This window comes from Pseudomonas sp. GW821-FHT09D08 (assembly GCF_059416305.1).
Genome location: NZ_JBWKOX010000026.1, coordinates 1 through 57,671 on the forward strand (window position 1 = coordinate 1; position 57,671 = coordinate 57,671).

The following is a 57,671-nucleotide window of genomic DNA, read 5'->3' on the forward strand; positions in this document are numbered from 1 at the left end:
GGCTCCGGAAAGGAATCGGGAGCACAGCATCGGGGATCAGATGGTGACTTTGAATGTGGGGTTCATGGAGCGCTTACGTCTTTGCTGGCCAGGGCGTTGTCCATCAGGTAACGGAATTGGTCGGCGTCGCTGTAAAGGCCGCCGGCGAGGAAGCGTTGGCCTTTTGATGCCTTGCGCGTTTTTACGCCAAGGACTTATAGTCCGCCGGTCGTCCCCATGGCGATTCAGGTTTGGCGACCTGACGGTAGAGAATGCGCAAGCTGGTGGCTTTTTTGCAGCCACTTGCGCGCCTGCAAAGTCGTTTTATGACGGCTGTGCGCGGGAGACCTTCGGGTCTGCCGGTTTTCTCTACTGCCGGTTCGCCAACCTGCGTACAGCTGTCACCCATGCGTTTGGCGACGTTTGAGTGATGGCATTTATCACTTAAGTAGAGAGCTTAAACATGAACCGATACATGCCATTAACAGGTCACGACTCAACCATTCCCGCGCTGCTGATCGACACGCAAGCGCCTCTCGATGTTCTCTATGACGCCGCCGCGTATCGTATTCGCGCGGTGACGCAGTTTTTGGAGAACTTGGCGTTTCGGGAGGAAATTAGCAGTGATGCCGTAGTGCTTTCAGACTTCGCCCACTTGCTGGCCATTCCGCTGCGCGATGGGTGTGATTTGCTGGATGTTATCAGTCGCAAGCTTAATGCCGATCCGTCCTGAGTGAAAATAGGGCGGCCTTAGTGTCGCCCGCTTTGTGCGTGAGCAATCCAACCAAATAAACCGGTCCACTTTTTTCGTCATTTCACGCAGCAAACTTGATCATCAGAAAGATAATAAAGTCCCTCCAGTTTTCCGCAAATGGAAGGAAGACCAAAAATCGGTTCTGAGGTATAAGAAATAGGCAACTCGGATCTAATCAAACCGGCGAACTCCGAGCTTTCCCACGCGGGAGTTACTATACCGTTCCAAAAACTTACGGCCTCTCCCGTTCCAGACAATACAACAGGCCTCAAGTATTCAACTGCGACATTGGAGTCCCAATACAAATAACCGCAATACACAGAGCCATTTTCACCAAAAAAATCAGCTCGAACGATAATCTGAAAGTCTGAGCACGTTTCCTGTTCGGCGAGGGGGCGTACAGTTAATTCGTCCTCCACGGTGTCGTCCATCGGAAAAAACCAAACGCTATAACTACCAAGATCATCAATCGTGAGCTCACATACTTGTTTGTCCGACATAACTCGCCGCTCCCTATGCAATTAAGCACAACAAAATAGGACAAATTTATTTAATACACTTTCCCAGCTCAAATTTAAATAAATCCGTGCCCTTTTCTCTCTACCCCTTATAGCGCTTATTGTTTCAAGTCAGCTACTAGTTTAGCTATCACTAACTCGAAAGCATTCTGCAAAGCGCTACGGAGAGCTTCAGGGTTTGTTGAGTACTCTTGAGGTGTATACGCCTGGACATTTCCCTCACTGAGCGCTGTTACAGTTTCGAAATTCCTCCAAACTACAGCGTCGCCGAGCTTCATAGTCGCTACAATGCCCACTGTGGGATAAAGCTCTGCACTGTAGTTTTTTAAGGCAAAGCCCCATTCTGACACGACGAATTCTATATGCGCATCAGCCCGGCTGCCCTCCGAAACAACTTTGAATAAATGCTCAGCACTCATCCGCGCTTCCAGCTGCTGCTTAAACAACTTCCCTGGGTCTATTTTGTTGCGCTGCAAACTCAACAAAATTGCCTGCCGTGGACTTAAAACTCCACCATCAGCTACTTTCGCGCCCGCTACCACACCCACGCCAGCCATAGCACTGGTAGCGACTTTGGAAGAATCCGATGCCATTCCCACAGCCGCTCCGGCACCGGCACCTAAGCCGGCACCCCAGGCTTGATCCATACTCGTGTATCTGAACTGCTGCTCCGAAAACGAGGCAGGCAAAATAGTGACAGTCGTGATTTTATGGCGGTTTTCAATGCTCAGGTCTTGTGTTACGCAGCCACCCAGCAGAAATAAAGTGCAAAAAACCACGAAAATCTTTCTCATATATAACACTCTTGAAAGTTAGGCAAATTTGAAACTAAACCCAAAAGACTTACCCCCTAAGCAAACGCAACTTCGCCCATCAAATCTTAACGCCCACCTTAGTTATAGCACGACGAAAGGCCATTTTTGCGTCAGACTCACGAATAATTCGTCTCAACACCACGACTAAATATAGCGGAACTTCCAGAGATCACCGATCTTCATCCAATATCTCTCAGCATCTGGTATTAAAAAACTAAAATCTGAACACTTGGATGTCCAATCAGAATATGAGAGTTCCTCGTGGAATCGGTCTTGATCCATATGCATATATATTCTTCTATCAAAATTAATATAGAATACGGGCAACCTAGACGCTACACGCCCAACAAGACCGAATATATCCGCATTCAAACTCGCGCCTGACAAGAAGTAGCCCTCAACCTCTTTCAACAACCAAGGCAAACTACAGTCGTCATCCAGCTCAAAAATTTTTGAAAGATCTTCACCCGTCAACACGTTTTCACTAACACCATTTAAATACTGTGGAAAATTATCGGCTGTTAACTTTAAAACTCCACCACGGAACACCCTACACGCTTCTTCATACTGCGCCTGGGTTATATGCCCTTTATCCAAATATGCGCGATAGTCTTTTTCCGCATCCAATGAAAAGTTATACTTATAATCCAAAACCCAATAGCACTTAGCACCACTTACAAAAAAACAGATACTTTTCTCACCAGACCATAAATCATCAAGCACTTCTTTATTTAAATTCATTTACCGAACTCCTTTAAAAACTCTTCATGAGAGTAAACGCGGGCGTTGCTTGAGTGCTTTTCAAGCAGTGATTCCCACACCTTAGGAAGCTCCAGCGCTGTCCCAGGCTTGGTCGGATCTACAATCTTAGGCGCTGACGGGTCTCGGTTGACTCCTGGAATCGGACGTTGAGGAACTGCGTTAGCCATAATTTCACTATGGAGTTTAGCATCGACATCAAATACAACCACAGTGCCATCCGGGCGTTTGTTTGTTAAGTAGTAGTTAGCGTGAGCGGCGTTCCCCACGCTGACGCAGAGCTGACCAGTGCAACCGGGATTGATACTAATACTCCCATCAGCATTTGCCGTGAGGCGATTCTGGCTAGTTGCGGCTCCGGCGCCCCCTCCTTCGACTCTGAAATACTGCTCTGTTTTAGGCGTTTCCACCGTTGGCGGAGCTTTAGGATAAACACCGAATCCATCCGCGTCTGCTGAGATGCCAGACCCTTTATCGCCGACACCCGCCGTCGCTTTACCCACCGGAACCTTATTCAACCAGCTCTCGGTAACCAACGCATTACCCAGGTTGACGAGCATCGCAGCCCTTTCCGACGCATCCAGCGCTTTACCTGCTGCTCTTTCAAGCCAGGTAGTTTTTTTCATCCACTCGTCTAGGTGCGTTTCCTCAGCAGGGGTAAGCCATTTTTCTTGTACATACTTGGCGAAGATAATTTCATCGTCAGTCGCATAGGTCGCGCCCCATGGGTCAACACCTTGAGCGGGAGAAGCAATTTTTTTAGGATTCCCAACAAGCATCCCGTACATATCGTAAGACACTGTGTGCTTGAACGTATCCAGGAGTTTTTGCGCAACGGGATCATCCATCTTGATCGTTGCAGACCTGATGCTTTCTGCACATTCGCGGGACTCACAGGCACTGATTGCTGCGGAGCGCGATGCTGAAAGTTCCTCATACTTTTTAATAATGCCGCGGACTTTTCCGTCAGAGCACTCTGTGCTGGCTCGACAACCTTCCAACTCATTCAGCAGTTTTTCGGCTGTTGGGTGATCAAGGCTGTTGAAAGACGTCGCTTGCTGAGCAATCCATCCAGCGACGGCTTGATCCTTGTCAGAACCGCCCGTCGCGGCACTAACCGTCACACCTATCAGTTGTGAGGTCATTGCTAACAGCTGATCGTGCATCGGCCCATCAAAAATCGAGTCGCCCAGGGCCGTGACGAATGCTTCGTTGGCTCCGGCGGCTAGAGCGCCAGACTTGAAGCTGCCGCCCGCTGCCTCTGCGAGTAGACCGCCAACAATGGCATGAGCACCCACCTTCGCAGGAATTCCCGTGAACTCTAACTGGGTACCCAATTTGTTATAGACAGACGCACTCAGCACGTTGGCTATCGAGCTGATACCCGCTTGAGTAAGGGTCTCACTCAAGCTACCGCCATTGAGTGCGGTGTTAGTGACCGCACCGAAGCCTTGTTGCGCCAAGGTGTAGCCCGCAAATTTTGTGAAGCCCTCCATCTCTCCCAAATTGAAGCCATGGGTAGCAGAACCGGCTTCCTCGGGCGATACCGAATAGGCTTTGTCGAGCACACCTGCAGCAAAACCAGCAGCGATTCCTGATGCAAGATAACCCTTGAGGCTATCGCTTGAGGTAACGTCCTTGAATGTATCGCTCAAGTTACCTTTGTTATTGATCCCGCTGACGACACTCTGAGTAATCATCGCCGTGTAGCTGGCAGATGCAGCGGCACCAGCAGCAGTACCTATGGTCGCGGCGGTAGTAGCACTCAACCCCGCCGCCGTTGCTGCGCTTGTTGCGCCTGCGCTGGCAGATGCACCAGCCGCCGCAGCCGCTCCGCTACCGGCCGTCAAGACCGTCACAACAATGATCACGACAAGCATCGCACCGGTGCCCATGCCGGAGTGGCTGTACTTGAAGGAGTCATGCGTTTCCTTCACAAGCCGCCAATCGACATCGCCCCGCTTTTCAGCGTCTTTAAGCCACGCAAGCTGTGGGTCTGCCTTCACCATAGTGTCGATGGTTTGGCTGATGGTGTTCTGATTAATTTGCTTTACATCAATGTGCAGGCCATTGACCGCTTTAACGACCAAATCACCTTGGGAAATTAATGCCGTCTGACGCAGGGTCTCATCGGTGTTGCCCTTCCCCTTGGAGCTGTTCCACGCTAAGTCACTTTTGCTTTTCTCATGACTTTCCTGATGCAGGTCCTTGACCGCCTCAAACGTTACTGCCCCTCCGCTGATCAACGAGAGGTCCTTGCCACTCTCAAGCTTGGCCCGCTGATACAACTGATCACCGCCACTGACCAGCGACAGATCACCACCAGTCTTGATCTCAGTCCCCACATTCGTAACGCGTGTCACCTCATCACGCTTGGTCTTCTTCGCGCCCCAGCCCCCCTTCTCTTTCATGTCGTAAAGGCTGTAGGTGCTGTTCTGCGCCGCCAACAAACTCAACTTATCCCCGCTATACAGATAAGCCTCATTCCCCGCACTGATCCTGCTCGCCACCAGCGTCGTGTCACGCCCGGCCTGGCTGGTGAAATCCCCACCCGCCGTCAGCACGCTCGCCACTTGGGTGGTCTGCTCGTCCGCTGTCTTGATGCGTTTCTTGCCGTGCTTTTCCTTGCCCTCGACGTTGTGCACATCGCTGACCGACGACACGTTGAAATCGCGCCCGGCGTCGATGTTGAAGTCTTTGCCGGCGGAGGCATTACTGCCGATGATGTTGACGTCCTGCCCGGCTTTCATGTTGAGGTTGCCGCCCGCCGTGACGCTGGCGGCGAGGTTTTTGACGTCGGTGGTGATGCTGGATTTTTGCCCGCCGTCGCTGAAGGTGTGTTTCACGCTGGTGTCGCTGACAGGCAGAATGCTGATGTCGCGGCCGGCGATTAAGGTGACGTCGGTGCCGCCTGTCAGGGCGCCTCGGGTGATGAGGTCGCGGCCAGCATCCATGGCCAGGTTTTCACGAGCGACGATGAGGCTGGAGCTATTGTCCGTGAGGGTGCGCATGCCTACGCCGTCGCGGACCTGGATAGCGGTGCTGTCGTTGGTGATGTCACCCCTGACTGCTTTCATGCTCACTTGCTTGCCGCGAATTTCACCGGCCATGGCGTTGCGGATGCTGTCCTGGGCCAGCAACGTCAGGTTGTTGCCGGCTTCGATCAGGCCGCCGTTGTAGAGACTGCCGCCGGCGGCGGCGGAGAGGTTGTTGCTGGCGCGCAGGGTGCCGACGTTGATCAGGTCGCCGCCAGTGAACAGGTTGAGGTCACGGCCCTGAATCAGGCTGTTGCCGCGTACATTGCGGGACTCGGCCTGGGCCAGGTAGAGCACGGGCACGAGGACGGTCTGGCCGTCGACCACGCGGTTTTCCATCCACACGATGTCGTGGGTCAGGGCGCCGACTTGCTGGCGGGTGAGGGTCACACCCAGGCTCAGGCGCAGGGCGTCTTTGCTGGCCAGGGCGTTGTCCATCAGGTAGCGGAATTGGTCGGCGTCGCTGGTCAGGCCACCGGCGAGGAAGCGTTGGCCGGTTTGCGCGAGCACAGCGTCGCGGATCAGGCGGCTTTCGTATTGGCCGTCACCGAGGCGGCGCCAGGCGTTGTCGCTGGTGAAGCCGAGTTTGCCGAGCATGTAGTCGGAGCTGAAGAAGCCGGTGAGGCTGGCAAATTCCGGGTTGGTTTCGATCAGATAATGGCTGGTGGGGTCGGCGTTTTTGACGAACAGGCCGTACTCGCCCTTGGGCAACTGGAAGTTGGGCGCGGTGGTGGGGTCGACCGGGGCGAAGGCCACGCCGGTGTAGTCAACGGGTACGAAACCGCCACCCGCTGCAGGGGTAACCACCGGCAGTACGCTGCCAGGCGCCTGGGCGCCGGGGTCGTTGGCGTGTTGGCTCAGGTTGATGTTGATGCCACCGACCGGGATGCCGGTCTGGTCATCGCCGAGGGTGCCGGTCAGTTGCGCCAGGGTGTTTACGTGCAGCGTGCCGTTTTGCGTTTTGCGGGTGACTTGGGAAAGGTCGACCGTACCACCGGCCTGAAGCGTGGCATCGTACTCATGGCCGGCGTTGGGGGTCCAGGTGGTGACGTCGCTTGCGTAAGCGAAAGGCAAGCTATTAGGTGAGCGGTTTTTCAGTTCTTCGAAGCGTGCCTTATCGAAATGCCCAGCCGCCGTGGCCGCATTGAAAGCGGGAACGTCGACCCATTGCATGCGTTCAAACAAATCGTCGGAAACGCGTTCTGGCGTGATGACGACAATCTTGCGCTGCCCTGTGCGCGTGGCGGCGCCCTGGTTGAGCAGGTCACCGGCGGCAATACTCAGGTCGCCATTGGCAGCCATCAGGCTGTAGCGATTCTGCACATTGTCGCCTTGCAGCAGCATGTTTTTGCCAGCTACCAGGCGCGCCGCTGCCGAATCCTTGGTCGCCGCCTCAAGGTACGTCTCGTAGATGGTGATTATGCCTTTTTCCCACCAATCTTTTTCGCCGCAGTGCTGGCCACAGATCCAACTCAAGCTGCCGGTGGTCAGCGTCTGCCCGAGTTCGAATTCATCTTTGGCGTTTTCGATAAAGCCCGCATTGATGCCGATCGAGCCTTCGCTTTCCACGGTGCCGGAACGGTTGCTGAACAGCGCGGCACGCCCGCCATCGCGCGCGGCGAAGCTCAAGTCGCCTTTGCTGTAGACGTCGCCATGGAGGTTGCTGAAACCATTGGCGCGCAGAGTCAGGTCGCCACCGCTGAACAGCAGCGAATCGGCCGCGTTGGTGATGCCGTTGACCGCAGTGAGATTTACCGCACCCTGGGCTCCGAGGGTGCCGCGGTTATTGATCTGCGCCGCCGCGATATCCAGCTGCTGACGTGCAGTGAGGAAACCGAGGCTGTCGAGGGTGCCGGTCAGGCTCAGACGGGTGTTGGTGCCGGCCAGACGGCCGCCGTTCTGGCTCAGATTATTGGCTGTAACGGTGAGCGTTTGCAGGGCCGATACGCGGCCGGTGTTGGTCATGTCGCCGGTGGTGATGCTCAGGTCACCGTCGCTCAGCAGTTCGCCGCCGTTATCCAAGCTGGCCACGTCGATGACCAGGCCCTTGCCGCTGGCCATGCGGTCACCGGCTTTTAGCGCCAACCTCTGATCGCTTTTGTAGGTGATGGCTTCATTGAGTTGCACACGGCCCAGGCCGTCGACCTTGCCGAAGGCCCAGTCGGCGGTGCCCATGCCGTTGATGTTGCCCTGGCTGCCGGTGAGGCTGGCGGTGTGGACGCGCATCAGGCCGCTGCCGGCGTGCTGCAATTGGCCGGACTGGTTGTTCAGGCTGGCGGCGTCGAGGCTGAAGCCCTGGCTGCCAAACTCCAGAATGCCATTCTGGTTATTGACTGCGCCGCTGACGTTGATGCTGCTGGTGATCCCTTTCAAGGCGCGCAGTTGACCACCCGCGCTGTTGTCGAGGTTGCCGCCACCGACGGTCAGGCCCTGGTTGGCCTCGATCAGGCCGCCGCGGTTGGTCAGGGTGTCGCGTGACGTGAGGTTGAGTTGATTGCCGCTGAGCTGGCCGCCCGCACTGTTGTCGAGGGCGCCGCCGCTGATGGTCACCTGCTCTTTGCCGAACAGCTTGCCGCCGCGGTTGGCCAGGGCTTCAACGGTCAGTTGCAGATTGCCGATCAGGCTCGCCATCAGGCCGTCGCTGCCGTTGTCGACCGAGTCGGCGGTGACGGTCAGGGTATCGCCCTGCACGGTGCCGCCCTGGTTGTCCAGGCTGCCGGTGGTCAATTCGGTGAGGGCGCCGCCGCTGAGGATCAGGCCTTTGCGGTTGCTCAGCTCTTGGCCGCTGTAGTTCAGGCCAAGGTTGCCGGCCAGCAGTTGGCCGTTATCGTTGTTCAGATGCTGCGCGGTGATGTCCAGGCGCTTGCCACGCAGCAGGCCGCCGCTGTTGTTGAGGGTGGTGAGCTGTTTGACCAGCACGCTGCGTTCGCCAGCGTCAATCGCGCCACCGGTATTGGTCAGCAGGTCGCTGATGTTGAGCGTCACGTCACCGGCATCGCTGATCAACGAGCCTTTACCGCCGTTGTTGAGGGTCTTGGCGGTCACATCGACGGCGTTGCCCAGCACGGTGCCGGCGCGGTTGTCGATGTCACCGGCGGCGAGCAACAGTTGCTTGCCGACGATCACGCCGCTCTGGTTATCCAGGCTCGCGGCATGCAGTTCAATATCGCCCTTGCCTGCCTGCAAACGGCCCTGTGCGTTATTGAGCTGTTGCGCAGTCACGAGGGTGAGCTTGCCGGTGTCGGCGCTCAGCACGCCATTGGCGTTACTGCTGAGGCTGCCGGCGTTGAGGTTCAGATCGGTGCTGGCTTGGGCAAACCCCTGGCTGTTGTTGAAGGCGTTGGTGACGTTGAGGGTGAGCGCGCCGGCGTCGGCCTGGATCAGGCCCTTGAGGCTGTTATCCAGGTCAGTGGCGTTCACGGTGGTGGCGCCAGCGACCACTACGCCGTTCTGGTTGTTGAGGCTGCCCGCATTCACGGTCAGGTTGTTGGCGATGATTTGTCCGCCGTTGTTGTTGAGGTCGGCACTGGTGAGCACCAGGCTGCCGCCGGCCATTTCGATGCGGCCCTGGCGGTTATCCAGCGAGGCGCTGTTGAGACTTGCGGCCTGGCCGTCACCAAAACGAATCAGGCCGCCGAGGTTGACGATGGCCGGCGAGTTGAGCGCCAGGCTTTGTTCGCCAAACAGGCGTGCGGTAGCGCCCTGGTTGGTCAGTTTGGCGCTGCTGACGTCGACGGTTTTGGCCTGGATGATCGCACCCTGATTGGTCAACGCTTGCGCGGCGGTGATCGCCAGTGCGCGGCTGGCCAGCAGGTTGCCGTTGGTGTTGACGGTTTGCGCGTTAATCACCAGGTCGCCGGTGATATTGCGGGTGTTGTCGGGGGCGACGCCGGCTTCGATGATGCCGGGGTTGTTGACCGTTGCCGCATTGATGTCGATGCGTTGGCCGGCGGCCACGCTCTTGCGGTTGACCAACGTCTGGGCGCTGGTCAGTTGCACATTACCGGTGGCGTAGACCTTATCGGTGAGGTCGATATTCTGCGCATTGACCGTGATGTTACCGGTGGCCGCTGCCTGCGCCATGGTCAAGCGACCATTGGCGTCCAACTGAATATCACCGCCACTGGCCGCCAGTGTGCCGTCGAGCTTCACGCCCACGCCGGCTTCGGTGCCCACCAGCTTGATCGCGCCGGCGTACATGCCGCCCAGCGCACTGGAGTCAATCGCCAGCTCAGGCTTAGCACTGCCGTCGTCGGCGCGCGCGTTGGCGTTCAACGTTTGTGCATCCACGTCATTGCGACCGGCAATCACGGTGAGCTGGCGCGCGTTGATCTGCGCATTGATCCTGGCCGAGCGGGTGATGATTTCGAAGCGGTCGACGTCGCTGGCGTTCAGGCCCTGGCCGTCGATGGTCACAGCACCACCGTCGACCTGGTAGCTTTTCAGTTTGCCGGCCGCGTCGAGCACCGGCTTGCCGGTGGTCAGGGTGACGTTGGGGGTGTTGAGAAAGCCGCAGCCGCTGCAGGTGATGCCGTACGGGTTGGCGACGATGACCTTGGCCGACTGCCCCGCCACTTCGGTGTAACCGCGCAACTGGCTGGGGTTGGCGCCGGTGACTTCGTTGAGGATGACGTTCGCGGCGCCGCCCTTGAGGTTGGGGTTGCCAACGATATAGCCGCCAAGCTGGGTGTTGGCCATGGGGCTATTGGCGTTGTTGAGGATCACGCCGTTGGGGCCGACGTTGTAGTCCGTGTACTGGTTATGGGACACGCCTGCGCCGTTGGGCGTGGCGATGTTCACCACCGGCACGCCATTGCCCGCCGCGCCCACGGTGGTGCCTGGGGTGGCGACCACGATACCTTCGGCCTGGGCCAGCAGAGGCTGCCAGAACAGCGCGTTGGCGAGGATCAGCACCAGCCCGCGCTTGGGCAGACCGAAGAACGCGTCTCGCGGCCTCAGGGCAGCAGAAGGTTGGCGGGCCAGGAAGGCGAATTGGCGAACATCCATTTTCAGACTCTCGTTGCGGCGCAGCGTTGAATTACAGGAAGAAATCCATACGGAAGTAGATCGGTGCTTCGCGCTCGGTCAGCACACCGGGTCTTTCCAGCGAATGGGCAAAGGTCACGCTGGTGCTGACATGTTTGCCCCGGGCGAACAATTCAAGAGAGTTGCTGGAGACCCGGCCATGAACGTTGTCGTTGTAACGATCATGAGTGATCACACCCTGGTCATAGCCGATGCTGGCGCCGTATTCGGCGAACGCCGGGCGCATCCAGTCGAGGGTCACCGGGCGGGCCCAGCGCACTTCGTTGCGCCAGTAACCGCCGCTGTCGCCCATCAGTTGCTGGTCCTTGAAACCTCGCACCGAGGCCGAGCCCCCCAGGCTCATGCGCTGGGGGCTGAACAGGACGTCTTCACTGCGTTGGCCGGTAGCCAGGCTGCTGAAGCTGAACGACTCGCCCCACAGGCTGAATGGCTGCAGGTAGCTGACGGTAGCGGTGTACTTGCGGTAGCGCGAATTGGGTTGGCGACGGCCGAGCGAGTCGCGCTCTTCCTGAGACTGGGCGTCGAACAAACCGATGCCGTTCTGCATGCCAAGGTCGAGGTTGACGAAAGCACTGCCGATGCGTCGTCCGTGGTTGACGCCCAGTTGCAATTCGCTGAGGCGGTTGCTGCTGGGCGCGGTGCGCACGTCGAGGATGTAGTTGTTGGTACGCAGGTGTGCCAGGCCAACGTTCACCGACGTCTTGCTGACGTCGTCGCGGTGGATGACTCGCTCGGCACGCAGTTGGTGGTTCTGGTTGTCGCCGTTCTGCTTGAACTTGAAGTCGTTGGTCACGCCGTAGGTGCGGTAATCGCTCTCGCTGTAGGTGTAACTGAAGTTCCACCAGCCCCACGGCACGTTGTAATACAGCATGCTGTTTTTCGAGGTTTTCTGGTGGTCGCTGATAGCGTCGTGGCCGCCGCGCAGGATCAGTTGATCGGCCAGGCCCAGCGGGCTGTCCCATTCCAGGCCCGCGCCCCACTGCTGTTCGCCGGTACTTTTCTGGCCGTCGTTGTTGCGCGACAGACTGGCGCGCCAGGGTTTTTGCGGCTGGTTTTTGACCAGCACTTCGCTGCCGCCGATCTGGGTGCCGGGGGTCAGTTCCATTTGCGCCTGTTTGGACGGCAGGCGGCTCAGTTGATCCACCAATTGTTCGACTTCGCGCAGGTTGAGCGCTTCACCGACCTTGCCGGGAAACGCCATCGCCAACTCGCGGTCGGTGACCGTGCTGCCCTGGGCGCCCTTCAGGCCTTCGAGTTTGCCTTCGACCACCAGCACTTGCAGGTGGCCGCTGGAAAGGTCCTGTTGCGGCAGGTAGGCGCGGCTGGTGACGTGGCCCTTGGCGATGTAGTAGTCGGTGATGACCTTGAGCAGTTCGTTGAGCTGCGCCACGCCCAGGCATTGGCCGATATAGGGTTTGAGCAAGCGGGTGCGGTCGGCGGCGGACAGGCTGTCGGCGCCCTTGAGTTCGATGTCCTGGATGGGGAAGCAGCGTGAGTCCGCAGGCTGTGCCGGGGCCTGTGGCTGATTGCTCTTGCCGGGCAGGTCCTGGAGCTCTTCCAGGCGCCGACGCTGCTCTTCGAGAAGCCGGTTCTGGCGGTCGCGGATAAGGTCCTGATCCCCCGGCGTAGGGGCGGCCAAGGCACTGTTGCCGCTCAAATAAGCAAGCAGCAAAGTGCATAGCAAATACCGAGTCCGTGGCAATAAAAAAGACATGTTCGGTCCGTCGAAAATCAGGGGCCGCGGAACTAACATCGAACTAGCAGTAACCCAAGAAACAGAGTCAGTTGCATGTCCGCGCCAGGTATTCACGCAACACGCTGATTAATAACAATAAAAAATCATCAAAAAGATACAAAGCCTGAAACTGGAAATATTATTCCGACAGGCGGCAGCTGTTTTGATAGCGATTCGTCGGAGAACTTATAAGTTGCCATTACTTGGCCATCAAGTTCTTTCCGAGATAAGTTAGTACCGAAAAAAGCAGATAAGTTCGCGGGAGTTTTGTGAATTGGATCCCAATAATCGGGATCGGCAGGGTAAGAGTCCCGATAGGGGGGTGTCAGCCAAGTATTCATTAGCTGATCGACCGCAATCGGGGGCAAGCCCCCTCCCACATTGGATTGTGGTTTACACCACTAGCTGGCGTCTTTGTTCTGAGACGCGCCAGGCACGAGGGTCAAGCCTGGTTTTTCCACATCGCGGGAGACGTGGGCTTTGACTTCCGCCACGCCGCCGTCTTCGTCGTTGTGGATCACCAGTACGCCCGGGCGGCGCAGTTGCTCCAGGTCGCCCTCGGCCAGGCTGAAACTCTCGTTCAGGTTCTGATCGCTGAGCGCCTTGGCTTCGGCACGGCGCTGGGCGAACTTGCGCCCCTTGCGTTGCTGGTAGCGTGCCCAGGTGACCAGGATCACCGCGTTGAACAGTGCGATCCACAGGTAGATCTGCAAGGTATTGAGCGCCGCGAAAATCGGCGCCTCGATACGCGGGCCGCCGTGGGTTTCAAGCATCGAAGTGATCCCGCGCGCCAGCAGCCAGACCAGTCCGGCCCAGGCCATCAAGGTCAGGATCACGTCGATGATCCACATCACGGTACTTTGGCGAGTTCTGACCAGTTTCATGCTCAGGCCTCCTCTTCAACAGGTTTGATACCGCGATCCGGGCTGACCCAGCGCGCGCGCTTCTGGTGCTGGTTGAACAGCACCTTGGGGAAACTGACCAGGGTGGTGAACAGGCTGACCAGCCAGAACACCATCGGGTACCACACGGTCCAGAACAGGGTTTTCCACAGGTCTTTCTCGTAGCGGCGGTCGATCAGGATGCTCACCGCGAACTGCACCAGGCACACCATCGCCAGCACCAGGCCGGTAAAGGCCGGCGGGACCAGGGAGTCCACGGCAATCGCCTGCGGCAGCACCATGAATTTGCCCACGCCCCAGAAGATCACCGACAGCAGGAAGGTAAAGGCCCAACCGGTGGACAGGCAGTATTCGAACAGCAGCGGCCACAGGTAGCGATGGCGCCATTGCCAGATGCCACGGATATTCTTGAACAGCACTTCGGCACCGCCCTGGGCCCAGCGCAGGCGCTGTTTCCACAGACCGCCGACGGTCTCGGGCATCAGGATCCAGCACAGCGCGCGCGGCTCGTAGAAGATGCTCCAGTGATCGAGCTGCAGCTTCCAACTGACATCGATGTCCTCGGTGATCATGTCGGTGCTCCAGTAGTCGATGCGGTCCAGCGCCTTTTTACGGAACGCCACCACCACACCCGACACCGTGAAGATCCGCCCGAACACGCGCTGGGTGCGCTTGATCAAGCCGATGATCGAGGAGAACTCGCCCACCTGCACGCGGCCGATCAAGGTCGAGCGTGTGCGGATGCGTGGGTTGCCGGTCACGGCGCCCAGGCGCGGGTTGTCGAGCATCGGCGCGACCATATAGGCCGCCGCGTTTTTATCCAGCAGCGCATCGCCGTCGATGCACACCAGGTATTCGCTGCGCGAGGCCACGGCGCCCATGCGCAAGGCCACGGCCTTGCCCTGGTTCTGCGCCAGGTGCAGCACCCGCAGGCGCGGATGCTCCAGTGCCAGGGCATCGAGGACGGCGGCGGTGTTGTCCTTGGAGCCGTCGTTGACCGCGATCACTTCGATGTTCGGGTACAGCTGGCCCAGCGCCGCATGAATGGTGTCGGCGGCGTTATCGCCCTCGTTGTAGCAAGGGATGATGATCGAGATCAGCGGGTTGCCGGCCAGGGTCGGTGCCGGAGTGTCTTCCTCCCAGGGCCAGTGGCGCTCCCAATGCAGCCAGAAGTACAAGCCACCGGCGATCCACAGCGCCGACATGAACAGCGGGTAGAAAAACACGAAGTCCATCAGGAACTGCCCGGTGACCAGGAAGATCAGGCCCAGGGGCACGCCTAATACCAGTGCCAGCACGAATAACGCCAGGATTCTGTCGAACATGGTCAAGGATTCCATTGGTTGGAAAGGGCCGGACGCACAGTCTTCAGGTCCGGGGAATTTTCCAGGAAGTTGTCCGGGTAGTAGCCAAAACTCGTGACCCCCTGGCGCTTGAGCACACCCATCCATTCAGCCATCTGCACAGCGTCGATATCCGGCGCGGCCTTGGTGCGCCAGTCTTTGGCCTGCAGTTCGAATACGGTGCGTTCCATCGCGCCGGGACGCGCCTTGACCGTCGCCACCAGCTTCTCCAGCCAGGCATTGGAGGTCTTGTACTCCTGGCCTTCCATCAGCGGCATGGCCATCGGCGCGGTCCAGTCATAGGTCTGGAGGAAATCATCGAGGTTCTGGGCGAACCAGGCCTCGCTCGCCGGGTTGAGCATCGGCTCGGCGAAGATATTGCGCGCGGTCTGCACCTGCGGCCCGCCGATGGCGTGGACCTTGGCGGTCAGCTCTTTGGTGAAGTCGATCAGGTAGCGGCTCTTGAAGCGCGTCCAGCGCTGCATCACCGCCGGGTCGGCGCGCAGGGCCTGGATGCTGCCCGGCAGGCCGTTGGCGGCATAGGCCTTGAGCGCGGCGGGGCTGGCGTCTTCGAAGTCCGAGAGCACTGCGTCGTCGTGGTACAGCACGCCGTCGATGGCATTGTTGCGCGCCAGGTCTTCATAGATCTCGCCAATGATCCTGCGCACCTGCGGGTCGAACGGCGACAGGCGTTTGTATTGGTCCGGGTCGGTGCCGACCTGGCCGGTTTCCGGGTCCCAACGCGTTACGCGGGGCAGCTTGGGATCGAGGGCAAAACTCAACACCGGCATCCACGCGTACACGGCGGCATGGGCACGGGTGTGCAACTGCCAGGAGACGCGGTTGAACAGGTCGGCGCGCACCGGCAAGTGACGGTTGGGGAAGTACAGTTCATGCACCAGGCCATCACCCTTGGGGTCGGCGAAGGCTTGCAGGAACACCGTACCGGCGCCCATGTCCACCACGCGCTGCACCAGTTGGTCGAGGTTGCGCGCCTGCTGGGCCGGGTCCGGGTCGTAGACGTTGTCCAGGTCCACATGCAGCACCCGCAGCGGTGCCGGGGTTTGCACGGCGACGATGCTGTTGGCGAAATGCTCGCCGTCCGGGTCGGAGGCCACCAGGAAGCGGGGGCTGTTCATCAGGTCACTGGAGCTGTCGAGGCCGTCTTCCAGGGTCAGGGCCATCTGGTAGCCCTGCTCGCTGACGATCGCCAGCGAGGTGCCCTTGGCGGCGCCGTACGGCCACACCCATACCCGTGGTTTCTTGCCGGTCACGGTTTGGATCTTGTTGGAGATCGCCGAGACATCCGCCCGCATCCGCGCCTGGAACTGGGCCTGGCTTTCATAGCGGCCCGTGGCCGGGTCATAGCGCAGCGAGGTCGCCGCCGGCTCGAGGTTGCCCTGGGGGTTGGCGAGGATCCCGGTGTGGCTGGCATCGGTGTGCGCGGCGATTTCCACCAGGCCGGACTGGGACACTTCGCGGATCTGCTGCCAGGTGAGGAACTCGCCGCGCGGCCGTGGCGAGCCGGCGAAGTCCACCGGTTTGTTCATCGGCGTGTCGATCCAGTAGCCCACCGGCGCCAGCAAGGCCGGCCAGCGATAGGCGCGCAGGATCGGCATCACGCGGGTATAGAAGCTCGAATAGCCGTCATCGAAGCTGAGCATGATGGCTTTGGGCGGCAACGCGGGGCCGCCATTGCGGGCGGCCAGGATCTGGTCGACGCTGACCGCCTGGTAGCCGTTCTCCCGCAGCCAGGCCAGCTGTTCGATCAATCGCTCGGTGCGTACCGCCACCACGGCCTGGTCAGGATCACGGTCCGACACGTCATGGTAGGCAATGCCCAGGAAATGGTTTTTCGGCCACGCCATTTCGTTGGCCGGTGTCGGCCGCTCGGCGGGTGGAGTGAAAGGCGCAGGTTGCTGGGCGCAGGCACTGGCCAGCAATACGCCCAGAACCAACAAGCAACGGCTGAGGAAGGTCATGGTCAGGCTCTTTTAGAAACGGTAAGTGAGGTCGACGAGCAGACGTAGATCGCGTTCGCGATCCCCGTCATAAGGTCGGCTGATCAGGCTCAGGTTGGCGCCGGCGTCCAGCACGTCATTCCAGCGAAAGCGTTGGCCGTAGCCCACCAGACCGATGCCACCGGTGGAATAATCCCGCTGGCTATAGGTACCCGCACCGACCTGGAACTGCTGACTCCACTGGGTCTCGTAGCGGTGATAGAGCACATGGTTGATGTTGAGGACGGGCAGCACGGTGAAATCCGACTTCGGGTTGAAGTACACCGTGTCTTCCTTGCTGTTGCGGCTGGCACCGACTTCCAGACCCAGGTCCACTTGCACCTTCGGCGAGCTGTAGAGGCCTTCGCGGCCGCTGAGCAAGGCTTCGAAGCGGTCGTTGCCATCGCTGAAATGGGAGGGGCTGAGGGTCAGTTTCCATTCGCGGCTTTCGTTGGCGCGCCAGCGGATAAAGCCGCTGCCACCGTTGGCCGTGACGCCGTCATTCAACGCCCGCAGCGGCGTGGTGCTCAGGAGGTAGCCCAGGCTGCCGCCGTATTGCCAGTTGTCGTTGATGTCACGGGCAATCGACACCGCGGCGCCTTGTTTGGAGCCATCGCCGTAGGAGTGGTTGGACACCTCGGCTTCAATGGTCATGTCGCGGGTACGCCGCTCCACGCCCACGACCTGCCAGCGATGCTGGCCCGTGCCTTCGCTGAAATCGGCCTTGGCGTACCCGGCGCCGGCGAATACACGCCAGTCTTCGTCGATGGGCGGCGTGTAGATCCGACTCTCAATGCCCCAATCGCGGCTACCCGCGACGGCACCCGCGTCACTGTCATTGCCGCCGCCAAAGCTTTTGCCGGTGTACGCCTCGACGCGCAGTTCGGCCATGTCATGCACGTCGCGCAGGCGGCTCAGGCGCTGCACCTGGCGATTGTCCGGGTTGCGGGCGAGCACATCATCGGTGAGCACGTCGAGCTGGCGCCACTCCTGCAGGTCCATGGCGGTGTAGGCCTGGCTCACTTCCAGGCCGATATCCCGTGGGGCCTGGGCTTCGGTTTCCTTCAGGATGCCTTCGGCACGCCGTGGCAGTTCGCGGGCGCGGTACATGTCAGCCTGGGCCAGGCGCAGGCCAACGTTGCCAGGGGCTTTCGCCACCAGCGCTTCGAGGCCGGCTTCGCTGCCCGGCAGGTCGCCGCCGTAGACGCCGGCCTGGGCCGACAGTTGCTGGGCGTCCATCCACGCGTCGTTGGGGTTGCCGATGGGCAAGCCCTTGAGCTCGACCCGCGGGTTCTGGCTGTTGGCGAGGCTCTTGGCGACCTCGTTGGCGTCCTCGGCTTTATCGCTTTCCTGCAAGGCGTAGAACAGCGCAGTGGTGTCTTCGACCCGATCATCGGGCTCGGCGTCGGGGGCGCTCAGGGCCTGGCGATACAGCGGCTCGGCTTTTTCCGGCTGGCGCTGGTCCAGGTAGGCCGCAGCCACCCAACGCACGGCGTAGGTCGGCAGTTGCACGCCTTCGGCCTTAAGCGTCTCGTATTCGCGGATCACCTCGGCGGTATGCGCCCGCGCCTTGAGTGCACCGAGACGGTCGATGCGCCAGCGCACCACGTCGTCATGGGCGCTGGCGTCCGGGGTCCAACGGGCGAGCAATTTGTCGTAATCCGCCAGGGCGCGGTCGGCAATCACGTAGCGTTCTTTTTCGCTGCGTGTGGCGAACTCGGCCATGCGCACACGCTCCGCAGCGAGGTCGCCTTCCAGGCGGCGCTGGGTCACCGGGTCCAGCAGGCCAGGACGCTGGGCCGACAGGCGCAACGCGGCTTCCGGCAGGCGGGCCTTTTGCAGGGCGACGATGTATTCGCGGGCGACGTCGGGCTTGTCGCCGGCGCGGATAAACGCCTGGTCGAACTCGAACAGCGCGTCGTAGTTCAAGCCGGCGCGGGTCAGTGCATAGCCCAGGGCCATGCGGCGGTTGGGGTCATCGGGCTTGGCGGCGACCAATGCGCGGGTACGTTGTACCGCTTCGTCCGCCTTGCCGCCATCGGCCTGGGTCAGGGCCAGGCCCAGTTGCAGGTCGACGTTATTCGGTTCACGCAGCAACGCCTGGCGATAGACCGCCTCGGCCTGGGCCCATTGCTGCTGGTTGCGATAGGTCCGCGCGACAGTGGCGAGCGCCTGGGTGCTGAGGTTGCGATGTTTACCCTGGGCCTCATACACCTTCAGTACTTCGGCGTCCTGGCCGGCCCAGCCGGCGATCACCACATGATCGCTGACCTGGCCTGGCGTCTGGCGCTCGGCGGACAGTTGGCGCAATTGAGTCAGGGCCGGGGTGAAGTTGCCGTTGCGCGCCTGAATGATCAGCGCGTCATAGGCCGGATCGGCCATGGCGAAGGCGGGGATCAGTAATTGGCTGCATAAGGCGGCCCCGACGAGCAGTCGCAACCGGCCTGATGCACTGAGTGGTAGGTTTCGCAACATATCGTGAGCTTCCTTACACACGGAAAGCTGTAACGATAGGTGGTCCTGAGCGAATTGCCGCAGGGTGCCGGCGTCCAATGACCCGGCCTAGCTTTCCTGTGTGAACTATCTCTCAGGAAAGTAGGAAAAAGACCAATCCGGAACAATTGTTCAGAATTGCGCGGCCCGCCTGAAATGTGAATGTGGGAGCGGACTTGCCTGCGATAACGGGGTGCCGGCCGACAGGTGCGTCGACTGTTTGACCCTTATCGCGGGCACTCCCGCTCCCACATTATTTATTTCCGGGCGATGGCGAACGCTTTACTGGGCGCCGCTGACCGCGCCGAACTTGGCCATCACAAACCCAATGAACTGCTCGACAGTCATCTTCTGGCCGTTGAAGGTCACTTCATTGTTGGCGTAGTGCAACTTGGACACCACATCGCTGCCGACCAGGGTCGCCAACTGAGTACCGACCGCCATGCCGCTGACCATCTCGGCGGCCATCTGAGACTGCTGCTCGATGGCTTTCGGGTCGGTCACGCCACCGAGTTGCGCCTGCAGGGCAGCCACGTCACCGATCATCGGCTTGGACAGGGTCAGGTTGGCATCCAGCAATGCAATCATCTGCTTGCCCAGCTCAACCGGCGGCAACTCCATGGAGGCCGGCTTGGCCAGGTCCACCAGCAGGTTGAACTTGCTTTCGCCATGGGTGGTTTTCAGCGACAGGTTTTCCACGGCGATCTGCGGCTTGGCGGCCAATACCTGGTTGACGTTCGCTTCGGCCAGGGCCTGCTCGGCTTCGGTCAGTTGCAGCTCAGGCGTGGGCTGGCCCGCTGCGGCAGCGGCTTGCACCGGCTGCATCTTGTCCTGGTACAGCTTGGTCAACACCAGCATGGCCGGGATGTCGACGTTCTTCATGCTCAGGGCCATGGCCGCCGAACCCACGGGTTTGCCCTGGTAACCGATCTCGTCGATCTTGTAGTCGACACGGCCGGCCAGGTTGTTGTCCTTGGTTTCGCTGGAGTCTTTCTGCTCGAAGCCTTTGACCGTCAGCACGGCTTTCTGCGGGCCGAAGGTGAACGTGCTGTCGGTCAGCTCAACGGTGTTTTGCCCGGTGTAGAAGCCAAAGGTGGATTTTTCCAGGTTGCTGGCGATGGTCAGGCCAGCCAGTTCGGCCTCGAAGGCGTCGCCCTTGGCATCTACCGCTGCGATCTTGAGGCTGTTCATGAAGCCGTCGGCCTTGACCTTCTGGCCTTCGGCGGTGCTGTCGAAATTCAGGTTGGCGCCGGAGAAGTTCACCGAAGACGTGTCGTCCTTGAACGTCAGGGGCAGCAATTCGATGTTGCCGTTGACCGAGCGGCTGTAGCCGATATTGGCCACGCCCTTGAGCGGCGACACGTCTTTGGCGGCGGCGAACCACTTCTCGGTGGTGGGGTTCTTTTCCAGTTCGTAGTGACTGGTGGCCATGACCGGCAGCCATTTGAGCGTCACCAGGCGCGAGAACGGCAGCGGGCCGTGTTCGATATGGTCGACGAAGAGCAATTCGGGATTGGGGTTTTCTTCGCCGAACACCGAGCCTTGGCCTTTCAGGCGGTAGTGCGCGGTGCTGCTGAACACGCCACGCTCCAGGGACACCAGCTCCAGGGCCACGGTGCCATCGACGCCGGCCATGGAGGTCTGCAGTTCCTTGTTGGCGTTCTGGATCGCGGTTTGCAGCACCGGTTCCAGTTGTTTACCGGTGTACCAGGCGCCGCCTGCACTGACGACGCCTACGGCGACAACTAAACCCAAAAGAACGACTGCTGGCTTATTCATGAAGTGACCTGATCAAATCCTGTGAGAAGTGGGCTGTCTTCCTTGAACCCCGTAAGGGTTGGCTCAAGCCCGCCGAAAACGGGGGAAGATTAGCACTGGCGGCCGCAAACGGCCCAGCTTTCTCAGAGGGGTCAGGCGTGCAGTTGGTTCACGAATACTCCAACTCGATCTCGTCGAGCTGGTGGTCAAAACTCTTCAGGCGCGCCGTCCAGGTGTACACCAGCACCTCAAACTCGCGGTGTATCACCGCATTGCCGGGCGTGTCGGACTTGGGGTCGCAGAAGTCCAGCTGGTAGCGCTCCCGGGCCATCTGCGTGGCGACGTCGGACAATTCCCGCGCATTATTCAGCCAATGCCGGCCATCGGCGACCTGCCGATCGAGGGCCACACACTGTTTTTTCAGGACTTCGAGGCTTTTTTCCAGGGGCGTGCCGGTAAGGTCGCCCATGACTTCCTGGAAGGTGCGCCCCGGCTGCCAATAGCTGCCCCAGAAATAGCGGTCGAACACGGTTTCGACCCGACGCAGGGCGACCTTGGTGTCCCAGATCGCGACGCGGGTCTTGCCTTGTTCGAGGAGTTTTTTCTTCACGCGCTGGTTCTGGTAGGACGCCCAGGCCACCACGCCGATGGACAGGGAGCCGATCACCAGGCAGGCGCTGTCGAGAAACACCATGGCCTTGTCGAGTTGATGGGCGAGCATGACGCCGTAGAAATACGCGGCCGATAACAACACCAGTGCGAAGAGCACGCACCAGAAAGCGGGAGCATAAGGGTTTTTCATTATTGGAATCCCCATGAGCAAACGCGAGCAGTGTCAGGCGAGTCGTCACGGCGACCCGCCTGTCCAAGCATAGCTATTCGCTCAGGGTTTGCCGGGCTGTGACGCTTGCGTTCGTCCGCTTTCCCAGCCGCCGCCCAGGGCCAGGAACAGATCGATCTGGCTCATGGCAACCTGGGTATTCGCCGCCGCCAGTTGCGCGCGCATCGCGGTGTAGGTGCGGGTGGCTTGCAGGTCGGCGAGGAACGATTCGCGGCCGGCCTGGAAGAAGCGGTGGGTCTGGTCCGCCGCCTCTTGGGCCGAGCGCTCGGCGTCCGCCAGCGCCTCGCGCCGTTGCAGCACGGCGGTGTATTGCGCCAGGCCGGTCTGGGTTTCGCGGATGGCGTTGAGGACCACCCCGTCGAAATGCGCCAGGGCGCCCTGAGTCGCGGCTTCGGCCTCGTGGATGCGCGCACGGGCGCCGTTGGTCGGCACCGTCCAACTGATCATCGGGCCGAAGCCCCAGCGGTTGGTCGCCGGCTGGCCGAGGTTGTCGAGCAGGCCCACGGTGCCCACCGTGGCGCCGATGGCGATGTCCGGGTACAAGGCGCCGGTGGCCACGCCGATACGCGCGGTGGCGGCGGCCAGTTGGCGCTCGGCCTGGCGCACGTCGGGGCGACGTTTCAGCAGCGCCGCACCATCGCCCACCGGCAACAGCTGGGCGATGTGCGGCAGCTCGGCGCAGGTGCCGGTGCCCGCCGGCAGTTGGTCCACGGGCTTGGCCAGCAGCATCGACAGGCGGAACAGCCCGGCCTGGCGCGCCGCTTCGTAGCGCGGCATGTCCGCGCGCAAGGATTTGTACTGGGTTTGCGAGCGGGTGACCTGGGTTTCATCGCCACGGCCCGCGTCACGCAGGCGTTGGGTCAGTTTGGTGCTCTGGGCTTGCAGGTCGAGGGACTCGTTGGCAATCGCCAGTTCTTCGTTGGCCGCGCAGACCTGGGTGTAGGAGCGCACCACATCGGCCACCAGGGTGATGCGTGCGGTATCAGCGGCAGCCTGGGCCGCATCGGCGCTGGCCTGGGCGCTTTCGATGCCACGTTGCAAGGTGCCGAACAGGTCGAATTGATACGAGGTGGTAATGCCGACGCTGCCGATGTTATCCACCGGCACTTTGTCCGCCTGCAAAAACGCTTCGCCGGATTCCTGCAGGCGCTGCACCTCGGCCTTGGCGCCGGCACTCCAGCCGCCGGCGGATTCAGCCTGTTGGGTCTGATAACGGGCGCGCTGCAGGTTGGCCGCAGCCACCCGCAGGTCGGTGTTGGAGGCCATGGCCTGGCGTACCAGCTCGTCCAGGCGCGGGTCTTTGTACAGCTTCCACCAGTCGGCCGGCACCGGCGCCGACACCACGTCGTTGCCCTTGCCCGCCAGTTGCCCTTGCAGGTCAGCGCGGTTGACGGCAGACGTTTGCGGCAGCTTGTAATCCGGCCCCACCACTTGGCAGGCCGACAGCAACAACCCCAGCGCAGCGGTTGCCCACAACTGCTTCATGGCTTGGCTCCCTCATTGGGTTTGTCGCCAATGATCGATACGGTGGCCGTACGCCCGGCGATCATGCGGAAATCCGCCGGGACATCGTCAAAGGCAATACGCACCGGAATCCGCTGGGCCAGGCGCACCCAGCTGAACGCCGGGTTGACGTTGGGCAGCAGGTTCGAGCCGCTGCTGCGGTCGCGGTCTTCGATACCCGCGACGATGCTCTGCACATGGCCGTGCAGGCGAGCGTTGTCGCCGATCACACGGATGTCCACGCCCATGCCGACGTGGATGCCGTCGAGCTTGGTCTCTTCGAAGTAGCCGTCGATATGGAAGGAGTTACTGTCCACCACCGACAGCACCGGGCGCCCGGCGGTGACGAACTCCTGGGTACGCGGTGCGCGGTCGTTGACGTAGCCGTCCACCGGGCTGCGGATTACCGAGCGGTCGAGGTTGAGTTGGGCCGAGTCCACCGTCACTTGCGCTTCGGCCAGGGCCGATTGGGCGCGGGCAACGCGGGACTGGCTTTCTTCCAGTTGCTCGCTGGGCACCAGGTTGCCGAGGCCACGGTTACGCTTGTACTCGCGGCTTGCCTGGGCCAGGGTTTCCTGGCGGTCGGCCACGGCGGCCTGGGCTTGGCGCAGGGCCAGCTTGAAGCGGTCCTGGTCGACGGCAAACAGTACCTGGCCCTTGGTCACCAGCTGGTTGTCGTGCACATCGACGCGCTGGATCAGCCCGGACACGTCCGGCGCGATCTGCACGATGTCGGCACGGATGTGACCGTCACGGGTCCAGGGCGCAAACATGTAGTACATGACCATGCGCCACACAACAACGACCGCGAAGCTCACGATCAACAACGTCAGGACTACACGGCCGATGGTCAAAAAAGGTTTTTTCATGTCATCAGGTATCGACTGAGTGAGTCCACCGCGCCCAGCAACAACGCGTAGAGCCCCACATTGAACAATGCCCGGTGCCAGACCAGGCGATAGAAGTGGACGCGGGTCAACAGCCCGTGCACCACCAGGAATAACACGTACGTAATGCCCATCAGCACCAGCAGCGTGGGCAGGAACACCCCGCTGATATCCAGATCACCGATCATAAAGGCGCTCCATCGGGTAGCGGCGCTTCCATCTCCGTGCCGCCAATGAATTCCACACCCGGCAGCAGTGCCAGGCGCAGGCCGGCCAGCGCGTGCAGCAGGTGCAGGCGGGTATCGTCTTCGTCTTGCAGGCCCTGGCCGTTGAGGGCGCGGCGTGTGCGGTCGAGGGTCATCAGCAGACCGCTGGGCGCGGGCAAGCGTTCACCCGCCTTGAGGCAGGCCTTGAAGTAACCGCCCACGCCTTCCACCACCTGGTTGAGCAGCACCCGCGGCACGCCGAGGATGCGCGGCGAATAGGCCAGCAGGTCGAGCAGGTTGAGCGCTACGCGCAGGTCGCGCAGGGCGATGCCGGTGTCCTGGCCGATCATCGCCAGGCGTGGCAGGTGCTGCATCAGGCGGTCAAGCATCTGTGCGGCGAGGTGCCGGTGTTCGTTCAGGGTGGCGGGCTCGGTCAGGCCGACGATGTCGCGCCAGCTGAAACGGGTCAGGCGCTTGGCCGCCAGTTCGGCGCCGAAGGGCCGGGCGATCAACGTCCACACAAAGGCGAACAGCAGGCCCACCGGCCCGGCCAGGTTGACGTTGGCGAAGTTGAGGAAGTCCGCGTCGTAGGCACCCTGGATGCTGATGAACGACGAGGTGTTCACCAGCGTCAGCAGCATGCCCAGGTAAAAACGCGGCTGCACGGTCAGCGTGCCGATGCAGATGAACGGCACCGCGAACGCCAGTACCAGCATCGGGAAATCGTGCAGGTTGGGCAGTACCAGGAACAGGTAGAGGCTGGCGAACAGCACCGACATGGCGGTCCAGAAAAAGAACCGATAGATCTGCGGTGCCGGGTCGTCCATCGAGGCGAAAAAACTGCAGGCCACGGCTGCCAGGATCACCGCGCTGCCGCCATCGGTCCAGCCCAGCAGGATCCACAGCACTGACGCGACGATGATCGCGGTGACGGTGGAAAACGCCGAATAAAGCATCAGGCCATGGTCGAGGAACGGCGTGAGCCGGCCCAGGCGCCAGTGACGGTACACGGCACGCCAGGTGTCCTGGCTTTCGCACTGGATGGCGGCTTGCAGGCTGCGGCAGTCCTGCCACAGGTCGATCCACTCGCCCAGGCGGTAGAGGGCGTTGGAGAACAACAGCGTGTGGCGCTCGTCCAGGGCTTCGCCTTGGGGTTGCAGGGCGTCGACCTGGTCACGCAGGGCGCGCCAGCGTTCCAGCGGTGCGCTTTCGGTGGTGTTTTCCAGCCACTGCCGGGTAGCTTCCAGCAGCGGCGTCAGTTGCTCGAGAAACTGCGGCGCACGCTGTTCGACGGCATACAGCGCATCGTCGAGTTCCTCCACCAACGGCAACAGGTGGATCATGCGCCCGCGCAATTCCTTGGTATTGCGCACCGTCTGCGGCCGCGCGCCTTCGTGGGGCAACTGGCCGATCATCAATTCAAGGGTATTGAAGGTGGCGACCATGCCGCCGCGCAGGGCGCTGACTTCTTCCGGTTGCACATTGCGAGAAAGAAAACGCTGGCTGTAGACCTGGGCGTCGCCAAACCACTTGGCCACCGCGCCATCGAACACCGGCATCAGCCGCCGCGGCCAGAACATCGCGCCCACCACCGCCGCGACCGCAATGCCGAGGAAGATTTCCTCGGTCCGCGCCTCGGCCACATCCCACACCGCCAGCGGGTTATCCACCACTGGCAGGGCGATCAGCGGCAAGGTGTAGCCGGCCAGCATCAAGGCATAGTTGTTGGCGGTGCGCAGGTGCATGGAAAGGAACAGCAAGGTGCCCGTCCACAATGCGATCACCACCACCAGGATGTACGGCGACTGCACGAACATCGGCACAAAAAACACCGCCGCCGCCGCCCCCATCAAGGTGCCGATGGCGCGGTACAACGCCTTGGAACTGGTAGGCCCGACAAACGGGCTGGAGACGATATACACCGTGGCCATCGCCCAGTACGGACGCGGCATTTGCATCAGCATGGCGATATACAACGCGATCATCGACGCGGCGAAGGTACGAACCCCATAGAACCAGTCACGGGCGGGCGGAAAGCCGGTAAAAAATCCGTTCAAAGCGTCGCCGCCTCAAAGGCCCGCAGTACGCGCAGCGCGGCTTCCATGTCGGCGGTCGGAAGGTCCGCCAGCACTTCGCGGCGCAGGCGCACCAGTTGCACCTCCACCGCCTGCACCAACTCGCGACCACGCTCGGTGAGGCTCAGGGCCTTGGCGCGGCGGTCGTGGATGTCTTCGGTACGGCACACATAGCCGTCATGGCACAGCCGGTCGAGCAGACGCACCAGGGACGGGCTTTCCATCCCCGACGCTTGGGCCACTTTGACCTGATGCACCCCGTCGCCCAGGCGGCCGATCATCAACAGCGGCACGGCGCAGGCTTCGGAGATGCCATAGCTGACCAGCGTGCTCTGGCAGATTTTGCGCCAGTTACGGGCGCCCACCACCATGCTGCTGCTGAGGTTCATCTGGAGTTGTTCGAGGGATTGAGGCACTGGATAGTTCGCATACAGTTAGTTTGCTAACTATCAATATGGCCGAGGGATCGCATTGCGTCAAGTTTTGAAACAATTTAGCGGATGGGTGGAGCGATTCAGCGGCCACACCGCATGACGAATGTGGGAGGGGGCTTGCTCCCGATAGCGGAGGGCAGTGAACAGATTCATTAGCTGATCCACCGCCATCGGGGGCAAGCCCCCTCCCACATTTGGATCGGTGTCGGCTTAAGGTTGCTGTGCGGCCTGGCCATCGCGCGACCTCAGAAAAAATCACTCAGGCGATCAAAACCCAGATTTTTTACTGCTCACCATTTTTTTTTACAAAAACACAATTTTCAAAAGATTTTTTTACACCCCTCGCCCACCCCGCAACATCAGATTCAACTCATCCACCACCTCCGCCCAATCCGCATCGTCCAAGATTTCCTCGCGCAAAAATGCTTTCTGGCTGTCTGTCCAGAAAAACGCCTCAGCCAACTTCAAATCCGGCTTGAGTGGCGAGTGGGCGGTCACAAACTGATCAATACCGACCGGGTCATCCGGCAGCCCAAGCTGTTTGAACAGTGACGGCAAGCTGTGCACAGGCGATTCCATGGCGGGCTCCTGAGAAGATGAATGCCCAGAGTCTAGTTCAGGCGCCAACCAGGCCAACAACCGCTCGACGCCCTGCTGTGCCGACAGCACCACACTTCCCGATAATCGGCACCCAGGCGCTCGGCGAAGACCTCGCGCAATCGCACCAGGGGCTCAATCAGCGCCAGGATCACGATCTGCTCGATGGCCATTGCGCGCCTCGCGTTGACGGCGAGTGATGCTCGCCGTCGGCGCCACCAGGTTATTGGGCTACGGCACGCGGCACCGGTGCGGTGATGTTGCCGGCGGCCCAGGCCGATTCACGGCTGGCCAGGGCGGTGGCGATGCTTTGCACGCGGTCGGAGTCCAGTTGCTCCGGCAGCGGGTCGAGCCCGGCGCTGGCGAAGATCTGGCCGTAGGCGTTGCGCAGGTCCGCATAGGCCAGGTCGCGGCGCAGGTCCGCTTGCAGGGTGTTGAGCTCGCCCTGGATCAGGTCGAGTTCGCCCAGGCCCGCCGCCTGATGGCGATTGCGCAGCTGGGTGAGGATCTGCCCGTCGATATTGGCCAGTTGTTCGTTGGTCTTGAACTGACGCACGGCATCCTGGAAGTTGGCGTTGGCCACGTAGATCTGCGCCAGCACCGCGATGGACATCGCCTGGCGGCGGGCGGTGGCGACCTCTTCCCCGGCCTTGGCGACGTCGATGGCGGCCGGGGCCGAGATCACGTTGAACAGGTTCCAGGTGACCTTGGCGCCGTAGTCGGCCCAGCGGTTGTCCACCAGGAACGAGTTGCTGTCGTAGTGCCCGCCGGCGCTGAATTCCAGGCCCGGAAGCAGGCGCAGCATGGCTTTGCGGGTTTCGGCGGCGCTGATGCGGGTCTGGTAGTCCTGCTCGCGCAGTTCAGGCCGGTTGGCCAGGGCTTCCTGTTCCAGGCTGGCGAGGTTGACCTTCAATTGCGGCACGCTGTAGTCGTCCGGCGTGGCCAGCTTGAGGTCGGTGCCCATCGGCAGGTTGATCAGGGTCGCCAGTTCGGTCTTGGCCAGGGACAAGGCCCGGCGCTGCTCCTGCAACTGGCGCGTGGCTTCGATCAGCGAGCGCTGGTAGCCAAGGGCCTGGACCGGGTCGCCGATGCGTTGTTCGCTCATGCTCTGGCTGTCGGTCTGGGCCTGGTCGACCCGCGCCATCAGGCTGTCGATCTGGCCGAGCAAGCGTTCGGCCGCCACGGCGCGCCAGTAGGCCGAGCGCACGTCCTGAACGATGGTGTTGATCACCTTGCGGCGGCGTTCCTGGATGATCAGGCGCTGATCGCCTTGCTGCTTGGCGCTGATGTAGCTGACGCCAAAGTCGAGCACGTTCCACACCATGGTCAGGTCCGCCACGCGGCGGTCGCGATCCTGGGAGGTGGACGGTTCCAGGGACTGGGTGCCGGTGCGCACGCTCTGGCTGCTGGAGGCGTTGGTGTTGTTGCGACCGGCGTAACCGGCCGACAGCGCCATGCGCGGCAGCATGTCAAAGCTGGAGAGGTCGGATTGACGCTTGGCCAGCGCCTCTTCCATCACCTTCAAACGACCTTCGAGGTTGTACTTCACCGCACGGGCCATGGCCTCGTGCAGGGTCAGCGGGCCGCTCAGCGGTTCCTGATCCTTGTACATACCCTGCAGGTCACTACGAGCGCGCTGCTCGCTGACGCTGCGCTCAATCGGCTTGCTGGTGACCGCACAACCGCTGATCGCCAGCACCAGCAGGCTGGCGCCGAACAACTTGTGACGTGTATTCATCCTTGTACTGCCCCTGTTCCTGCGCCGAAATTAAGTATATTCAAGCCTGCATTTCGCTGATGCCGACTTGTTGCAGTGCCTGTGCCAGGTCGATCACCTGGCGATGCTCCCTCTCGTTGATCTGTTGCAATTGTTGCCCAAGGGTCGGTGCGCCAAAGACGCCACGCAGGCCCTGGGCCGCATCGCCGCCGCCCTTGATGGACTTGCTGTCGAACGCCTTGAAGCCACTATCGTTGCCACCGGTGTCGCGATTGAACAGGCCCGACAACGTGCTTGAGCCAAACACCCCGCCGTCTCCACCACCGAAGCCGAGGAAGCCATTGCCACTGCCGTCACCACTGCCATCGGTGCTGAACACCTGGGCGATAAAGCTGGGAGACGAGGCACCGTTGCTGATGAAAATGCGGCCGATCGGCGGCAGGCCTGCGCCCATTTCACGTTGCTCAAACAGCGGCGGGAAGCCGATGGATGAACCCAGGTCGCCAGTCGGGCGGCCGAAGATAATGGGCTGCAACGGCGCGTTCGGCGCGCCCTGAGGCGCAACCGGGTCGGTGACGCGAAACAGCGGGTCCCCGGTCAGTGCAAGGGTGTTGACCCCAAAGTTATTGGAGTTGGCAAAACCGCTGCCGGCGTTGCCTGCCAGGTCTGCCACCAGGCTGGTGTCGAGGGTGATGAAATTACTCGGGTCGTTGATATTCGCCGTCGGCGTCAGGGTCGCGGTCCAGGTCTTGCCGCCATCGCTGGTGGCCAGGTTGGACAAGGTGCCGTTGGCGACGCTGAGGTCATCCAGGTCGAAGCCGGTGACTTTCTCGCTGAAGGTGAAGGTTACGGTCGTGGTCTGACCGACGACCAGGTTCGGGTTGGCGACCGAAATAGTCGCCGTCGGCAGGTCGCCGTCGATTGCGTAGTTATTGGAGATGGCAATGCCCGAGCCGGCATTGCCTGCGCCATCGCTGACCAGGCTGCCGTCGAGTACCACCAGGTTGGTGGCGTCGGTGATGCCGGCGGTGGGGGTGAGGGTCGCGGTCCAGTGGATATTGTCGCTGGTGGTCAGGTTGGACAACACACCGTTGGCCACGCTCAGGTCCGACAGGTCAAAGCCGCTGACCGCCTCGGTGAAGGTGATGCTCACGGTGGTGGTCTGGCCGATCCCCAACAGGCCGTTGGCCACCGTAATAGTCGCGCCTGGACGCTGGGTGTCGATGCTGTAGTTACTGGAGGTTGTGGTGCCGCTGCCAGCGTTGCCGGAGGCGTTGACGACACCGCTGTTGTCCAGGGTGATGACGTTAGTGGTGTCGGTGATATTGCTGGTCGGCGTGAGTGTCGCGGTCCAGGTGATGCCACCGTCGCTGGAGGTAACGTTCGTCAGTGTGCCGTTGCTGAGGCTCAGGTCGGCATTGCTGAAACCGCTCACGGCTTCGCTGAAGGTGATGGTCACCGTCGAGGTTTCGCCAGCCTTGAGAGCCGTATCCGCCACTACGATAGTTGCGGTTGGCCGCACCGTGTCTATGGTGAAGTTGGCCGAGTGGGTCACACCGGTGCCGGTATTGCCTGCCAGGTCGGCGTAGCCGGTGTTGTTCAGGGTGATCAGGTTGGTGGTGTCGTGAACATTGCTGTCCGGGGTAAAGGTCCCGGTCCAGGTGATACCGCCGTCGCTGCTGACCAGGGTGCCCAAGGTGCCGTTGGGCACGCTCAAGTCGCTGCTGTCGAGGCCGGCCACCGCTTCGCTGAAGGTGATGGTCACCGTCGTGGTTTGCCCGACGAGCAGGCTCGCGCTGCCGAGCACAATGCTGGCCGTCGGCGCCACGGTATCGACGCTGTACGCATTGGAGACGCTATTCCCCGCACCGGCATTACCGGCACTGTCGCTTACCAGGCTGTTGTCCAGGCTGATGACGTCGCCGGCATGGGTGGTCGCGGCGTTCGGCGTCAGGGTTGCGGTCCAGGTGATGTTGTCCAGGGTGCTCAGGTTGCCCAGGGTGCCGTTGGGCGCGGTCAGGTCACCCAGGGTGAGGCCGGTCACGGCTTCACTGAAGGTGATGGTCACCACCGATGAACCCGCTGCATTCAGGGCGTCGTTACTGACCACGATGGTCGCCGTCGGCCGCTGGGTGTCGATGCTGAAGTTGTTGGAATCGGTACTGCCGATGCCGGTGTTGCCCGAGGCATTCGCCACGCCGGTATTGTCCAACACGATCAGGTTGCTGATGTCGGTGATGTTGCTGGTCGGCGTTAAGGTCGCCGTCCAGGTGATGCCGCCGTCGCCGCTGGCAAGGTTCGTCAACGTGCCGTTGCTGATCGTCAGGTCGGCGGTGCTGAAGCCGCTCACCGCTTCGCTGAAGGTGATGGTCACCGTCGAGGTTTCACCAAGCGCGAGGGCGCTGTCCGCCACCACGATCGTCGCGGTCGGCCGTACCGTATCGATAGTGAAATTACCCGAGGTGGTGGAGCCGGTGCCGGCGTTGCCCGACAGGTCCGTATAGCCTGCGTTGTTCAGGCTGATGATATTGGTGGTGTCCTTGATGCCACTGGTCGGCGTGAACGTTGCGGTCCAGGTGATGCCGCCATCGCTGCTGCTCACCGCGCTCAACGTGCCATTGGGCACGGTCAGGTCGCTGTTGTCGAAACCGTTCACCGCCTCGCTGAAGGTGATGGTCACCAGCGAGGTTTCACCCGCCGCGAGCACCGGATCGGCTATCACAATGGTCGCGGTCGGCCGTTGGCTGTCGATGGCATAGTTGTTGGAGTCAGTGGTGCCGGAGCCGCTGTTGCCAGCAATGTCGACCACGCCGGTGTTGTCCAGGGTGATCAGGTTGCTGGCCTGGTTGATGCCCGCCACCGCCGTCAGGGTTGCGGTATAGGTGATGTTGTCGCTGGTGCTCAGGTTGCTGAGGGTACCGTTGCTGACGGTCAGGTCGGACAGGTTAAAGCCGGTCACCGCTTCGTTGAAGGTAATGGTCACCGTTGACGTGCCACCGACGCCCAGGTGCTCGTTGGCCACCACCACGGTGGCGGTCGGGCGTTGGGTGTCGATAGCGAAGTTGTTGGAGTCGGTGGTGCCGCTACCCACATTGCCCGACACCATCGCCTGTACGCCGCTGTTGTCCAGGGTGATCAGGTTGGTGGCGTCGGTGAGATTGTTGCTCGGGGTGAAGGTGGCGGTCCAGGTGATGCCACCGTCGCCCGTGTGCACCGCGCTCAGGGTGCCGTTGGTAATGGTCAGGTCGGCATTGCTGAAACCGGTGACCGCCTCGCTGAACGTGATGGTCACCAGCGACGTGCCACCGATATTCAACGCGGGGCTGGCTACCACGATGCTGGCGGTGGGTAACACGGTGTCGATGGTGAAGTTGGCCGAGGTGGTACTGCCGGCACCCGCGTTGCCGGCAAGGTCAGCGATACCGGCATTGGCCAGGGTGATGGCATTGGTTGCGCTGCTGGTGTTCGTGCCTGGCGTGAAGGTCGCGGTCCAGGTGATGCCGTCAGCGCTGCTCAAGCCGCTCAGGCTACCGTGGCTGGTACTCAGGTCGCTCAGGCTGAAACCGCTTACCGCTTCGCTGAACGTGATGGTCACCAGCGAGGTTTCACCGGCCGTCAGTGTCGGATCGGCGACGACGATGGTCGCCGTCGGACGCTGGGTGTCGATGCTGTAGTTATTCGAGCTTGTGGTGCCGGTGCCGGCATTGCCAACAGTGTCACTGTAGGCAGTGTTATCCAGAGTGATCAGGTTGGCGGTGTCGGAGACGCTCGCGCTCGGGGTGAAGGTGGCGGTCCAGGTGATGCCGCCGTCGCTGGTACTCACCGCCGTCAGCGTGCCGTTGGCAACGGTCAGGTCGGCGTTGCTGAATCCGACCACGGCTTCGGAGAAGGTAATAGTAACCAGCGAGGTGTCGCCGATTTTCAGCGAGTCGTTGGCGACCACCACGCTGGCGGTCGGGCGCACGCCATCGATGGCGATGTTGTTGGAGGTGCTGCTGCCGCTGCCGGCGTTGCCCGCCCCATCCTGGACACCGGTATTGTCCAGGGTGATGTGGTTGCTCGCGCTGACGACAGCCGCGGTCGGGGTGAAGGTCGCGGTCCAGGTAATGTTGTCGCTGGTACTCAGGTTGCTCAGGACGCCGTTGCTCACCGTCAGGTCGGCCAGGGTGAAACCGCTCACGGCTTCGCTGAAGGTGATGGTCACCGGGGAGGTCTGGCCGATCCCCAGGTTGGTGTTGCCGAATACGATGGTCGCGGTAGGGCGCTCGGTATCGACGGCATAGGTGTTGGAGTTGGTGCTGCCGCTGCCGGCGTTGCCCGCACCGTCGGTAATCAACGTGTTGTTCAGGGTGACCAGATCACCACTGTGGGTAACCCCACTGTTGGGGGTGAGGACGGCCGTCCAGTGGGTGCCATCGACCTGGACCAGGTTGCTCAGTACACCATTGGATGCGCTCAGGTCGCTCAGGTCCAGATCGTTGACCGTTTCGCTGAAGGTGATGGTCACCTGGGACGAACCGCCAATGTTGAGCGCGGTGTTGGACACCACAATGCCCGCGGTCGGCCGCACGGTATCGATCACGTAGGCGTTGGACGTGCTGGTGCCGGTGCCCGCGTTGCTTGCGGTATCGGTATACAGCGTGTTGTCCAGGGAGATGCTGTTGCCGCTGCTGTTGTTGCCGGCCGCCGGGGTCAGGGTGGCGGTCCAGTGGATGTTGTCGCTGGTGGCCAGGTTGCTCAGGGTGCCGTTGGTTGCCGTCATGTCCGACAGACTGAAACCACTCACTGCCTCGTTGAACGTGATGTGCACTTGGGACGAGCCACCGACTTTCAACGTGGGACTGTCGACCACGATGGTCGCGCTCGGGCGCTCGGTGTCGACGGTGTAGCTGTTGGACGTGGTGGTGCCGATGCCTGCCAAACCCAGCGACTGGCTGGTGACACCGGTGTTGTCCAAGGTGATCTGGCCGGCACTGCTGGCGACGTTCGCGTTCGGGGTGAAGGTCGCGGTCCAGGTCTTGTTATCGCTGGTGGTCAGGTTAGTGAGAACCCCGTTGGCAGCTGTCAGGTCAGCCAGGGTGAAACCGTTGACGGCTTCGCTGAAGGTAATGGTCACCTGCGACGTGCTGCCGATATGCTGGGCTGGGGTTGCAACCACGATGGTTGCGGTCGGGTTCGGCACATAGGCATTGTTCGACGTACCGCCGATATCGTTGAACAGGCCATTGACCGCCGTCGGTTTGTTGCCGGCCGTGCCGGCACTGGCCAGGCCGCCATTGCCGCTGGCGCCGGAGTTGGCGCTACCGCCAAGGCTGGCGAAGTTGGCCGCCGTGATCAGCACCGAACCCTTGTTCCAGATTGCGCCGACGCCCAGGCCACCGTCTCCGCCATTGGTGGTGCTGCCGCTGTTCAGGGAGCCACCACCGCCGCCACCGCCGCCGGCACCGATGTTACCGGTAATCGCCGAGGTGCCGATGATGGTCAATTTGGCGCCAGCGGCGTTGTAGATACCGCCCGCAGCACCACCCCCCTTGCCGCCGAGGGCGTTCCAGCCGGCACCGCCGCCACCGCCGCCGATCGATATTCCGCCGACGGACGCAGCGCCGCCGGCGCTGCCGTTGGAGTAGCCATAGGGGTTGGTCGAGCCGGCCCCGGCGCTGCCCGAGCCGCCCTTGCCGCCCATCACCGTCAGGTTATACCCGCCTCCCGTACCGCCCTGGTTGGCCGAGCCAGCGGCGCCAGCGTAGTTGCCAGTACCACTGCCGGTGCTGCCGCCATGCCCGCCGATGCCGTTGCCCAATGCCCCGCCACCACCCCCGGCGCCGCCGACCGCGCCACCGGTGACACCGCCACCGCCACCGCCACCGGAAGCCGCGTTTGCCGTGACGCTGACGTTTCTCAGCGTCAGGTCGCCGAAGTTGCTGAGCCCCGCGCCCAGCGAGTTGCCCGCACTGGTACCGCTGCCGCCATTGCCACCGTTACCGGCAATCAGGCCACGGGTAATCACAAGGCCGTCGAAGGTCACGGTGGTACCGCTGTTGACCTGGATCACGCTGGTCTTGTACTGCCCGTCCAGGGTTACCTCGGCAACGCCGTCATTGTTCAGGTCGCCGTCGAGGGTGATGTTCTTGGTGACCACCAACTGGCTGTTCAACAGTACGGTCATGCCGGTGTTGAAGGTCACGATGTCGCCGTTCTGCGAGGACGCCAGCGCCGCGCGCAGGGAGCCGACCCCCGAATCATTGCCGTTGGTCGCGGTCCAGGTCGCCAGGCCCCACTGGTAATCGTTCATCACCTGTTGCGACAGCAGGGGCGTGCTTTCGATGGCGCCGGTTGCGATTTCCAACGTCCAGTCGCCGCCCAGGCCGGTGCGGTTGGTGGAGGCAGCAATGTCACGCCCGGTGTACTGCGCCAGGGAATCGACGAAGCTCACGCCGCGCTCGCCTTCGGCAGTGTTGCAGGCGTAGATCAGGATATCGCCGCCCACGTTCATGTCTTTGCCGATCTGACCCAGCACATCGGCGCGCGCCGCGACGTTGTCCGCCGACAGGTAGGTGCTGCCCAGCCACAAATCACCGGTATTGCCGTGAGCAATGATCTCCACGGTGCTCACGCCCTGGTGGCTGCCCAGGTAATCGGCGATCTGTTGCAGGCCGTCCTTGCTGCCGTCCAGCACCACAACCTGAGTGCCGGGAGCGACGCCCTTGAGCAGGCTGTCGAAGTCCTTGACCCGCGAGTCGACAAACACCACGGCCTGGCCGGGCACGGCAACAGGTGCGGTCGCCGGGGCGGCATCCGCCTGGCCATGGGTGTCCTTGGCAGCAGTGGGCTGGTCTGCGGTGGGTGGCTTGGCCGCGTCCACGGTCGAGTGGTTATCGGCCGCCGTCGCCACAGTCGCCGCCACGGCGCCGTCGAACAACATGCGCGGTTCCAGGGACATGATCATGGGCGAACCCAGGGACCGGGCTACGGCTGTTGCCCGCGCTACTCCACGCGACTTCTGTTTATTCCACCACATGAGACTCACCCGGGATCGAACGTCTGAAACTCAGGAAAAAACCGCGGTCAATGACTCGCAGGGTTGTTTTTGATACGAATCACATTGGCGGCGCTGGAGGCGCCATCCAGCCAGAACGACAGCTTGGAATACTGTTCGAACAAGTCCGGCGGCAAAATCGTGGTGCGTGTCTCGAAGGCCACCTTGCGCTTGACCTTATGCAGCCCGGCCACGCCCAGGGCCTCATCGAAGGCCGGGGCGTCATAGGCGAGGTTGTCGAAGTCGTGCTCGAACCAGGGCTCGCCGATGAACTCGTAGACCAGGCGCAGCACACGCTCAGGCGCCTGGCTCAGCAGGTCGTAGTCGATAATCAGCAAAGAGTCGGCCTGTTCGCCGTAATAGGCTTCCTTGAGCGCCGCCCAGGCAAACCCCACCAGGCGATTACGCTGGGCCAGGGTTTCGACCCGGCTGTAGACGGTGTTGCGCTCACCGTCATCATTGAACAGCTTGGTGTTCTCGAAGGGATTGGCGCGGTACAGACGCTCGATGCTGTCCATGACCCAGGCGACATTGCGCACACAAGCGATGACCTTGGCCTGGGGAAACAAGTCGCGAATAGCCGGGAGACGAGCGGACCATTGCCGATTGGTGTCGAACACCACGGACTTGTCGACCTGGTCGGCGTAATAGGCGTCGAACAAACCGCCCAGCAGGCGGCGACGTACATCCGTGTTGATGACCGCGCCAAACTCACTGCCGGCGCTGCACTGGCCAAGTACACCGGCAAACAGCGCACCGACAGGGCTGGTCATGCCCGCATGAAAACGCGGATTCTGTAAAAGAATGGCGGACAACAGGGTCGAACCGGAACGCGGCAACCCGGAAATGAAGTGAAAACGGCTCAATCCTTTCACCCTTACTGGCAGTCCTTTGTAGGACAAAGCGTAGCGTAAGAAATCATTTCAGACCAATATTACTTTGCCATCAACTGGTTTAATTCGGCATGAATGCCCTTTGTTTTCGGGGCTATGCGATATATCCGACGAATGACACCTATTGCGCCTCAGGGCCCCACACAGGTCAGATGACAAACCTCATATAAAACTGCCTGTGTATCACCCCCTGCATGCTGGTCAATGGCTCGCCAGTTCTTCGGAATCAAGGGGAACTCGTCAGGGGCTACCCGGCTCATCACTAGCCATACCCGGCTGTTGCCAATGGGAAGATCGTTCAAGTCGTCCAGATAAACCCCGGCGTCGGGCTCGATCAAGGTACCGAAGCCGTAGGCATTGGGCCGGGTTGACGCACCACTGGCCGCCGGCGGGGTGTAGAGACGGGGTGCGGTTGCGCTTTTATCGTAATAACCCCAGGTGAGGTACCAGAACATATCCCCCAGGACTACCTGGTCACCGGCCACGGTGTGCTGGTTCATATAGTCGACCATGTTGCTGAATTGATCATCGGGGTCGACCGTGTAGTTGTTCTTCAGCCCCACGACCGAAGCGCCCAGTACCACGGCCAGCAGCACCGCCGCCAAGGTTCTGTGGCGCAGGGCCAGGCGGTCGATGGCCAACGCCAGGACAATCGGCAAGCCCAGGGCCGGCGCCGTCAAATAGCGGTCGATAAACACCGGCGAAATAAACGATATCGCAAACACCAGCAGCACCGGCAAGGTGCAATAGATCACTACCAGCGTGGCGAAGCGGTAGCGGCTGCGGTCGTTCCACAGCACATAACCGAGTACCGCCGTAACCACAGTCGGCAACGTGAGTAACAGCCACGCCGGCATGGTTTCTCCATCATCCAGCGCCAACAGCTGCCAGACCATCGACGGCAGTGAACGCCAGGTGACCGGCAACTCCCACCCCACATCGTTGCCGGCCTTCAGCTCGTCCATGTGCAGTACCAGGTCGATCAGCCCGGGCAGCCAGGGCGCAAACAGCAGCACAATCGCGACGTTGGCCAGCCACCAGTCGTGACGGCCGATAAAACGCTGGCGTGCACCAGGCACGGGCCCGAGCAGCGCCACATACAGCCAGTGGGCAAGCACACACAAGGCGGCGAAATAATGGGTGTAGAACGCCGCCGTCATCAGCAACGCGTAGAGCACCAGGTAACGCGAACGCTGCGGCGCCTTCACCCAATACACCAGCGCGAGGGTCGCCCCCAACAGCCAGACACCCAGCAACGAGTACATGCGGATTTCCTGGCTGTAGCGCACCGCCGTGGGCAGCAGGGCCAGCAGCAGGCAGGCCAGCAACGTGGCCCGGCGCGTGGCGATCAGGTGCACCAGCCAGGTGCCGAGAAACACCGCGACCACCCCCGGCAATGCGCTGAGCAGGCGGATCGACAGGATGGAATCGCCAAACACCGCGATCCAGCCGTGCAGCAGCATGAAATACAGCGGCGGGTGCACATCGTGGGCCGCATGGAACCAGATGCCGGGCAACGCGTAATGGGCCAGCAAAAGGCTGGAGCCTTCATCGCCCCAGATCGCCGCCGCCGTCAACTCATAGCAGCGCACCCCCAGGGCCAGCGCCAGGAGCGGCAGTAACCAGGGTTCGCGAAGCAATTGGAAAAGAGAGCGTGCAGGTGGAACAGGCTGACAAGTGCTCATTGTTTCATCACGACTCGGAACGCCCATTACCACCCTCTGGAATCGACAGCAGCACCCGGCTGGGTGCTCGAACGCGCTGATTGTAGGCCGAAAGCAGGCCCAGCGGCCGGTGTAATCCCACCCCTACACCACAGCGAGGCCAAAAAGCGGACGAAGTGCGAACCCGCGTCTAGGCTGTGGGGCGGTGCGCCAGGTTTGCATCGCGCGGCGTATCTCATCCGACACTTGGCAGGAGAGGTTTTCATGGAAGTTTTTCTCGGTACGGTTCAGATGTTCGCTTTCAACTACGCCCCCCAGGGATGGGCCTATTGCAACGGCCAGTTGGTATCGATCGCGCAAAACAGCGCACTGTTTGCCTTGTTGGGCACGGTCTATGGCGGTGACGGCCAGAACACTTTTGCCCTACCCAACCTGCAAGGCCGTGCACCGATCCACATGGGCAATGGCGGCGGCCTGACACCACGGGTCATCGGTGAAGTCGGCGGCAACGAAAAGTCGAGCATCCTGAGCGGCAACCTTCCGACCCAACTGATCCCCACCACCGGCCTGACGGTCACCACCACCATCAACCTGGCCAACGAACCCAGTGCCGCCACCACCACACCAACCAGCACCAATGCCTACATCGGCGCCTCCAGCACGGGGGGCCCAGGCTCGGCGGCGATCTACTCCGACAAACCCGGCAGCGCACCCGTCGCCCTCAAAGGCGCCAGCAGCACCTTGGGCGGCAACTTGACGGTTCCAGGCGGCAACCAGCCGTTGCCAACAATGGCACCGTACCTCGCGCTGAATTTCAGCATCGCCCTGACAGGGATTTTCCCGCCCCGCCCGTAAGCCGCTCCAACACCGGGGCAAACACCCCGGTGCCCGCCGCAACTATCGGAGACGCCCCATGCTGCAACAGGTCTGCAACGAACACTTCCAGCCCCTGATCAACCAGTCCTGCCCGCTGCAACTGCCCGATGGCCGAGTGCTGCACGTGCACATCGAGGCCGTCGACCTGCGCCCGCAATCGCGCCTGCCGGACAACTCCCGCACGCCCTTCAACGTTACGCTGCGCAGCCTTGCACCCACGGATTTCGTCGATGGGCTGTGCGCCCTTGCGTTACCGCAACTGGGCACCGTTGAAGCCATTTTTGTCTCACGGGAGCCGGCCCTGGGCCGTGACCCGAACCTTGGCTATTTCAACATTGTGTTCAACTGAGCCCCGGGTACCACACCAGCCGCTCGGCCCCCGGCACGGTTTCCTCGACGCGAAACCCCAGCGCCAGGTAATGCTGGCGCGCACCGGGGTTGCTGGCCCACACAACCGTCGCCACCGGACAGCGCACTTGGGCGGCGGCTTTTTGCACGCCTTGCAGCACTGCGCGGCCAAAACCCTGGCCGCGCGCAGCGGGGACAAATGCCAGGTAGAGCACGCGCACTTCATTCGCACCGAAGTCCGCCGTCAACACGCCGATCGGGGTGTCGAGTTTCTCCACCACGTAGTGCATCGCTCCCGGAAAATGCTCGGCGATCCCCTGTTCCTGAACCTGATACTGCTGGGCGACAATCTGCTCGATCACTTCGGGATCGGCATCGACCCACTGCAACTCCGGCCGTGCGCTGCGGTACAGGTTGTGCAAAAACGGCGCATCGGTGGGCCGTGAAGGGCGCATGGATAAACCTGCGCACGACGAACTGTCCAGCATTGATCATCTCCTTGGATCAAAAACCACTTTCGCGTACACCCAACGCCGCCATGCGCCGCCAGGCCGCCCCCAGCAATGATTCACTGCGCCCCTGCAAAACCACCACACCGCGCAGTGGATGGGGGGGCGCCGGCGCGTCGTCGAGCAGTTTCAGGCGCGCGCCATACTGCGCCTGCACCGGCTCCGGTCGACGGCTCTCGTCACGGCGTACGGCAATCGGCCCGTGCTGGTCCGACGCCAAGGCTTCCTGGTCGAGGACGGCAACGCCGTTGGCATCCACGTCCAACAGTTCCACCGGCCACGCCGGGCGCATCGGGTCGTCGGCGATAAACCGCCCGCCGGCACCCGGCGCCACGCGCCACAGGTCCGCCTCAGCCAGGTAACCGCGCAGGCGTGTTCCGCCTTCGACAATGCGCGCCAGCGGGTCACGGGTCGACACCCAGCGGCCCGCCACCAACTGCGGCATCAGGTCACGCACCTGCCCAGCCTCGGGCGCGCGCAGCAGCAGGCGCTCACGCCGGGCCTGCAAGCCACGGTATTCGGCCACGGCTTCGGCCAGGCGCTGTTCAAGAATGCCGACATCCGCCGCCGTTTCACTGCGCCCGGCCTGACGGCGCATCTGCAATTGCAGGATGTCGATTTCGCGGCGCACGATCACCGACCGCGAATCAATGTCCGGCGACTCCAGTTCCACCAGCACCGCGCCCCGCTCCACGGTTTGGCCATCGACCACATTCACCTGCTTGACCCGCGCCGCCACCGGTGCATGCAACGCCGTGACCCGCGCCGCCTCAAGCATCGCCGGCACCTCCACGCTGCTGCGCCACGGCACCGCCACCAGCAACAACAGCGCCAGCAGCCCCAGGCCCGTCACCAGCACACGCGGGGTATGCGCCTGCTCGCGCCGGCTCCACCATTCACGACCTTCCTTGAGAATCGGCAGGACAATAAACCAACCCAACTCCACCACCATCAGAAAGATCCCCAGCAGCTTGAAGAACAAGTGGTAGACCGCCAGCGCGATCCCGAAAAACAATGCGGCGCGCCACAGCCACGACAAATAGCCCCACCACAACAGGCGCCGGCGCATGGCGGGCGACCACGCCTCCGGCGCGGGTTCGCCGTAGCCGAACAAGGCCTCGCGCAGACGCCAGCGACACAGGGCGAAGGCGCGTCCTTGCAGGTTGTCGACCTCCCATAGATCGCTGATCAGAAAATAACCATCAAAACGCATGAAGGGGTTGAGGTTGACCACCAGCGTGGTGATCCACGTCGCGCTGGCGAGCATGAATGCGGCGGTGCGCGCCGGCCCGTCCGGCAGCAACGACCAGGCCAGCAAGGCGATGCAGGCCAGCAGCAATTCGGCCATGACCCCACCGGCACCGATCAGCAGCCTCGCCTTGCGATCGTTGACCCGCCAGGCATCACTCACATCGGTGTAGAACAACGGCAACAGCACCATGAACGCCACGCCCATGCTCTGCACCCGACACCCCGCGCGCTTGGCCATGAACGCATGGCCGAATTCATGGCACAGCTTGGCGAAGAACAACGCCACACCAAACGCGAGGGCACCGCCGAGGCTGAACAGATGGGGAAAGGTCGCCAGGAACCGCTCCCAGTCACGGGACACCAGAAACACACCGAGCCCGAGCGTCGCCGGCAACCCGTAGCGCAACAGGCGCGGGCCAAATCGCCGCAGCCACGGCCAGGCACGATTGAGGAAGGCGTCGGGGCGCCACAGGGGAATGCGGAAAAACAGGTATTGGTGCAACGCTTTTTGCCACAGACTCTGGCGTGATGCGGCGGACTTCAAGACGTAGCTGGCGCGCTGTTGCGGGTCCAGCGCGGCGATCAGGTCATGGGCGCGCAGAAACGCCAGCAACTCTTCGAGCTCTGTCTCACCCAACTTCAAGCCCGGCTCGCGGTTAGCCGCGTGCAGCACTTGGGCCGCATCCCCCAGCGCCCAATGACGCAGCAGGCGCATGGCCTGGGCGCCCAACTTGAAGTAGCGGCCGCGCAGCGGGTCGGCCAGGGTCCAGCGTGGCGAGCCGTCCAGGGCCGGGGCAGCAACGGTCAGCTGCAGGTCTTCGCGCAGGCCGGGCAACCCCATTAAAGGCCCACGCTTTGGCGCAGCCCGGCCAAGGGGCGACGCAGCAGGTACAGGGCCAACGGCGCGCGCTGGCCAAACAGCTTGGCGGTACCGCGCAGGCCGATGCGCGGTGGGGGCGATTCGTTGAAGGCTGCGTCGACCCGATAGGCCAACTGCCCGGACGGCGTCGGCTGCGCTTCATAGGCGACGCGCTCGACCCGAGCGGCATAGCGTTGCAGCGGGTCACTGTCGAGAAATAGCGCCACCTCGGCGTCCGTCGCCAGGGCGATGGCGTCACCCACAGCCAACTCGATGCGCAGTTCGGCCTGAGCAGGGTCGGCAATATCCATCAGCCGCTCGCCGGTCTGGATCGGCTTGCCGGTCCAGCGCTCGGCATCGGCGAACACTGCGATGCCATCGCGCTCGGCGCGCACTTCGCTGCGCTTGAGCAACTGTTCGGCATAGTTGCGTTCGGCGCGCTTTTGCTCGACGCGGGCGGCGAGCAAATCGATTTTCGAATTGGACTCGGCATCGGCGAACGCCCGTTGCGCGTTGGCCTTCAATTCGGCTTCCGCCACCCCCAGCGCACGCTGGGCCACATCGGCCTGGGCCTTGAGGGTGGTGCTTTCAAAGCGCACCAGCAGATCGCCACTTTTCACCGCCTGGTTGGGCTTGACCAGAAACTCGGCAATCACCCCATCCAGCGGTGCAGCGACCACCCGCCCCCCCAGCGGCACCACTTGCGCCGGTGCCAGCACTGACTGACGCACCGGAATCAACAGCCCCAGCACGACCGCCGCCGCCAGCAGTAACTGGCGCTTGCGGGTAAACCGCAGGCGCCACGGGCGTCGGGGCTGCAAGGCCAGCCAGGCGTGGCTATAGGTATCGCCCAATTGCGCAAGCAACACCTGCTCCGGTGGGCTCCAGGGCGTATCGCGAGCCAGCCAGACGCCGCCGAACACCTCGCCGTGATGATCGAGCAATGGCAGCCAGAACACGTGGGGCGCCGACAGGCTTTGCCAGTCCTCACGCACTGCCGTACTGAAAGCCTCTATCGGCAGCACGGTCGCAGGTGCAGACCGCCCCTGCTTGAACGCTTCGGCTACGGCATGCTCGACAAACGCCACAAACGGCGCATTCGGCTCGACCATGCTCACCCCGGTCACCGCACGCACTTTGCCGGCGATCAACAGCGCAGCATGGCGAAAGCCGAACAGCGCCTGCCCATCGTTCACCAGACTGTAGGCCAATTGATCGAGGGTGCGAGCGGCGCGGGTGAGGCGTTCAAGGTCAAGGAACCGGGCAAAGAAACGCTCGGCGCTACCCGTCATGGGCGCATTCACTTAAGTGCCTCGAAATGCGCGGTGCCACTCATGCCGGCCAGCAAACCCTCGGCCTTGGGCATGCTCGCTACCAGCAGCAGCGTCTGGCTGCCTTCATCAATGCGCGCACCGAGGCGTTTGACCGTGGCGCTGAACGCTTGGCCGGTTTCGTCGGGGGTGAAACTGAAGGTCTGCCCGGGCTTGAGCTTGCCCATCCAGCGCGACGGCACCAGCAGGTGGATTTCCAGACTGCGGTTATCGACGATTTCCAGCAGCGGCGCACCGGCCGACACGCTTTCATAGCGCTGGACCTTGCGCTGTACCACCTGGCCGTCAAACGGCGCCAGCACGCTGCAGCGCTTGACCTGCACCTGGTAGACCTGGGACTGGGCCTGGGTTTCGGTGAGTTTGGCTTCGGCGCGGGCCACTTCGAAGCGCCCGACGGAGTTCAGCGCAGCCAATTGCTTGTTATGGGCCAGTTCTTCACCAGCACCGCGGCTGGCCGCCGAGGCAGCATTGAGTTGGGCCTGGTAGGCCGAACAATCAAAACGCGCCAGGGTGTCACCCTTCTTGAAGGATTCGCCTTCGCTGAACGGCAGGTCGACGATGCGCCCGGATAATTCGCTGGCCAGCATCGCCTGGTCGCGGGCACGCAATACGCCGCGCGCCTCACTGTCGTTGCTGACGTTCGCCGCAGGCGGATGATCCAGTAATGGGTCGTCAGCCATTACCATCGGCGCCGCAGCCATCAGGCAGGAAAAACTCAATATCCATCCATGCCACTGCTTCATACACAAAGTTCTCCCTAACGATGAGCGCAGTCTAGGGCAGCAAGATTAAATTGCCACTACCCTCAATCGGACAAATCTACGATTTGTGTAGGGCTTCACCGACGCGATTGTCAGATCAAGCTATGATTGCCGCCCTCCAAGGACCCAGGATCAAGGACACGTCATGCGCATCGGTTTTCTCTCCCCCCTGGCACTGGCCCTGCTGGCCGGTATTTCCCAGCAGGCCCAGGCCAGCTCCGACGATTCGTGCTACCCCGATTGGCGTGTCTCGCGTGACAGCCTCGACCCTTGCAACAACGTGCCGTTCCTGAGCCCGGGCAATGACAGCCGGGCCAACCTGCGCCTGTTGCTGGCGGACAAAAAGGCCGCGCCGTTGGTGCCCAAGGCGTTGAGCGAAGATGACCTGGCCCAGGGTTTCGGCCCGGTGCCGTTCCCGGTGTATCGCCTGGCCGCTGCCTCCAGTGCAGAGACCGAGCCCGACTCGGATGATTCGCCTACCGCCGAGCTGGACACCTTGCTGACGCCCCTGGGCATCAAGCGCGAGGCGTACAAAACCGCCGGCGAAGCCTTCCTCAATGGCGAAGGCAGCCGCTGCCGCAGCAACGACGATGACAGCGCCACGGCGTTTATCCGCCAGGTGGTCAAGGCCGACATGCCGGCGGCCGAGCGCGCGCTGCTGGCGAAGGCGCGGCTGCAACTGCTCACCACCTGCACCTGGGATGGCCCGGTGATCGCCGAGCCGCAGCAGATCCAGTCAGCCGACGGCCAACTGTTTCGCACCTACCTGCAAGCCGCCGCCGATTTCTACAGCGGCCGCTTCGCCGAGGCCGCGCAAGGCTTTGCTGGCGTCGGCAGTGCACAGTCGCCGTGGCTGAAGGAAACCGCGCTGTACATGACCGCCCGCACAGCGCTCAACCAGGCCCAGGCCGACACCTATGACGAAGACGGCGTGCCGCACCTGGACCGTGTGGATAAACCCGCATTGGCCACGGCCGAGCAGGGCTTCAAGGCCTACCTGAAAACTTATCCACAGGGCGAATACGCGGCCTCGGCCCACGGCCTGCTGCGCCGGGTGTACTGGCTGGCCGACGACAACACCCAGCTCGCCGACGCGTTCGCCTGGGCACTGACGGCCACCGACGAGCAGCGCAATGTGTCTGAGGATGAGCTGGTAGAAGAAGCTGACCTCAAGCTGTTGATGGTCAACAGCGATACCGTCAAGACCCCGATGATCCAGCTCGTCAGCGACCTGATGGTGATGCGCGGCGGCAACCAGCCGGCCCTCAGCCGCGCCGACCTTGAGAAGCAAAAGGCCGCGTTCGCCAGCGAGCCGGAGCTCTATGAGTACTTGCTGGCCGTGTGTGCGCTGTACATCGAACATCAACCGGATGCTGCCCTGAAGCAGTTGCCGCAAAGCGTGCCGACAAACCTCAACTACTTCGCCTTCAGCCAACAGACCCTGCGCGCCCTGGCCCTGGAAGCCAAGCAGGACTGGAAAGGCGCCGAAGCGCTGTGGCTGCAACTGTTGCCGCTGGCAAAACTGCCGCTGCAACGCGACCAGCTGGAGTTGGCCCTGGCCATGAACTACGAGCGCAGCGGCCAGTTGGCCAAGGTGTTCGCCAGCGATTCGCCGATCAGCGCCAAACAGGTGCGCTACATCCTGCTGCGCAACATCGCCGGGCCTGAACTGCTGCGCCAGCAGATCGCCCAGGCGAGCGATCCGCTGGAACGCCAGACCGCGCAATTCGTGCTGCTCTACAAAGACCTGCTGCACGGCCAGTTCGCCACCTTCGCCGAAGACCTCAAGCAGCTGCCGGCCCAGGCCCCCGAGGACAAGCTGGGCACCAGCCTGGGTTATGTCTACAGCGCCAGCCAGACGCTTAAGCTGTTCCAGTGGAACGGCGACAAGGCCGAGTCCGGCTACGCCTGCCCGAGCATCGCGCAAACCGCAGCGACCTTGCAGACCGACGCGAAGAACCCCCAGGCCCTGAACTGCTTCGGCGAATTCATCCTGCGCAACAACCTGGACGGCATGCCTCTGGAGCAGGCCCGCGCCGCCGGCAGCCTGGGCAGCACCGCTTCGGACTTCAAGGGTGAAACCTTCTCGCGGCTCGACGGTTACCAGCAGGTGATCGGCAACGCCAAGGCGCCGAAAAACGACAAGGCCTACGCCCTGTTCCGCGCCATCAACTGCTACGCGCCGGCCGGCTACAACAGCTGCGGCGGCAAGGACGTCGAACCTGCCGTGCGCAAAGCCTGGTTCCGCCAACTGAAAAGTGGTTTCGCCGACACCCAGTGGGGCAAATCGCTGCAGTACTACTGGTGAAACACCTGTGGCTGGGCATGCTGTTGCTGGCAAGCCCGGCATTCGGTGCCGTCGATGCCCGCGACTACGACGCCTTCTGGCTGTGGAGCGGCGTCACGCCACAGCCGGTACTCAAGCAGGCCAAGACCCTGTACATCCTCCAGGGCCAGATCAACGCCACCCGCCGCGCGCCCCAGCGCGGTGTGCAACTGATCGCCCAAGGCATCAGCGTACCGCGCCTCACCCGCGGCGACGTCTGGGTGGTCTACCGCGCCCACACCCTGCACTGGCCCGAACAGGTCTACACCCAACTGCTCGGCCAGGTACAACGCTGGCGCGACGCAGGCAACCCGGTGGTCGGCATCCAGATCGACTTCGACGCCCGCACCCAATACCTGCACGAATACGCCGACTTCCTGCGCGACCTGCGCCAACGCCTGCCGGCCGATCTGAAACTGAGCATCACCGGCCTGCTGGACTGGAGCAGCAACGCCGACCCCACCGCCATCAGCCAGCTCAAAGGCGTGGTGGATGAGGTGGTGGTGCAGACCTATCAGGGCCGCCAGAGCATCCCGGATTACGCGGCGTATCTGCCACGGATGAACCGGATGGGGCTGCCGTTCAAGATCGGTTTGATTCAGGGTGGAGAGTGGGAGGAGCCGGAGTATTTGCAGGGGAGTGAGTGGTTTCGGGGGTATGTGGTGTTTTTACGCAATCCTTGATGGATGCTTGCTCGCGAAAACCTCAGATTGCCGCGAGCATTCAGAAAGACCCGCGTCATCGTTAACGTTTTTCGCGAGCAAGCTCGCTCCTACATTGGAAGGTGGTTACCAGTCATAGGTCAGGCTGGACACCACCGTACGCCCTTCCCCGTAGTAACAATCCAGGTCGCTGGTGCACTGCGAGACATAGGTCTTGTTGGTGAGGTTCTGCACGTTCATTGCCAGTTTCACGCCCTTGAGCTTGAGCGGCGAAGCGCCCAGGTCGTAGTTCAGGCTGGCGTCATAGACGCTGTACGACGGCACGCTGAACGCGCCTTCGTAGTAATCGCCCAGGCTTTGGCGCGCGTAGCGCACGCCCAGGCCGGCACCGAGGCCGGCGAGCGGGGTGTCGCCGAGTACGGTGTAGTTGACCCACATCGACGCCGTGAGCGGCGAGATGCCAGCGGGGTGGCGGCCTTGGCGACCTTCTTCGTCCTTGGTGTACTTGATGTCGTTGCGCGCGGCCGAGGCGATGATCTCCCAGGCGTCGCTGAGGGCGGCCTTGGCTTCCAGCTCTACGCCGCGCGAACGCATGGCGCCGCTCTGGGTGCTGAAGGTGTCGTTGGGGTTGGTGGTGAGCACATTTTCCTGGTCGAGCTGATAGACCGCGACCTGCACGAAACTCTTCTGGCCCGGCGGCTGGTACTTCATGCCCACTTCGTATTGCTTGCCGGTGGAGGGGTCGAACGGTTTGCGCTGGGCGTCGGTGCCGGTCAGCGGCAGGAACGATTCGGAATAGCTGACAAAAGGTGCCAGGCCGTTATCGAACAGGTACACCAGGCCCGCACGGCCGGTGAAGGCCTCGTCCTTGCTGGCAAAGCGGGTGCCTTGCAGCGGCTCCTTGTTCACCACGCTGGCCCAGTCATAACGCCCACCGAGCACCAGGGCCCACTTATCCAGTTTGATCTGGTCCTGCACATACAGGCCGGTCTGGCTCAGGGTGCGGTCCCAGCGGTACGGTTGGCCGAAATTCAGGCGCTGGCCGTAGACCGGCTTGAACAGGTCGATCACTGGCGGGTTGCGGTCATACAGGCCATAGAACAGCGAGCCGGAGTGGTAGTAATCCAGGCCAGCGATCACCGTATGGGACAACGCACCGGTGTCGAATTCGGCCTGGGCGATGCTGTCCACGCCAAACACTTTGTTGTTCTGCGCCCAGTCCACGCCGAAGCGCTGCAGGTAGCGTTGGTCCTGCACACCGGTGGCCGGGTTGGCGACGAAGCGGTAGCCGTGCAGCGGTGCGGTATAGCGGTCGTCCACCTCGGCGTAGCGCGCGTTCTGCTTGAGGGTCCAGGTGTCGTTGAGGCGATGGGAAATCTCATAGCCCAGCACGTACTGCTCGCGGTTGTACTGGTTGACGCCGGGCTCGCCGATAAACACATCGCGCTTGATCTTGCCGTTGGGGTTGGCCCACAAGGTGCCGGACGCCGGCAACCCTTGGGCCTCGGGCACGCCCTTGTCCTTCTGGTATTGGGCGAACAGCGTCACACGGGTGTCGTCGTTGGGGCGCCAGGTGAGGCTGGGGGCGATGAACTGGCGTTTGTTCTCGACGTAGTTGATCTCGTCCTGTCCGTCGTTGGCCAGGCCGGTGAGGCGGTAGAGGAATTGCCCCTGTTCATCCAGCGGGCCGCTGAGGTCGATGGCCGCACTCTTGTGCTCGTAGGTGCCGGCTTCCAGCACCACCTGGTGCACCGGGGTTTCGCTGGGGCGCTTGCTGACCATATTGACGATACCGCCCGGCTGGTTCTGCCCATACAGCACTGAGGCCGGGCCCTTGAGCACTTCGATGCGCTCCAGGGAGTAGGGCTCGATCTGCAGCGCTCCACCGGTGCTGCCGCCGCCGTAGGGCAGGTGCAAACCGTCAAGGTACAAGGGCGTGGGGGTGAAGCCGCGCGAGGTGGGTTCGTCGAATAACTTGACCCGGTCGGCAAAGCCACCGGCGGTCATGCCCGGGGTGTAGAGCAACGCCTGGGTGACGCTCTGGGCGCCGCGAGCCTTGATCTCGGCGGCGGTGATCACGTTGATGGTCTGGGGGATTTCCACCAATGCCGAATCGGTCTTGCTGCCGGACGCACTGCGCGTGGCGACAAGGCCGTCCACCGGGCCCCAGGCGCTTTCCTCGGCCTGCTGGGCGCTGATCTGAGTCGCGCCGAGCTGCAACGGCCCGGCGGATGACATCGCCTGCAACGACCAACCGCCCTGGGCCTGCACCGCCACCAGGCCGCTGCCCGCCAGCAGCCGCTCCAGGCCGGACCCGACGCCATAACTTCCCAGCAGGCCTGTGGTGCGCTTGCCTTGGGTAAGGGAGGCATCGACCGACAACAAGATGCCCGACGCACTGGCGAACTGGTTCAAGGCCTGATCGAGACTGCCCGCCGGAATGTTGTAGGCACGCAGCGCTTCGGTGCTGTCTTCGGCATGCACCTGGGTCGGCAGCAGCGGCACCGTCGCCAGCAGGCTGACAAACAGGCCACGGCGCAAGGCGCGGGCCAAGGGTTGGATTGGGTGGTGCGGCATTGCAGGACTCCCCGTGAGAACGCTTCTTGATTGGCTTTCAAGAGGTATCCCGAACGGGGCGCGCAAACCGACAAGCATCGATAAAAAAATTTTCAGGCCCGTGCCTTGATGGTCACCCAGTAGCGCGTCACCGACTGCACCTGCACCGGCAGCGAACGCTCCAGGGCCGCGAGGATCGCGTCGGTATCGTTCAACGGGAACACCCCCGTCAGCAGCAGGCCTGACACCGCCTGATCACAACGCAACAGGCCTGGACGATAGCGGCTCAGTTGCGCGACAAACTCGCCCAATGGCTGGCGCTCGGCGATCAGCCGATGCTCGGTCCAACTGCTGGCATTGGCACTTACCGCAGGCAACGCCGAGCTTTGGCGCGAGTTGAACCACAGGCTGTCGCCGGCATTCATCTGCACCGCCGGGCCCTGCAACGGGGTGACCCGCACGCGGCCTTCATACAGGTCGACGCGGCTGCCGTCGGGCAGTTCGCACACGGCAAAACGGGTGCCCAGCGCCTGCACGTCACCGGCCGGGGTTTCGACGATCAAAGGGCGCACCGGGTCGTGGCCACTGGTCAACAGGATCTCGCCACGGATCAGGCGAATGCGCCGCTCGCTGGCGCTGAAACGCAGGTCCACTGCACTGTCGCTGTTGAGGTCCAGGCGCGTGCCGTCGCTGAGGGTCATGTGGCGAATCTCGCCGGTGGTGGTGCGGTAGTCGGCAAAGGCTGCCTGCCAGGGTTCGCTGCGCGGTACCAGGTAGCCGCTGCCGCCCGCCACCAGCAGCAGGCCGAGGAGTTTCAACGCGGCGCGGCGCTGGGTGTCCGGGGTGTCGCGCAACACCGCACGGGCGCTGTTCACGGGCACGCTGCCAAGGGTTTGTTGCAGGTGCTGCAGACGTTGCCAGGCGCGACGGTGTTCCGGATCCGCCGCCTGCCATTGCACAAACGCCTGGCGTTGCTCGCCTTGCAACTCGCCGCTCCAATGCAGCATCAGCCATTCGCTGGCTTGCTCGACAATGGCCGGGGCGATGGGGGCGTCGGGCCTCATTCTGCGTACGCCACCTGGTAGCAGGCGACGATCGCGCGGGTCATGTACTTCTGCACCGAACTGACCGTGACGCCCAGGCGCTCGGCGATCTGCGCGTAGCTCAGGCCTTCGAACTGCGAGAGCAGGAACGCGCGGCGTACGTTGTCGGGCATGCGGTCGAGCATGGCGTCGATCTGCATCAGGGTTTCAAGGATCAGCGCACGGGTTTCCAGGCTCGGCGACTCGGGCTCGGGCAGGTGCGCGATGCTTTCCAGGTAGGCGCGCTCGATACGCAGGCGGCGCCATTGGTCGATCACCAGGTTGCGCGCGATCTGCACCAGGTAGCTGCGGCTTTCCTTGTCACCGGGGTAGCGACCGGAGACCAGTAGGCGCAGGAAGGTGTCCTGCGCCACATCGGCGGCGTGTTCGCGGTCGCCCAGGCGCTTGCGCAGCCAGCCTTGCAGCCAGCCGTGATGGTCGCGGTACAGGAGGTGAAGCTGTTGCTGGCCGTCAGTCGCGGTGTCCATGAAAAGCTCAGATACATTATTGAGAGCAATTATCATTACACCTTGTTTCGCGGCTGGCAAAACTCTTTGTGGTTCAGCGCTCGGCGGTTTGCAGCGGATACACCGATTCCCACCCCCCGCCCAACGCCTTGTACAAGCCGACCATGGCCAACGACACGCCAGTAGAACTCTCCACCCACTGCTCCTGCGTGGCCAGCAGCGCGCTTTGCACGGTGAGCACGTTGACGAAATCCACCACGCCTTCAACGTATTGGTGCTGTGCGGTGGTCAGGGCGATCTGGTTCTGGCGCACGGCTTCGGCGAGGCTGTCGCGTCGCAGTTGGCTGGCGTTGTAGCGGGTCAGTTGGTCGTCGATTTCATGCCAGGCGCGCAGCACGGTGTGCTGGTAGGCCAGGGCCGCTTCCTGTTGCTGGGCTTCGCGCAGGTCCAGCATGCCTTGCAGGCGGCCGCCGTTGAACAGCGGCAGGCTCACTTGCGGGCCGAAGGCAAACGCGCGGGAGCCCCAGGAGCCGAAATCCGACAGTTGCATGGCCTGGGAACCGAGGCTGCCGGACAAGGTGATGCGCGGGTAAAAATCGCCTTTGGCCACGCCGATGCTGGCGGTGGCGGCGTGCAGGCGCGCCTCGGCCTGGCGGATATCCGGACGGCGCTCGGCGAGTTCCGACGGCAGACCGATGGCGACCTGGCGTTGGGTCTGCGGTACGGCGGCGTCCTTGGACAATTGCGCGTGCAGGGCTTGCGGTGGCTCGCCCATCAATAGGCTGAGGGCGTTGATCAACTGGTCCTGGCGTTGCTGCAGATCCGGCAGACGCGCTTCGATGGCGGCGACCTGGGCGGCGGCTTCGGCGACGTCCAGGTCGGTGGCCACGCCGTCAGCCAGGCGCAACTGCGAGAGCTTGAGGCTGTGGCGGGCGACGTCGAGGTTTTGCTCGGTCACCGCGCGGGTGTTCTGTACGCCACGCAGCTGGATGTAGTCCTGGGCGGTCTCGGCCAGTACCGACAACAGCACGGCGCGGCGGTCGTTTTCCGCCACTTGCAGGGTGGCGTCGGCGGCTTCGGTTTCGCGTTTGACCCGTCCCCAGAAGTCCAGCTCCCACGACGCCGAGAAGCCCGCGTCCCACTGGTTGAACGCGGAACGGCCGTTTTCGCCGGAGGGGTCGTTCAAGCCTTTGCCGCTGTTGCGTTTGCGCTGGTAGGCGCCCGTGGCGTCGACAGCGGGATAACGCTCGGCGGTGGTCACCTGGCGCACCGCACGGCTTTGTTGCAGGCGGCTGCTGGCCAGTTTCAGGTCGAGGTTATCGGTCAGCGCGCGGCGCGTGAGGGCCGACAGTTGCTCGTCGTGGAACACGTCCCACCAGCGCTCTTGCAGCGGATCACTCACTGCTCGGCTGGCGGCTTGTCGCCCTTGAGGTTCGCTCCATCGCGTGGCTTGCGGCGTGTGCGGGCGCTGAAAGTCCGGACCGACAGTGCAGGCACTCAGGCTGATAACACTCAGGGTGAGCCAGGCAAGGTGTCTCATTGCTGGGCCACCTCACGCTGCGGCGCGACCGGCTGGGTGTCGACGCTGGCCTCGACCGACATGCCGACCCGCAGGCGCTCGGTCAGCGGTTGGTTGGGTTCGAGGACGATTTTCACCGGGATACGCTGCACCACCTTGGTGAAGTTGCCGGTCGCGTTGTCCGGCTTGACCGATGCGAAGGTCACACCCGTGGCAGGTGCGAGGCTCTCCAGGTGGCCGTTGAGCAGCTCCCCGTCGAGGCTGTCGACCCGCACCTGCACGGCCTGGCCGGCGTGCATATGGGACAGCTGGGTTTCCTGGAAATTGGCGACCACGTAGGCCTCGGCCAACGGCACCACCGCGAGGATCTTGCTGCCCGGGGTCACATAGGCCCCCACCCGCACCGCGCGCTCACCAACCATGCCATCCACCGGCGCGACGATGCGCGTGTAGGACAGCTGATAACTGGCCATTTCCAACGCGGCCTGGGCACGCTTGAGTCCACCTTCGGCCGCATCGCGCTGGGCCGTGAGGATTTCCACCTGCTTGCGCTCGGCCGCCAGCACCGCCGTGGCGTTAGCCAGGCGCGCGGTGGCCTGGTCGATGCGGGTCTTGGCTTGCTGGGCGTTCTGCACGGTGCCCGCGCCCACGCCGGCAAGGTGGTTGTAGCGGTTCAGTTCATGTTCGGCGAAGGCGACTTCGGCGCGGTCTGCCGCCACGGTGGCCTGGGCCTGGGCGATCACCGAGGTTTGGCGCTCCAGGGTCGCGGTGGCGTTTTTCAGCTGGGCCTGGGCGACCAGGGTGTCGGCGTCGGCGGCCTGGGCGGCGGCGCGAAAATCGCGGTCGTCGATCAGCGCCAACAGTTGGCCGGCCTTGACGCGCTGGTTGTCTTCCACCAGCACTTCCTTGATAAAGCCCGCCACACGTGGCGCCACCAGGGTGAAATCGGCGGCGACGAAGGCGTCGTTGGTGGCCTGGCGCTTGTTGCCCAACAGGCCGGGCGCGACCAGGTAGACCAGCACGCCGACGGCAAACACGGCGATAACGGAGACGGCGATTTTGTCTTTGCGTTTCATGGGAAGTCCTTGTGGCTAGGTCGGTGCGCGAGGCGGAAAAATCCGCGTGGGCATCCAGAAAATCAGCAGGATCAACGCCACCGCGACAGCGGCCATGACGTAATAGAGGTCCGAAGAAGTCAGCACCACGGCCTGCTCGTGCAGGCGGTGGGCCAGGCCCGGCGCATCGCCGTCGGCCAGGGGCGAGTTACCCAGGCGGTCCACCAGCATGGTCGAGTGAAAGTGCAGGCGCTGGGTGGTCAGCGCATCCAGCACGCCGGTGGCAATCACGGCAGCCAGGCCTTTGACGGTGTTGAACCAGGCCGAGGCGAACGGCCCATCCGCCGGTTGAATGCTGCCGGTGGAGAGCATCAGCAGCGGCAACACCGCCATGGGCTGCCCGAAGATTTGCAGCAGGTACAGGCCGTAGAAATCGTCGCGAATCCATGCCGAGGTCAGGTGCGCGCTGCCCACGCAGCACAGCACCAACATCCCCAGCCCGATCCCCAGGACCCAGCGGCAATCGACCCAGCGCAGGTTGCACAACGCCGCCACCAGCGGCAGCGCGATCAATTGCGGCAGCGCCATCAGCAGCATCACCGGCGCGGTTTGCAATGGGCGATAACCCTGGACCTGAGCGAGGAAACTCGAGGGGATGATGATCACCGAGGTCAGCACCATCAGCACGCCTGCCAGCACGATCAGGGCAAACGCCAGGTTGCGCAGGCCGAGCATCTGCAACTTGAAGAACGGCATCGGGTGCGACCATTCATTGAACATGAACAGCACCAACAGCACTGCGCCGCCACTCAACAGAAAGGTGATCAGGCCCGACTCGAACCAGTCCAGGCGATTGCCCTGCAGGATGCCGATCACCAGCATGCAGATCGCCGGAAACCCCAGCAGAAGACCGCGCCAATTGAATTGCTTGAAGCGCTCCAGGCGCAGTGGGTCTTGCGGCAAACCGTAGGCCACGGCGGCCATGGCCAGCAGGCATGGCCCGACGATCTGCCAGAACGCCCACTGCCAGCCGACGTATTCGGTCCACAGCGCCGCCAACGGCGTGCCGAGGCTCGGCCCGAAGGTGGCGGTGAGTGCATAGCCGGCCAGGCCATACAGCTTGACGTTGGCCGGCAGGAAGCGCAGCGCCACGGTCATCAGCATCGGCGGCAAGGCACCGCCCGCCAGGCCCTGGACGGTACGCAGCAGCAGCAGGCTTTGGTAGTTCGGCGCAAACGGGCACAGGATCCCGAGCACGGTGAACAGGCCAATGGCGCACAGGGTGAAACGCCGCAGGGAAAACGTCACCGAACACCAGGGCGCAAAGGCCATGGCCGACACGGAAGTGGCCGTGTACGCGGCCACCAGCCAGGTGCCTTCGTCAAAGCCGATGTACAGCGCGCCGCGAATATCCGCGAGGGCCACCTTGGTGACCATCTCGTTGAGGCCGGACACCAGCACCGCCAGCAACACGCCGAGCAGGCCGATGATGATGCGCGGGCCAAATACAGGCGGGGTGATGGCGGTGGGTTTGGCTGCGGCCGCAAGGGTGGGGGCAGCGAGGGAAGTCATGAACAGGCAGCTCGGGATTAGAAATACCCGAGCAGTTTAATCAGGCACATGCATGACAAAAAGTTACTTATTGGCAGCTTATAACTGCACGAAACACAATCCTGAATCCGTTAAAAATCCCATGTGGAGGGGGCTTGCTCTCTCCCACATTTTGACCGTGCATGGCTTGTAGATCAGGTGGGTTGGGCTTCCAGCCAGGTGGCGTGGCAGCTCTCACGCATCGTCTCGCGCAGCCACTTATGAGCCGGGTCTTTGTCGAAGCGCGGGTGCCAGGATTGGGCCAATACCAACGTCGGCAGCGAGATCGGCAACGCAAACGCGCGCAGTGGCAGCTTCAAGCGGTTGGCGCTCAACAGGGCTTCCTTGGGCACCGGCAGAATCAGGTCGGAATCGGGCAACATGAACATCGCACCGTGAAAACCCGGGGCGATCATCGCCACCCGCCGCTCCAGGCCCTGGGCATTCAACGCGGTGTCGATCGGCCCACGGGCGATGCCACGCCGCGAGATACTGATATGGGAATAGCTGGCGAAGCGCGCGGCGGTGATCTCGTCGTCAAACAACGGATGGTCCTCCCGCGCGAGGCCCACGAAGGTGGTGGAAAACAGGTTCTGTACCTTCACTTCCGGAGTGACCGGCATGGTGTTGCTCACGCGCAGGTCCAGCCGCCCTTCGCGCAGGGCTTCATCATCGGTGTCGCCTTCAGGCACGAAACACAGCTCGCACAGTGGCGCCATGCGCTCCATGGTGTCGAACAGCCGACCGCCATACACGCCGATGAAAAAGTCATTGGCGCGCACACTGAAGCGACGGCGCAAGGTGCTCAAATCAACCTGATCCGCCGAGCGAAACAGCAACGCCGCCTGCTCCACCACGTTGCGCACCTGGCCTTGCAACTGCAAGGCCTTGGGCGTCGGCACCAGGCCGCGACCGGCGCGCACCAGGATCGGGTCGCCTACCGCTTCGCGAATACGTGTGAGGGTACGGCTCATGGCCGCCGGACTGAGGTTCATCCGCCGCGCGGCGCCCACCACGCTGCCCTCATCGAGCAGGGCGTCGAGGGCGACCAACAGGTTCATGTCGGGTAGTTGCATGCCAAGCACTCGTGGTCAGTCGGGAGTGAGCTGGCCGCAATCGTAGCAGGCTGGGGGTATCAGCGCTGCATGCCCCACCGTTTCACGGTTAGCCGCTCGAAGGTGTCGAACACCAGGTTTTCCACCAGCAGGCCGATCAGGATCACCACCGCCAGGCCGGCGAATACCTTGTCGGTGTACAGCTCGTTGCGGTTCTGGAAGATGTACCAGCCCAGGCCGCCCTTGCCGCTGGTCGCACCGAATACCAGCTCGGCGGCGATCAGGGTGCGCCAGGCGAAGGCCCAGCCGATTTTCAGCCCGGCGAGGATCGACGGCAGTGCCGCCGGGATCAGGATGAACAGCACGAAACGCATGCCCTTGAGGCCATAGTTACGACCGGCCATGCGCAGGGTTTCGGACACGCCGAGAAACCC

The 57,671-nt window shown here is 62.3% G+C and carries 39 protein-coding genes (1 of these 39 running past the window's edge); 5 read left to right on the top strand and 34 right to left on the bottom strand.

Annotated elements, in window-relative coordinates:
* Positions 1-454: 454 nt before the first annotated feature.
* A complete protein-coding gene (locus tag AC07OP_RS28385; protein WP_495103001.1) occupies positions 455-712 on the top strand; it encodes a hypothetical protein in 258 nt (85 codons plus the stop codon).
* Between the two features lie 77 nt (positions 713-789).
* Here AC07OP_RS28385 and AC07OP_RS28390 read toward each other — a convergent pair whose 3' ends face one another.
* From AC07OP_RS28390 to AC07OP_RS28495, 22 genes are all read right to left on the bottom strand, one after another.
* Positions 790-1,233, bottom strand: a complete 444-nt coding sequence (locus AC07OP_RS28390; RefSeq protein ID WP_495102999.1) for a hypothetical protein — start codon at positions 1,231-1,233, stop codon at positions 790-792.
* Positions 1,234-1,349: 116 nt separating this feature from the next.
* Positions 1,350-2,045 carry a hypothetical protein gene (locus AC07OP_RS28395; RefSeq protein WP_495102998.1) on the bottom strand — a complete coding sequence of 232 codons (696 nt, stop codon included), beginning with the start codon at positions 2,043-2,045 and terminating at the stop codon, positions 1,350-1,352.
* A 165-nt stretch (positions 2,046-2,210) separates the two neighbouring features.
* Complete coding sequence (locus AC07OP_RS28400; RefSeq protein ID WP_495102997.1) at positions 2,211-2,807, bottom strand: hypothetical protein; 597 nt, start codon at positions 2,805-2,807, stop codon at positions 2,211-2,213.
* Positions 2,804-10,867, bottom strand: coding sequence for a two-partner secretion domain-containing protein (locus AC07OP_RS28405; RefSeq protein ID WP_495102996.1), 8,064 nt, complete (start codon positions 10,865-10,867; stop codon positions 2,804-2,806). The genes AC07OP_RS28400 and AC07OP_RS28405 overlap by 4 nt, the downstream gene beginning before the upstream one ends.
* Positions 10,868-10,898: 31 nt before the next feature.
* Entirely contained in the window at positions 10,899-12,620 is a 1,722-nt protein-coding gene (locus AC07OP_RS28410) for a ShlB/FhaC/HecB family hemolysin secretion/activation protein (protein WP_495102995.1), read from the bottom strand.
* Between the two features lie 422 nt (positions 12,621-13,042).
* The gene (gene pgaD, locus AC07OP_RS28415; RefSeq protein WP_495102994.1) at positions 13,043-13,525 is read right to left on the bottom strand and encodes a poly-beta-1,6-N-acetyl-D-glucosamine biosynthesis protein PgaD; all 483 of its coding nucleotides are present in this window, start codon (positions 13,523-13,525) and stop codon (positions 13,043-13,045) included.
* A 2-nt stretch (positions 13,526-13,527) separates the two neighbouring features.
* Entirely contained in the window at positions 13,528-14,868 is a 1,341-nt protein-coding gene (gene pgaC / locus AC07OP_RS28420) for a poly-beta-1,6-N-acetyl-D-glucosamine synthase (RefSeq protein WP_146478339.1), read from the bottom strand.
* Between the two features lie 2 nt (positions 14,869-14,870).
* Positions 14,871-16,868: a poly-beta-1,6-N-acetyl-D-glucosamine N-deacetylase PgaB gene (pgaB, locus tag AC07OP_RS28425; RefSeq protein WP_495102993.1), complete on the bottom strand. Its 1,998-nt coding sequence runs from the start codon at positions 16,866-16,868 to the stop codon at positions 14,871-14,873.
* 12 nt (positions 16,869-16,880) lie between these two features.
* Entirely contained in the window at positions 16,881-19,361 is a 2,481-nt protein-coding gene (pgaA, locus tag AC07OP_RS28430) for a poly-beta-1,6 N-acetyl-D-glucosamine export porin PgaA (protein WP_495102992.1), read from the bottom strand.
* A 300-nt stretch (positions 19,362-19,661) separates the two neighbouring features.
* Positions 19,662-21,158: a YdgA family protein gene (locus AC07OP_RS28435; RefSeq protein WP_495102991.1), complete on the bottom strand. Its 1,497-nt coding sequence runs from the start codon at positions 21,156-21,158 to the stop codon at positions 19,662-19,664.
* 148 nt (positions 21,159-21,306) lie between these two features.
* Positions 21,307-21,939 carry a hypothetical protein gene (locus AC07OP_RS28440; protein ID WP_027608077.1) on the bottom strand — a complete coding sequence of 211 codons (633 nt, stop codon included), beginning with the start codon at positions 21,937-21,939 and terminating at the stop codon, positions 21,307-21,309.
* 81 nt (positions 21,940-22,020) lie between these two features.
* Positions 22,021-23,463, bottom strand: a complete 1,443-nt coding sequence (locus AC07OP_RS28445; RefSeq protein ID WP_495102990.1) for an efflux transporter outer membrane subunit — start codon at positions 23,461-23,463, stop codon at positions 22,021-22,023.
* Entirely contained in the window at positions 23,460-24,350 is an 891-nt protein-coding gene (locus AC07OP_RS28450; RefSeq protein WP_065941017.1) for an efflux RND transporter periplasmic adaptor subunit, read from the bottom strand. Before AC07OP_RS28450 ends, AC07OP_RS28445 begins: the two co-directional genes overlap by 4 nt.
* Positions 24,347-24,556: a DUF1656 domain-containing protein gene (locus tag AC07OP_RS28455; RefSeq protein ID WP_012721577.1), complete on the bottom strand. Its 210-nt coding sequence runs from the start codon at positions 24,554-24,556 to the stop codon at positions 24,347-24,349. Before AC07OP_RS28455 ends, AC07OP_RS28450 begins: the two co-directional genes overlap by 4 nt.
* The gene (locus tag AC07OP_RS28460) at positions 24,553-26,631 is read right to left on the bottom strand and encodes an FUSC family protein (protein WP_115487804.1); all 2,079 of its coding nucleotides are present in this window, start codon (positions 26,629-26,631) and stop codon (positions 24,553-24,555) included. Before AC07OP_RS28460 ends, AC07OP_RS28455 begins: the two co-directional genes overlap by 4 nt.
* A complete protein-coding gene (locus tag AC07OP_RS28465; protein WP_065941015.1) occupies positions 26,628-27,038 on the bottom strand; it encodes a MarR family winged helix-turn-helix transcriptional regulator in 411 nt (136 codons plus the stop codon). The genes AC07OP_RS28460 and AC07OP_RS28465 overlap by 4 nt, the downstream gene beginning before the upstream one ends.
* A 378-nt stretch (positions 27,039-27,416) precedes the next feature.
* The gene (locus AC07OP_RS28470; RefSeq protein WP_027608071.1) at positions 27,417-27,662 is read right to left on the bottom strand and encodes a DUF2789 domain-containing protein; all 246 of its coding nucleotides are present in this window, start codon (positions 27,660-27,662) and stop codon (positions 27,417-27,419) included.
* A gap of 32 nt (positions 27,663-27,694) precedes the next feature.
* Positions 27,695-27,853 (bottom strand): hypothetical protein, encoded by a 159-nt coding sequence (locus tag AC07OP_RS28475; protein ID WP_495103002.1) that lies wholly within the window; start codon positions 27,851-27,853, stop codon positions 27,695-27,697.
* Positions 27,854-27,903: 50 nt separating this feature from the next.
* The gene (locus AC07OP_RS28480) at positions 27,904-29,418 is read right to left on the bottom strand and encodes a TolC family protein (RefSeq protein ID WP_495102989.1); all 1,515 of its coding nucleotides are present in this window, start codon (positions 29,416-29,418) and stop codon (positions 27,904-27,906) included.
* Positions 29,419-29,458: 40 nt separating this feature from the next.
* Positions 29,459-36,415: an Ig-like domain-containing protein gene (locus AC07OP_RS28485; protein WP_495102988.1), complete on the bottom strand. Its 6,957-nt coding sequence runs from the start codon at positions 36,413-36,415 to the stop codon at positions 29,459-29,461.
* Positions 36,416-36,462: 47 nt separating this feature from the next.
* The gene (locus AC07OP_RS28490) at positions 36,463-37,308 is read right to left on the bottom strand and encodes a sulfotransferase family protein (RefSeq protein ID WP_083236473.1); all 846 of its coding nucleotides are present in this window, start codon (positions 37,306-37,308) and stop codon (positions 36,463-36,465) included.
* A 149-nt stretch (positions 37,309-37,457) separates the two neighbouring features.
* Positions 37,458-39,011 carry a glycosyltransferase family 39 protein gene (locus AC07OP_RS28495; RefSeq protein WP_495109925.1) on the bottom strand — a complete coding sequence of 518 codons (1,554 nt, stop codon included), beginning with the start codon at positions 39,009-39,011 and terminating at the stop codon, positions 37,458-37,460.
* A 243-nt stretch (positions 39,012-39,254) separates the two neighbouring features.
* Here AC07OP_RS28495 and AC07OP_RS28500 point away from each other — a divergent pair, with 243 nt between their 5' ends.
* The gene (locus AC07OP_RS28500; RefSeq protein WP_495102986.1) at positions 39,255-39,845 is read left to right on the top strand and encodes a phage tail protein; all 591 of its coding nucleotides are present in this window, start codon (positions 39,255-39,257) and stop codon (positions 39,843-39,845) included.
* 58 nt (positions 39,846-39,903) lie between these two features.
* Entirely contained in the window at positions 39,904-40,215 is a 312-nt protein-coding gene (locus tag AC07OP_RS28505) for a DUF6916 family protein (protein WP_495102985.1), read from the top strand.
* Here AC07OP_RS28505 and AC07OP_RS28510 read toward each other — a convergent pair.
* Genes AC07OP_RS28510 through AC07OP_RS28525 form a run of 4 tightly spaced genes read right to left on the bottom strand, consistent with a single transcriptional unit; the run spans position 40,208 to position 44,865 of the window.
* Complete coding sequence (locus tag AC07OP_RS28510; protein ID WP_115487799.1) at positions 40,208-40,702, bottom strand: GNAT family N-acetyltransferase; 495 nt, start codon at positions 40,700-40,702, stop codon at positions 40,208-40,210. The genes AC07OP_RS28505 and AC07OP_RS28510 overlap by 8 nt on opposite strands.
* 16 nt (positions 40,703-40,718) lie before the next feature.
* Positions 40,719-42,815, bottom strand: a complete 2,097-nt coding sequence (locus AC07OP_RS28515; RefSeq protein WP_495102984.1) for an efflux RND transporter periplasmic adaptor subunit — start codon at positions 42,813-42,815, stop codon at positions 40,719-40,721.
* Complete coding sequence (locus tag AC07OP_RS28520; protein ID WP_115487797.1) at positions 42,815-44,137, bottom strand: efflux RND transporter periplasmic adaptor subunit; 1,323 nt, start codon at positions 44,135-44,137, stop codon at positions 42,815-42,817. The genes AC07OP_RS28515 and AC07OP_RS28520 overlap by 1 nt, the downstream gene beginning before the upstream one ends.
* The gene (locus AC07OP_RS28525; protein WP_495103000.1) at positions 44,134-44,865 is read right to left on the bottom strand and encodes an efflux RND transporter periplasmic adaptor subunit; all 732 of its coding nucleotides are present in this window, start codon (positions 44,863-44,865) and stop codon (positions 44,134-44,136) included. Before AC07OP_RS28525 ends, AC07OP_RS28520 begins: the two co-directional genes overlap by 4 nt.
* Before the next feature lie 205 nt (positions 44,866-45,070).
* Between AC07OP_RS28525 and AC07OP_RS28530 the strand changes: the two genes are divergently transcribed.
* Together AC07OP_RS28530 and AC07OP_RS28535 are read left to right on the top strand one after the other, a co-directional pair.
* Positions 45,071-47,233: a PA5441 family protein gene (locus tag AC07OP_RS28530; protein ID WP_495102983.1), complete on the top strand. Its 2,163-nt coding sequence runs from the start codon at positions 45,071-45,073 to the stop codon at positions 47,231-47,233.
* The gene (locus tag AC07OP_RS28535; RefSeq protein WP_495102982.1) at positions 47,230-47,934 is read left to right on the top strand and encodes a DUF3142 domain-containing protein; all 705 of its coding nucleotides are present in this window, start codon (positions 47,230-47,232) and stop codon (positions 47,932-47,934) included. The genes AC07OP_RS28530 and AC07OP_RS28535 overlap by 4 nt, the downstream gene beginning before the upstream one ends.
* Before the next feature lie 105 nt (positions 47,935-48,039).
* Here AC07OP_RS28535 and AC07OP_RS28540 read toward each other — a convergent pair whose 3' ends face one another.
* The 8 genes from AC07OP_RS28540 to AC07OP_RS28575 all read right to left on the bottom strand — a co-directional run.
* Complete coding sequence (locus AC07OP_RS28540; RefSeq protein WP_495102981.1) at positions 48,040-50,490, bottom strand: TonB-dependent siderophore receptor; 2,451 nt, start codon at positions 50,488-50,490, stop codon at positions 48,040-48,042.
* A 92-nt stretch (positions 50,491-50,582) separates the two neighbouring features.
* Positions 50,583-51,533 carry a FecR domain-containing protein gene (locus tag AC07OP_RS28545; protein WP_495102980.1) on the bottom strand — a complete coding sequence of 317 codons (951 nt, stop codon included), beginning with the start codon at positions 51,531-51,533 and terminating at the stop codon, positions 50,583-50,585.
* Positions 51,530-52,039, bottom strand: a complete 510-nt coding sequence (locus AC07OP_RS28550) for a sigma-70 family RNA polymerase sigma factor (protein WP_027608065.1) — start codon at positions 52,037-52,039, stop codon at positions 51,530-51,532. The genes AC07OP_RS28545 and AC07OP_RS28550 overlap by 4 nt, the downstream gene beginning before the upstream one ends.
* Before the next feature lie 73 nt (positions 52,040-52,112).
* Complete coding sequence (locus AC07OP_RS28555; protein ID WP_495102979.1) at positions 52,113-53,558, bottom strand: efflux transporter outer membrane subunit; 1,446 nt, start codon at positions 53,556-53,558, stop codon at positions 52,113-52,115.
* Positions 53,555-54,613: an HlyD family secretion protein gene (locus AC07OP_RS28560; RefSeq protein WP_092358600.1), complete on the bottom strand. Its 1,059-nt coding sequence runs from the start codon at positions 54,611-54,613 to the stop codon at positions 53,555-53,557. Before AC07OP_RS28560 ends, AC07OP_RS28555 begins: the two co-directional genes overlap by 4 nt.
* A 15-nt stretch (positions 54,614-54,628) precedes the next feature.
* On the bottom strand, positions 54,629-56,164 hold the full coding sequence (locus tag AC07OP_RS28565; RefSeq protein ID WP_495102978.1) for an MFS transporter: 1,536 nt from the start codon (positions 56,162-56,164) through the stop codon (positions 54,629-54,631).
* A 173-nt stretch (positions 56,165-56,337) separates the two neighbouring features.
* Positions 56,338-57,258: a LysR family transcriptional regulator gene (locus tag AC07OP_RS28570; RefSeq protein ID WP_027608061.1), complete on the bottom strand. Its 921-nt coding sequence runs from the start codon at positions 57,256-57,258 to the stop codon at positions 56,338-56,340.
* 59 nt (positions 57,259-57,317) lie between these two features.
* On the bottom strand, positions 57,318-57,671 hold the 3' portion of the coding sequence (locus AC07OP_RS28575; protein WP_065940996.1) for an ABC transporter permease. Its footprint extends 495 nt past the window's final position; 354 of the gene's 849 nt are visible here — the last part of the coding sequence; its start codon lies off the right edge, out of view; its stop codon occupies positions 57,318-57,320.

Bases quoted from the DNA above. Each gene is read 5' to 3' on its own strand.
- AC07OP_RS28445 (WP_495102990.1), bottom strand. From the start codon at position 23,463: ATGAAGCAGTTGTGGGCAACCGCTGCGCTGGGGTTGTTGCTGTCGGCC.
- AC07OP_RS28450 (WP_065941017.1), bottom strand. From the start codon at position 24,350: ATGAAAAAACCTTTTTTGACCATCGGCCGTGTAGTCCTGACGTTGTTG.
- AC07OP_RS28545 (WP_495102980.1), bottom strand. From the start codon at position 51,533: ATGAGGCCCGACGCCCCCATCGCCCCGGCCATTGTCGAGCAAGCCAGC.
- AC07OP_RS28510 (WP_115487799.1), bottom strand. From the start codon at position 40,702: ATGCTGGACAGTTCGTCGTGCGCAGGTTTATCCATGCGCCCTTCACGG.
- AC07OP_RS28390 (WP_495102999.1), bottom strand. From the start codon at position 1,233: ATGTCGGACAAACAAGTATGTGAGCTCACGATTGATGATCTTGGTAGT.
- AC07OP_RS28550 (WP_027608065.1), bottom strand. From the start codon at position 52,039: ATGGACACCGCGACTGACGGCCAGCAACAGCTTCACCTCCTGTACCGC.
- AC07OP_RS28440 (WP_027608077.1), bottom strand. From the start codon at position 21,939: ATGAAAAACCCTTATGCTCCCGCTTTCTGGTGCGTGCTCTTCGCACTG.
- AC07OP_RS28480 (WP_495102989.1), bottom strand. From the start codon at position 29,418: ATGAATACACGTCACAAGTTGTTCGGCGCCAGCCTGCTGGTGCTGGCG.
- AC07OP_RS28560 (WP_092358600.1), bottom strand. From the start codon at position 54,613: ATGAAACGCAAAGACAAAATCGCCGTCTCCGTTATCGCCGTGTTTGCC.
- AC07OP_RS28540 (WP_495102981.1), bottom strand. From the start codon at position 50,490: ATGCCGCACCACCCAATCCAACCCTTGGCCCGCGCCTTGCGCCGTGGC.
- AC07OP_RS28515 (WP_495102984.1), bottom strand. From the start codon at position 42,815: ATGGGGTTGCCCGGCCTGCGCGAAGACCTGCAGCTGACCGTTGCTGCC.
- pgaD (WP_495102994.1), bottom strand. From the start codon at position 13,525: ATGAAACTGGTCAGAACTCGCCAAAGTACCGTGATGTGGATCATCGAC.
- AC07OP_RS28500 (WP_495102986.1), top strand. From the start codon at position 39,255: ATGGAAGTTTTTCTCGGTACGGTTCAGATGTTCGCTTTCAACTACGCC.
- pgaA (WP_495102992.1), bottom strand. From the start codon at position 19,361: ATGTTGCGAAACCTACCACTCAGTGCATCAGGCCGGTTGCGACTGCTC.
- pgaC (WP_146478339.1), bottom strand. From the start codon at position 14,868: ATGTTCGACAGAATCCTGGCGTTATTCGTGCTGGCACTGGTATTAGGC.
- AC07OP_RS28465 (WP_065941015.1), bottom strand. From the start codon at position 27,038: ATGAACCTCAGCAGCAGCATGGTGGTGGGCGCCCGTAACTGGCGCAAA.
- AC07OP_RS28530 (WP_495102983.1), top strand. From the start codon at position 45,071: ATGCGCATCGGTTTTCTCTCCCCCCTGGCACTGGCCCTGCTGGCCGGT.
- AC07OP_RS28570 (WP_027608061.1), bottom strand. From the start codon at position 57,258: ATGCAACTACCCGACATGAACCTGTTGGTCGCCCTCGACGCCCTGCTC.
- AC07OP_RS28475 (WP_495103002.1), bottom strand. From the start codon at position 27,853: ATGGCCATCGAGCAGATCGTGATCCTGGCGCTGATTGAGCCCCTGGTG.
- AC07OP_RS28485 (WP_495102988.1), bottom strand. From the start codon at position 36,415: ATGTGGTGGAATAAACAGAAGTCGCGTGGAGTAGCGCGGGCAACAGCC.
- AC07OP_RS28505 (WP_495102985.1), top strand. From the start codon at position 39,904: ATGCTGCAACAGGTCTGCAACGAACACTTCCAGCCCCTGATCAACCAG.
- AC07OP_RS28410 (WP_495102995.1), bottom strand. From the start codon at position 12,620: ATGTCTTTTTTATTGCCACGGACTCGGTATTTGCTATGCACTTTGCTG.
- AC07OP_RS28525 (WP_495103000.1), bottom strand. From the start codon at position 44,865: ATGGCTGCGGCGCCGATGGTAATGGCTGACGACCCATTACTGGATCAT.
- AC07OP_RS28495 (WP_495109925.1), bottom strand. From the start codon at position 39,011: ATGAGCACTTGTCAGCCTGTTCCACCTGCACGCTCTCTTTTCCAATTG.
- AC07OP_RS28470 (WP_027608071.1), bottom strand. From the start codon at position 27,662: ATGGAATCGCCTGTGCACAGCTTGCCGTCACTGTTCAAACAGCTTGGG.
- AC07OP_RS28565 (WP_495102978.1), bottom strand. From the start codon at position 56,164: ATGACTTCCCTCGCTGCCCCCACCCTTGCGGCCGCAGCCAAACCCACC.
- AC07OP_RS28400 (WP_495102997.1), bottom strand. From the start codon at position 2,807: ATGAATTTAAATAAAGAAGTGCTTGATGATTTATGGTCTGGTGAGAAA.
- AC07OP_RS28435 (WP_495102991.1), bottom strand. From the start codon at position 21,158: ATGAATAAGCCAGCAGTCGTTCTTTTGGGTTTAGTTGTCGCCGTAGGC.
- AC07OP_RS28405 (WP_495102996.1), bottom strand. From the start codon at position 10,867: ATGGATGTTCGCCAATTCGCCTTCCTGGCCCGCCAACCTTCTGCTGCC.
- AC07OP_RS28395 (WP_495102998.1), bottom strand. From the start codon at position 2,045: ATGAGAAAGATTTTCGTGGTTTTTTGCACTTTATTTCTGCTGGGTGGC.
- AC07OP_RS28455 (WP_012721577.1), bottom strand. From the start codon at position 24,556: ATGATCGGTGATCTGGATATCAGCGGGGTGTTCCTGCCCACGCTGCTG.
- pgaB (WP_495102993.1), bottom strand. From the start codon at position 16,868: ATGACCTTCCTCAGCCGTTGCTTGTTGGTTCTGGGCGTATTGCTGGCC.
- AC07OP_RS28385 (WP_495103001.1), top strand. From the start codon at position 455: ATGCCATTAACAGGTCACGACTCAACCATTCCCGCGCTGCTGATCGAC.
- AC07OP_RS28555 (WP_495102979.1), bottom strand. From the start codon at position 53,558: ATGAGACACCTTGCCTGGCTCACCCTGAGTGTTATCAGCCTGAGTGCC.